This window comes from Kitasatospora aureofaciens (assembly GCF_001188955.3).
GTDB lineage: Bacteria > Actinomycetota > Actinomycetes > Streptomycetales > Streptomycetaceae > Kitasatospora > Kitasatospora aureofaciens.
The window spans coordinates 1-44,294 of the sequence record NZ_JPRF03000051.1 but is presented as its reverse complement, the minus strand read 5'-3'; the positions used below and the strand labels follow the sequence as shown (position 1 = coordinate 44,294).

Annotated in this window: 25 protein-coding genes; 16 read left to right on the top strand and 9 right to left on the bottom strand. The window is 74.8% G+C overall.

All coding sequences use genetic code 11. The features are described from left to right. Nucleotides 1-1,541, bottom strand: a 1,541-nt coding sequence (locus HS99_RS29600) for a DEAD/DEAH box helicase (RefSeq protein WP_046385590.1), incomplete at its 3' end; no start/stop codon positions are given. Between the two features lie 370 nt (nucleotides 1,542-1,911). Continuing rightward, the gene (locus tag HS99_RS29595; RefSeq protein ID WP_045694210.1) at nucleotides 1,912-2,115 is read right to left on the bottom strand and encodes a cold-shock protein; all 204 of its coding nucleotides are present in this window, start codon (nucleotides 2,113-2,115) and stop codon (nucleotides 1,912-1,914) included. 268 nt (nucleotides 2,116-2,383) lie between these two features. Between HS99_RS29595 and HS99_RS29590 the strand changes: the two genes are divergently transcribed. From HS99_RS29590 to HS99_RS29555, 8 genes are all read left to right on the top strand, one after another. Next, the gene (locus tag HS99_RS29590; RefSeq protein WP_030283690.1) at nucleotides 2,384-2,611 is read left to right on the top strand and encodes a hypothetical protein; all 228 of its coding nucleotides are present in this window, start codon (nucleotides 2,384-2,386) and stop codon (nucleotides 2,609-2,611) included. A 267-nt stretch (nucleotides 2,612-2,878) separates the two neighbouring features. Further along, complete coding sequence (locus HS99_RS29585) at nucleotides 2,879-3,886, top strand: SDR family oxidoreductase (protein WP_030550798.1); 1,008 nt, start codon at nucleotides 2,879-2,881, stop codon at nucleotides 3,884-3,886. Further along, nucleotides 3,883-4,254: a hypothetical protein gene (locus tag HS99_RS29580; protein WP_046386008.1), complete on the top strand. Its 372-nt coding sequence runs from the start codon at nucleotides 3,883-3,885 to the stop codon at nucleotides 4,252-4,254. The genes HS99_RS29585 and HS99_RS29580 overlap by 4 nt, the downstream gene beginning before the upstream one ends. Before the next feature lie 285 nt (nucleotides 4,255-4,539). Continuing rightward, complete coding sequence (locus HS99_RS29575; protein WP_030283684.1) at nucleotides 4,540-6,111, top strand: Re/Si-specific NAD(P)(+) transhydrogenase subunit alpha; 1,572 nt, start codon at nucleotides 4,540-4,542, stop codon at nucleotides 6,109-6,111. Nucleotides 6,112-6,116: 5 nt separating this feature from the next. After that, the gene (pntB, locus tag HS99_RS29570; RefSeq protein ID WP_030550802.1) at nucleotides 6,117-7,580 is read left to right on the top strand and encodes a Re/Si-specific NAD(P)(+) transhydrogenase subunit beta; all 1,464 of its coding nucleotides are present in this window, start codon (nucleotides 6,117-6,119) and stop codon (nucleotides 7,578-7,580) included. Between the two features lie 235 nt (nucleotides 7,581-7,815). Further along, nucleotides 7,816-8,502 carry a response regulator transcription factor gene (locus tag HS99_RS29565; RefSeq protein WP_030283679.1) on the top strand — a complete coding sequence of 229 codons (687 nt, stop codon included), beginning with the start codon at nucleotides 7,816-7,818 and terminating at the stop codon, nucleotides 8,500-8,502. Then, a complete protein-coding gene (locus HS99_RS29560) occupies nucleotides 8,499-9,875 on the top strand; it encodes a sensor histidine kinase (RefSeq protein ID WP_030283677.1) in 1,377 nt (458 codons plus the stop codon). The genes HS99_RS29565 and HS99_RS29560 overlap by 4 nt, the downstream gene beginning before the upstream one ends. A 104-nt stretch (nucleotides 9,876-9,979) precedes the next feature. Then, on the top strand, nucleotides 9,980-12,043 hold the full coding sequence (locus HS99_RS29555) for a glycoside hydrolase (protein ID WP_030550805.1): 2,064 nt from the start codon (nucleotides 9,980-9,982) through the stop codon (nucleotides 12,041-12,043). 36 nt (nucleotides 12,044-12,079) lie between these two features. Here HS99_RS29555 and HS99_RS29550 read toward each other — a convergent pair whose 3' ends face one another. The 6 genes from HS99_RS29550 to HS99_RS29525 form a co-directional block, all read right to left on the bottom strand. Next, complete coding sequence (locus HS99_RS29550; protein ID WP_030550807.1) at nucleotides 12,080-13,501, bottom strand: phytoene desaturase family protein; 1,422 nt, start codon at nucleotides 13,499-13,501, stop codon at nucleotides 12,080-12,082. A 197-nt stretch (nucleotides 13,502-13,698) separates the two neighbouring features. Continuing rightward, nucleotides 13,699-15,495: an acyl-CoA dehydrogenase gene (locus tag HS99_RS29545; RefSeq protein WP_030550809.1), complete on the bottom strand. Its 1,797-nt coding sequence runs from the start codon at nucleotides 15,493-15,495 to the stop codon at nucleotides 13,699-13,701. A gap of 68 nt (nucleotides 15,496-15,563) precedes the next feature. Then, complete coding sequence (locus tag HS99_RS29540; protein WP_030550811.1) at nucleotides 15,564-15,788, bottom strand: MbtH family protein; 225 nt, start codon at nucleotides 15,786-15,788, stop codon at nucleotides 15,564-15,566. A gap of 38 nt (nucleotides 15,789-15,826) precedes the next feature. Beyond that, nucleotides 15,827-16,678, bottom strand: a complete 852-nt coding sequence (gene ddaH, locus HS99_RS29535) for a dimethylargininase (RefSeq protein ID WP_030550813.1) — start codon at nucleotides 16,676-16,678, stop codon at nucleotides 15,827-15,829. A gap of 99 nt (nucleotides 16,679-16,777) precedes the next feature. After that, the gene (locus tag HS99_RS29530) at nucleotides 16,778-17,608 is read right to left on the bottom strand and encodes an ABC transporter permease (RefSeq protein WP_030283663.1); all 831 of its coding nucleotides are present in this window, start codon (nucleotides 17,606-17,608) and stop codon (nucleotides 16,778-16,780) included. A gap of 102 nt (nucleotides 17,609-17,710) precedes the next feature. Next, nucleotides 17,711-18,622: an ABC transporter ATP-binding protein gene (locus HS99_RS29525; RefSeq protein WP_030283661.1), complete on the bottom strand. Its 912-nt coding sequence runs from the start codon at nucleotides 18,620-18,622 to the stop codon at nucleotides 17,711-17,713. Between the two features lie 479 nt (nucleotides 18,623-19,101). Here HS99_RS29525 and HS99_RS29520 point away from each other — a divergent pair, with 479 nt between their 5' ends. Continuing rightward, on the top strand, nucleotides 19,102-19,578 hold the full coding sequence (locus HS99_RS29520) for a GNAT family N-acetyltransferase (RefSeq protein WP_030283659.1): 477 nt from the start codon (nucleotides 19,102-19,104) through the stop codon (nucleotides 19,576-19,578). A gap of 136 nt (nucleotides 19,579-19,714) precedes the next feature. Beyond that, nucleotides 19,715-26,899, top strand: coding sequence for a non-ribosomal peptide synthetase (locus HS99_RS29515; RefSeq protein WP_051835465.1), 7,185 nt, complete (start codon nucleotides 19,715-19,717; stop codon nucleotides 26,897-26,899). Between the two features lie 74 nt (nucleotides 26,900-26,973). On the opposite strand, the gene HS99_RS29510 is transcribed toward HS99_RS29515, so the two are convergent. Further along, a complete protein-coding gene (locus HS99_RS29510) occupies nucleotides 26,974-27,780 on the bottom strand; it encodes a thioesterase II family protein (RefSeq protein WP_078656509.1) in 807 nt (268 codons plus the stop codon). Between the two features lie 299 nt (nucleotides 27,781-28,079). Between HS99_RS29510 and asnB the strand changes: the two genes are divergently transcribed. The 6 genes from asnB to HS99_RS29480 all read left to right on the top strand — a co-directional run bounded on the left by asnB (nucleotide 28,080) and on the right by HS99_RS29480 (nucleotide 44,190). Further along, nucleotides 28,080-29,963 (top strand): asparagine synthase (glutamine-hydrolyzing), encoded by a 1,884-nt coding sequence (gene asnB, locus HS99_RS29505; protein WP_030283653.1) that lies wholly within the window; start codon nucleotides 28,080-28,082, stop codon nucleotides 29,961-29,963. Then, the gene (locus tag HS99_RS29500) at nucleotides 29,960-30,703 is read left to right on the top strand and encodes an aspartate/glutamate racemase family protein (RefSeq protein WP_046386497.1); all 744 of its coding nucleotides are present in this window, start codon (nucleotides 29,960-29,962) and stop codon (nucleotides 30,701-30,703) included. Before asnB ends, HS99_RS29500 begins: the two co-directional genes overlap by 4 nt. Further along, nucleotides 30,700-32,445, top strand: coding sequence for a non-ribosomal peptide synthetase (locus HS99_RS29495; protein ID WP_030550821.1), 1,746 nt, complete (start codon nucleotides 30,700-30,702; stop codon nucleotides 32,443-32,445). Before HS99_RS29500 ends, HS99_RS29495 begins: the two co-directional genes overlap by 4 nt. Next, nucleotides 32,442-38,888 (top strand): non-ribosomal peptide synthetase, encoded by a 6,447-nt coding sequence (locus HS99_RS29490; RefSeq protein WP_030550823.1) that lies wholly within the window; start codon nucleotides 32,442-32,444, stop codon nucleotides 38,886-38,888. The genes HS99_RS29495 and HS99_RS29490 overlap by 4 nt, the downstream gene beginning before the upstream one ends. A 4-nt stretch (nucleotides 38,889-38,892) precedes the next feature. Next, nucleotides 38,893-39,630: an aspartyl/asparaginyl beta-hydroxylase domain-containing protein gene (locus HS99_RS29485; RefSeq protein WP_050366955.1), complete on the top strand. Its 738-nt coding sequence runs from the start codon at nucleotides 38,893-38,895 to the stop codon at nucleotides 39,628-39,630. Nucleotides 39,631-39,708: 78 nt separating this feature from the next. Further along, nucleotides 39,709-44,190, top strand: a complete 4,482-nt coding sequence (locus tag HS99_RS29480) for a type I polyketide synthase (protein ID WP_037829422.1) — start codon at nucleotides 39,709-39,711, stop codon at nucleotides 44,188-44,190. The last annotated feature ends 104 nt before the right edge of the window (nucleotides 44,191-44,294 follow it).

Here is a 44,294-nt window from a genome sequence, read left to right as displayed (position 1 = left end):
TACGCGACGCGGGCGGCGGCGCGTCCGGGCGTCCGGCGGCGGCCGGAGGAACCCTGGCCGTCGCGGCCGTAGGCGGCCCGGGCGTCACCGGCCGCGTCGGCGGGGCGGCTGCGGCCGCCGCGGCTCGCGGACGGGCTGCGGCGCGGCCGCTCGACGACGGGGTCGGGAATCACCGTGGGGATGCCGGTGGGCACGCGGGCGCCAGTGATGCGGGCCAGCTCCTCGTCACCGGCGCTGACCCTGGTGGTGACGGGTGTGATGCCGGCCGTTGCCATCACGCGGGCCATCCCGCGGCGCTGGTTGGGCAGCACCAGCGTGACGACGGTGCCGGACTCGCCGGCCCGGGCGGTGCGGCCGCCCCGGTGGAGGTAGTCCGTGTGGTCGCCCGGCGGGTCCACGTTGACGACGAGGTCGAGCCCGTCAACGTGGATGCCGCGGGCGGCGACGTTGGTCGCGATCAACGCGGTCACCTGGCCGGTGCGGAACTGCTCCAGGGTGCGGGTGCGCTGAGGCTGGGACTTGCCGCCGTGCAGGGCCGCGGCCTTCACCCCGTTCGCGAGCAGGTCGTCCACCAGACGGTCGGCGCCGTGCTTGGTGTCGATGAACATGATCACCCTGCCGTCGCGGGACGCGATGTGGGCGATCGTGGCGTCCTTGTCGAAGTTCTGCACGTGCAGCACGTGGTGCTCCATGGTGCTGACCGCTCCCGCGGACGGGTCCACCGAGTGCGCGACCGGGTCCTTGAGGAAGCGCCGCACCAGGCGGTCGACGTTGCGGTCCAGGGTGGCGGAGAACAGCATGGTCTGGCCGCCTTCGGCAACCTGGTCGAGGAGCTCGGTGACCTGCGGCAGGAAGCCCATGTCGGTCATCTGGTCGGCCTCGTCGAGCACCGTGATGCCGACCCGGTCCAGCCGGCAGTCACCACGCTGGACCAGGTCCCTGAGCCGGCCCGGCGTGGCCACCACGATCTCCGCCCCGCGGTTCAGCATCCATGCCTGGCGACTCATCGACGTCCCGCCCACCACGGTCACCATCCGCAGGCGCACGGCCCGGGCGTAGGGGGTAAGGGCCTCGGTGACCTGCTGCGCGAGCTCGCGGGTGGGAACCAGCACGACGGCCAGCGGATACCCCGGCTCGGCCCTCTGCCCGGCGGTGCGCGCCAGCACGGCGAGGCCGAACGCGATGGTCTTGCCGGAGCCGGTCCGGCCCCGTCCGAGGAGATCGCGGCCGGCCAGCGAGTTCGGCAGCGTCGCGGCCTGGATCGGGAACGGCTCGGTGACGCCCTGGCCGGTCAGCACCGACAGCAGCGCCTTCGGCATGTCCAGTTCGTCGAAGGACTCGACGGCCGGCAGCGCCGGGGTGGTGCTCACCGGCATCGCGAACTCGCCCTGTGCGGAGGAGCCCCGGGTCCGGCCGGAGGGGCGTCGCCCTCCGGCAGGCCGGTCACCGTGGAAAGAGCCGCCACCGGAGCGGGAACCGGCCGCGGAACGGAAGTCGGTGTCGCGGTGGGAGTGGTAGGAGGAGCGACTGGAGCTGGCCATGCGGAGGACCTTCCTCGGGACGGCACGCCACGAGGAATACTCCGCGGCGCGGGGCGCCGACGGAGACCGCAAGGGAACGGGCCGGAGTGTGACGGGCGGAGCATGGACGGTGGAACCGTTCGGCACGTCACCCGTGGTCGGCGCTCACCGCGGCGACGGGAGCGGAGAACCTACAACCGTGAGCTGTCACGGCAGGGCGCCGATCCGGACGCGGCGCTGTGCGTCTCGCGTGGGGATGGCCGCCGGCGGCGGAGTCAGCGGCCTGAACGACCGGAGGGACGCGCCGTGGCGCGATGACCGAGGGGCCCGCACCGGGCACTTGCGCGCGGTACGGGCCCCTCGCTGCTAGGCGGGTGCCGTGGCAGAAGAACTACAGCGGGCGAATGTTCTCGGCCTGCGGGCCCTTCTGGCCCTGCGTGACGTCGAACTCGACCTTCTGGCCCTCGAGCAGCTCACGGAAGCCGTTGGCGTTGATGTTCGAGTAGTGGGCGAAGACGTCGGGGCCGCCACCCTCCTGCTCGATGAAGCCGAAGCCCTTCTCCGAGTTGAACCACTTCACAGTGCCATTAGCCATTAAAAATCTCCTTCAAGGGACTGTCCGAAGCACGCACGGCGCGGGCCTCGAGTCACCGCATGGAGCGCCCACCGGGGAAGAGCCGGGGAACAAAAAATGCGCCTGCAAAACATCAGCAGGCGCACACAAAGTTCATGGGAACCACTACTGCAACTAGGTCGACTGTAGCAGGCCGCGGCCCGCCGCGTCGGGAGCTTTCACCCCCGGTCCCGAACTCGTACGCGCCGGGGAGCCCCGCGGCCGGGCTTCCAGGCGCATACTGGCCGGGATGACGAAATTTGCAGCAAGTCGCCGCCCCCTGCCCACCAGCCCCTTCAAGCCCCGGCCGGAGGCACTGCCCAAGCACTTCACCGTCGGTGACCGGGTCACCCATGACGGGTACGGCCTCGGCCGGGTCATCGGCGTCGAGGGCGACGGCGACGTCGCGGTCCTCGTCGACTTCGGATCACGGCAGGAACGCATCACCCACCCGTACACCGCGATGTTCAAACTCTGATTCCGGGACTCCCCCGGCCACCCGGCCGATCGTGCCGCACAGCTCGCGGGCGGCCCGGGGCGGAGCCGGAACGCCCGGTCCGCCGCGTGCCGCCAACCGCCCGATCGGATGGTCGCCCGTTTCGGCCCCGCCCGTGCGGACACACGCATGTCGTCGACAACTGCCGCCGGCCCCTGAGCCGGCGCCGCAGCGCTGTGGTCGGCACGCGGCCCGCTCGCGGCCCCGGCCGGAGCGCGGCCGCACCGCTACGTGGACGATCGGAGTGACATGACCCAGACGGTGGTGATCACCGGCGCGAGTGCCGGCATCGGCCGTGCCACGGCACGGCTGTTCGGCCGCCGGGGCGCGAACGTGGTGTTGCTCGCCCGGGGCAGCGCGGGGCTGGAGGCGGCCGCCGCGGAGGTCGAACGGGCCGGCGGCACCGCCCTGGCCCTGCCGACGGACGTCGCCGACCACCAGGCGGTGTCCGACGCCGCGGACCGGGCGGAGGAGCGGTTCGGCGCGATCAACGTGTGGATCAACGTCGCCTTCACCTCCGTGTTCGCGCCCTTCGACGAGATCCGGCCGGAGGAGTTCCGGCGGGTCACCGAGGTGACGTACCTGGGCTTCGTTTACGGCACGATGGCCGCCCTGGAGCGGATGAAGCCGCGCAACCGGGGCACAATCGTCCAGGTCGGCTCCGCGCTGGGCGCCCGCGCCATTCCGCTGCAGTCCGCGTACTGCGGCGCGAAGCACGCCGTCAACGGGTTCACCGAATCGGTGCGCTGCGAGCTGCTGCACGAGGGGAGCGAGGTCCGCGTCACCGTCGTCCAGATGCCGGCGGCCAACACCCCGCAGTTCTCCTGGGTGCTGTCCCGGCTGCCGCGCCACCCGCAGCCCGTGCCGCCCATCTACCAGCCCGAGGTGTGCGCCCGGGCCGTGGCGTACGCGGCGGACCACCCTCGGCGCAAGCAGTACTGGGTGGGCGCGAGCACGGCCGCCACCATCCTCGCGCAGAAGGCGGCCGCCCCGCTCCTGGACCGCTACCTCGCCCGCACCGGCTACGACTCCCAGCAGACCGGCGACAGTGTCACCCCGGGACGGCCGAACAACCTGTGGCACCCCGTGGACGGCGCCGACGGCACCGACCACGGGGCGCACGGCGAGTTCGACGAGCGGTCCCACTCCCGCAGCTTCCAGCTCTGGGCCTCCCAGCACACCGGGACCGTCTGCGCCGTGGCCGGCGGGCTGCTGGCGGCGGGCGTCTCAGTGGCGTTCGCCAGGAACCGCCGGTGATCGAGCACCGAGTACTCCTGGGCGTTCGAGCCGCCTGGGGATCGCTGCTGCTCGTCCGTCCGTCCTACGTCTGCACCGTCCTGGCCGGCCGGCCTCCCGACACCGTGACCTGCGCGACCGCCGGCGTCCTCGGCGTGCGCCACCTGGCCCGGGCAGCCCTCACCCCGCGCCTGGGCCCACGGGGCGCCCCGGCCGGAGCCGCGACCGGCCTCGCCCATGCACTGTCCATGCCGGTGCTCGCCACCGTCGTCCCCGACCGGCGCCGGATCTGCCTCACCGACGCAGCCAGTGCCACCGCTTTCTGCCTCGCCGACACCGAACGGTTCGGACGAGCGGCCGCAACGGCCGCCAGAGGCACCGACGCGTGACTGCTGTCGCCCGCCGAGCCCCGGAGCCCGGCCGGTCACCTGAGCAGCCCCACCGAGGGCCGTCGCCGGGCCCTCGGGATCCGGAGGGGACGCCCCCCCGGGAGGCGGCGGGCGCCCGGTCACATCCGGCCATCCTCCGTGCGAGTGAGTGAGGCTCGTCACTGGTTCGCGCCATCGGTTCGCAAACCGGGTAGGAGTACGTTCCTTCGACCGACGGCCGGGGATCCTCCCCCGGCCGCCCATCCCCCCGGTCAGCAGCGCTCTTCGACGAGGGAGACACCAGACATGTCTGCACTTGTCCCGACCCAGCCCCCACCCCAGTCCATCGGCGTGGTCGCCGAGTCGTCCAGCGGGGACGCCCGCGTCGCGGCGACACCGGCGACGGTGCGGCAGTTGCTCGGTCTCGGCTACGACGTCGTCGTCGAGCCGGAGGCCGGTGCCGCCTCGGGCTTCACCGACGCCGCCTACACCGAGGCCGGGGCGCGCATCGGCGACGCCTGGGCGGCGGAGGTGGTCCTGAAGATCAACGCCCCGACGGACGGCGAGATCGCCCGGCTGCGCGAGGGCGCCACCCTGGTCGGCCTGATCGCGCCCGCACAGCATCCCGAGCTGCTCAAGGCGCTCTCCGCCCACGGCGTCACCGCGCTGGCGCTGGACGCCGTCCCGCGGATCTCCCGGGCGCAGTCGATGGACGTGCTCAGCTCGATGGCCAACATCGCCGGGTACCGGGCGGTGATCGAGGCGGCCCACGTGTTCGGGCGCTTCTTCACCGGCCAGGTCACCGCCGCGGGCAAGGTCCCGCCGGCGAAGGTCCTCGTGGCGGGCGCGGGCGTGGCCGGCCTGGCCGCCATCGGCGCCGCGTCCAGCCTGGGTGCGATCGTCCGAGCGACCGACCCCCGGCCCGAAGTGGCCGACCAGGTAAGGTCGTTGGGCGGCGAGTACCTGGCCGTGGAAGTCGCCCAGGAGGCGAGCACCGACGGGTACGCCAAGGCGACGTCCGCCGAGTACGACCGCGCCGCCGCGGCGCTGTACCACGAGCAGGCGAAGGACGTGGACATCATCGTCACGACCGCGCTGATCCCCGGCCGCCCGGCCCCGCGGCTGGTCACGGCCGAGGACGTGGCGGCGATGCGGCCCGGCAGCGTCATCGTGGACATGGCCGCCGCGCAGGGCGGGAACGTCGAGGGCACCGTGGCGGGCCGGACTGTGGTCACCGACAACGGCGTCACCATCATCGGGTACACCGACCTGGCGGCCCGACTACCCGCCCAGGCCTCGCAGTTGTTCGGCACCAACCTGGTCAACCTGTTGAAGCTGCTGACGCCCGGCCGGGACGGCCGGTTGGCCCTCGACTTCGACGACGTGGTCCAGCGGGCCGTGACGGTCGTCCGCGACGGCGAGATCACCTGGCCGCCGCCGCCCGTGGCGGTGTCGGCCGCTCCGGCCGCGCAACCCGCCGCGCCGGCATCCACTGCCGTGGAACCGGGACGGCCCCGCCTCGGCCCCGCGGCGCGCTTCGGCCTGATCGGCGCGGGGATGCTCGCGGCCTTCCTGCTGACCGCCGTCGCACCGGCCCAACTCGCCCAGAACCTCACGGTGTTCGCCCTCGCCGTGGTCATCGGCTACTACGTCATCGGCAAGGTGCACCACGCCCTGCACACCCCGCTGATGTCGGTGACCAACGCGATCTCCGGAATCGTGGTGATCGGGGCCCTGCTGCAGATCGGTCACGAGAGCCGCGTCGTCACCCTGCTGTCCTTCGTCGCCGTGCTGCTGACCAGCGTGAACATCTTCGGCGGCTTCGCCGTCACCCGCCGCATGCTGTCGATGTTCTCGACCTCCCCCGAAAGGCGTTGAGCCCGATGACTTCCACGACGGCCTCGCACGCCGCGGACCTGGTCGCCGCGCTGCTGTTCATCCTCAGCCTCGCCGGGCTCTCCCAGCACCGGACCTCGCGGGCCGGTGTCGTCTACGGCATCGCCGGCATGGCCCTCGCGCTGGTCGCCACCGTCGTGGTGGCGGCGCAGAGCGTCACCGCCGGCGCGGTCGCGCTGATCGTGGTCGCGATGGCGATCGGCGGTGCGGCCGGGCTGTGGCGGGCGCGGCGGGTTGAGATGACCCAGATGCCCGAGCTGATCGCCGTCCTGCACAGCTTCGTCGGTCTCGCCGCCGTCCTGGTCGGCTGGAACAGCTATCTGGAGGTCGAGTCCCACGGGTCCGGCCAGACCCGGATCGCCGGTGACCTGCTCGGCATCCACCACGCCGAGGTCTTCATCGGCGTCTTCATCGGCGCGGTCACCTTCACCGGCTCCGTCGTGGCCTTCCTGAAGCTGTCCGCCCGGATCGCCTCGCGTCCGCTGACGCTGCCCGGGAAGAACGCCCTCAACCTCGGCGCGCTGGCCGCCTTCCTGGGGCTGACGGTCTGGTTCACGGCCGGCCCGGGCCCGGTCCCGATGGTCGCGGTCACCCTGCTGGCGCTCGCCCTGGGCTGGCACCTGGTCGCCTCGATCGGCGGCGGCGACATGCCCGTGGTCGTCTCCATGCTGAACAGCTACTCGGGCTGGGCCGCGGCCGCCTCGGGGTTCCTGCTCGACAACAACCTGCTCATCGTCACCGGGGCGCTGGTCGGCTCCTCCGGCGCCTACCTCTCGTACATCATGTGCAAGGCCATGAACCGCTCCTTCCTGTCCGTGATCGCCGGTGGTTTCGGCATCGAGGGCCCGTCCGGTGGGGGCGGGGAACAGGGCGAGCACCGCGAGGTCCACGCCGAGGAGGTCGCCGGGCTGCTCGACCGGGCCCGGTCAGTGGTGATCACCCCCGGCTACGGCATGGCCGTGGCCCAGGCCCAGCACCCCGTGGCCGAGTTGACGCAGCGGCTGCGCGAGCGCGGGGTCGAGGTCCGCTTCGGGGTGCACCCCGTCGCCGGGCGCCTGCCCGGGCACATGAACGTGCTGCTCGCCGAGGCGAAGGTGCCCTACGACATCGTCCTGGAGATGGACGAGATCAACGACGACTTCGCCGCGACCTCGGTCGTCCTCGTCATCGGCGCCAACGACACCGTCAATCCGGCCGCCACCGACGACCCGGCCAGCCCGATCGCCGGGATGCCGGTCCTGCGGGTGTGGGAGGCCGAGCAGGTGATCGTCTTCAAGCGCTCGATGGCCTCCGGCTACGCGGGGGTGCAGAACCCGCTGTTCTTCCGGGACAACACCGGCATGCTCTTCGGCGACGCCGGGCAGAGCGTCGAGGCGATCCTGCGGGCCCTGCCGGGGCGGGACCCGGAGGATGCCCTCCCGGCCGCCGGGCGGGCGGCGGCGGCGCGGTAGCACCGGCGTGCCCGCGCGGTGAGCACCCGCCGGGCCCGGGGTGACCCCGTCGCCCCGGCCCCGGTGCCCGCTGCCCTGGTGCCCGACGGCGCCGGAGCAGCGGGCACCGGGGCGGTGGGGGCGGCGGCTCGGGCGCCACGGAGAGGGGCCGGTCCCCGTGTTCCGTCCGCCTGCCCGGCAGCCCGGCGAGCCGATGTAAGAGAGTTCTCAGAGTCGGTTTGAGAGGGTTGCCCGCATGAGCAACGGGCAGAAGGTACTGGTCGTGGACGACGACCCGGAGGTGCGCGCCGCCGTCGAGGACGGGCTGGCGGTCGAGGGCTACCAGGTGCGCGGCGCCGCCGACGGGCTGGCGGCGCTCGGCGAGGTGGCCCGCTGGCAGCCCGACGCCATGGTGCTCGACCTGATGATGCCCGCGCTCGACGGCCTGGCGGTCTGCCGCCGGCTGCGGGCCCTGGGCGACCGGATCCCGATCCTGGTGCTGACCGCCCGCGACTCGGTGAGCGAGCGGGTCGACGGCCTGGACGCGGGCGCCGACGACTACCTGGTGAAGCCCTTCGCACTGGACGAGCTGACCGCCCGGCTGCGCGCCCTGCTGCGCCGCAGCGCACCGGCCGTCGAGGAGGCCGAGTACCGGTACGCCGACCTCGTGGCCGACCCGATCACCCGCACCGGCAGCCGCGGTGGCCGCCCACTGGACTTCTCGCGCACCGAGTTCGCCCTGCTGGAGGTCCTGCTGCGCCACCCCGGCCAGGTCCTGCCGCGCGAAGTGATCATGGAACGGGTATGGGGATCGGACTTCGGCCCCGACTCCAACTCGCTGGCGGTGTATATCGGTTACCTGCGCCGAAAGCTGGAGGCCGGCGGCGGGCCACGGCTGGTGCACACCGTGCACGGGGTGGGCTACCGGCTGGCGGAGCGGTGACGGCGCACGCCCGCTGGCGCCGGCGCCGTCCGCTGCGCACCCGGCTGGCGCTGGCCTGCACGGCCGCGGTCGCGCTGGTCGCCGTCGGCGTCAGCGCGGCGGCCTTCACCGTCGTCCGCTACGAGCTCGAGCACCAGCTCGACCTGCACCTCGTCCAGCAGGCAACCCTGGTCCAGCAGCAGCACCGCGGCCAGGGACCCCAGGTGGTCTACGGCGAGTGCGGCTACCTGGCCGCTCCCGCGTGCGCCCAGATCGTGCCCGCCGACCCTGCCAAGGACCCGGCCCAGCCGTACCTGTTGCCGGTCACGGCCGCCACCCGCCAGGTCGCGGCCCGCGAGCGCGGCGGCCGGTTCACCGACCTCACCATCGGCGGCCACCCGGCCCGGATGCTCACCACCCCGATGACCACCACCCCCGCCGGCATCCGGCAGGCCGTCCAGGTGGCGCTGCGCGCCGACACCGTACAGGAGGGCGTACGGCAGGCCGGCGAGCTGATGGCGGCCGTCGCCGCGGCCGGGGTGCTGCTGGCCGCCGCGCTCGGCCACACGGTCGCCCGCACCGGACTCGCCCCGGTCACCCGGCTGACCAGGACCGCCGAACGGATCGCCGACACCCGCGACGCCGGCCTGCGCATCGAGCTGCCGCCCGGCCGCCGGGAGGACGAACTGACCAGACTCGCGGGCAGCTTCAACACCATGCTCGGCGAGCTGGAACAGTCCGTGGCCGCCCAGCGCCGACTGGTCGCGGACGCCTCGCACGAACTGCGCACCCCGCTCACGGCGCTCCGTACCAACGCCGAACTCCTGGCCCGCGCGGACCGGTTGACCGACGGCCAGCGCGAGCGGGCGGCCGCCGCGCTGGGCCGCCAGCTGCGCGAGGTGACCGGCATGGTCAACGACCTGATCGAGCTGGCCCGCGACGAGGAGCCGCAGCCGCTGCTCGAAGAGGTCCGGGTCGGCCCACTGGTCGCGCACAGCGTGGACGCCGCCCGCGAGCACTGGCCCGCGATCGGCTTCACCCTGGTGGACACGGCCGGGGAGCGCACCGTCCCGGGCGTGCCGGCCCGGCTCGCCCGGCTGCTGTCCAACCTGCTGGACAACGCGGCCAAGTTCAGCCCTGCGGGCGGCACGGTCGAGGTGCGCCTCACGGCCGGCCTGGAACTGACCGTGCGCGACCACGGCCCCGGCATCACGCCGGAGGACCTGCCGTACGTCTTCGACCGCTTCTACCGCGCCTCGGCGGCCCGCGCGCTGCCCGGCTCCGGTCTGGGACTCGCGATGGCCCGGCAGATCGCCCGCGCCCACGGCGCCACCCTCACCGCCGAGAACGCCCCGGGCGGCGGCGCGCTGTTCCGGCTGGCGCTGCCCGGCTGAACCCGGCCGCCGGGGTGGTCGGCGCGCTGACTGTGGCGTGGGGCGCAGCGCCGCTGACGATTCATAAGAAGTCTTCTTATGACCTGCCGACACCCTTCCACAGCATGACGACCACGAACCCGACTCCGCAGCCTTCCCCGCAACGCCCGCGACGTGCCCGCCACCGCCGCGCGACGGTGGCGGCGATCGCGCTGGTGAGCACCGCCACCCTCGTCAGCGCGACCTGCTCGGCCGCCCAAGGCGCGACCACCCGCCCGGCCGCCCCGGCGCCTGCCGACCTCTCGATCCGGCTGCACGGCAACGTCCTGGACATCCCGGTGAACGGCGGCGTCGCACAGCTGCGGACCGACTCGCTGGCCATCACCGCGCGGGGCCGCGACCACCGGACCCTGACCCTCTCCGCACCTGCGGCGCAGCCGCTGGGCGCACCCGGCTCGATCACCGTCAAGGGCGGCGCCGCGAGTTGGACGCTGCCGGCGCAGGGCCTGAGCGTCACGGCCGCCGCGGTGCGCGGTCGGCTGCAGGTCACCGTGCACAGCGAGCAGGACGGCGCCTCGCTGTCCTGGCCGGTCACCGGCACCGACCCGTCCGCCACCCAGCTGCAACTGCCGCGCGGCGAGGGGCTGGGCATTCCGGTTGCCGACCCGTTCTGGAACTCGACCCGGACCGGAGTGGCCGGCGCCGGCTACGGCCTCGAAACCGACCTGAGCATGCCGCTGTGGGGCTACACGCTGGCCGGAGCAGGCGTCAGCTACCTGGTGCCGCAGCCGGTCGGCACCTCACTGGGCCTCAGCTCCCAGGACGGCCGTCTGCGCGGCACCGCCGTGCACACGTTCTCCCAGCGGGCGGGCACCCGGGACTACACGGTCACCTTCGCGCTCACCGCGCCCTCCCCCGTCGCCCCGGCTCAGGACTACCGCCGCTGGCTCAGCGACGAAGGCCAACTGGTCACGCTGAGCGCCAAGATGGCCGCCAACCCCGAGGTCGGCAAGCTGCTCGGCGCCTTCCACGCCTACACCTGGGGCAGCGCCCGCACCGCGCAGGGCGTCCAGCAGATGCAGGCGCTCGGCCTGTCCCGGCTCTGGCTCGGCTACGACGCCGACGACCACCCGATGGACGCCCAGGCGGTGGCCGCCGCGAAGCGGGCGGGCTACCTGGTCGGCCCGTACGACTCGTTCGCCAACGGGCAGGACCCGGCCACCGCCGACGCCCCCACCTCCGCCTGGCCGGCGCCGGTCTACCCGGGCTACTGCATCCACCAGCAGGACGGCTCCGTGCTCGCGGGCTTCCACGATCGCGGCTGTTACCTCAGTTCCCAGGCATTCGCACAGCACGGCGAGCTCCTCGCCCAGCGCACCACGCAGATGACCGCCAACGGGGCGAACAGCTACTTCCTGGACGTGGACGCGGCCGGCGAGCTGTACGACGACTACAGCCCCGAACACCCGATGAACCAGCAGCAGGACAAGGCCAACCGGATCGCCCGGATGCGCCAACTGTCCGGCCCGGACAAGCTGGTGCTCGGCTCCGAGTCCGCGCACAGCTGGGCCGGCCCGGTCATCGACTTCAGCCACGGCTCGCTGACCCCGCCGGCGGACGGACTGTGGCCACTGGAGAAGAACAGGGAGGTCTGGGGCGGCTACGCGCCGGCCGCCGCACCGGGCGTCTTCTTCAAGCCGGTCACCCTGCCGGACGACCTGACCAAGGCCGTGTTCGACCCGACGTACCGGATCCCCCTGCTGGAGACCGCGTTGCACGACGCCCAGGTCAACCTCGACCGGTGGGAGCTGTCCTACACCAAGCTCCCCGCGCTGGAGACCACCCGGGCGTTGCAGGCGATCCTGCAGAACACCCCGCTGAACCTGACGCTCAACGGCCCGACGCTCGACACCGACGGCAAGCAACTCGCCGCACTCCAGCAGTACTTCGCGCCCCTGCATCAGGCCGCCGGGACCCAGCCGATGACCGACTTCCGCTACCTGACCGCGGACCACCAGGTGCAGCAGACCGGCTTCGGCAACGGCGTGCTCCAGGTCACCGCCAACTTCGGCACCAGCACCTACGGCCCCGCCGCACTCCCCGGCGGCTGCGTGGACGCCAAGCTCAAGGGCGACAAGCAGCCGCGCCGCCTCTGCCCCAGCACCCTGCCGCAGGCGCCCCTCGGGTAGCCGGGTGCACGTGGAGCGACCCCCGCGCCGGCGGGTTCATCGCCGCGCCAGGTGCCTCAGGGCCGACTGCGCCGCGTGGAAGCCGGCCATGCCGTGCACTCCGGCGCCCGGTGGGGTGGCGGCGGAGCAGAGGTAGACGCCGGGGATTCCGGTGGCGTAGGGGTCGCGGGTGGGGCGGGGGCGCAGGAGGAGTTGGCGGGCGGTGTTGGCGCCGCCCGTGATGTCGCCGCCGACGTGGTTGGGGTTGTCCGAGTGCAGCCGGGCCGCCGTGCGGACGTACCGGGCGCGGATCCGCGGCCGGAAGCCGGGGGCGAAGCGCTCGATCTGGTCCAGGACCGGCTCGGTCGCGTCGCCCCGGTAGCCGTGCGGGACGTGGGCGTAGGCGTAGACGGGGTGGAGGTCCCCGGCCGAGCGGGACGGGTCGGCCAGGTACTGCTGGCCGACTAGCACGAAGGGGCGGCGGGGCATCCGGCCGCGGGAGGTCGCCTCCTCGGCGGCGACGACCTCCTCGAAGGTGCCGCCGAGGTGGACGGTGCCCGCCGCCCGGCAGTGCTCGTTGGTCCACGGGATGCCGCCCTCGACCGCCAGGTCCACCTTGAAGGCCGCGGGGCCGTACCGGTACCGGCGGTAGGCCCGGGCGGTCCGGGGCGGCAGGCGGTCGCCCAGGATCCGGACAGCGGCGTGCGGGCCGGTGTCCAGCAGGACGAGATCGGGCCGGTCGAGCTGGTCGAGGTGGAGGACCTCCACCCCGGTCTCGACGGTGCCGCCGAGCCGCTGCAGCAGCCGCGCCATCGCGGTGGTGACCGCCTGCGAGCCGCCCTGCGCCACCGGCCACCCGTGGGCGTGGCCGACGGCGACCAGCATCAGGCCGATGGCGCTGCCGAACGGCCCGCCGAGCGAGCCGAACGCGTGGGCCGCCGCCCCGCCGAACAGCGCCCGGGCCTGCTCGCCGCTCCACTGCCGTGCGGTCCACGGGGCGGGCAGCACGGCCTGGGCGCCGAACTCGGCCAGGGCGAGCGGCGCGGCGGGCACGTGCAGGAGGGGGCCGAGGACGTCGTCCGCGAGCCGGTCGAAGTTGCTCGCCAGCCGTCCGAACACCCGCCGCCACGTCCGGCCGTCCGCCGGCGGCAGCTGCGCGGCCGTCCGGTCCACGTCGCGCCACAGCACCCCGGCGGCACCCGAGTCCAGGGGGTGGGCCAGCTCCGCCCCGGCCCGGAGCCAGCGCAGCCCGTACTCCTCCAGGCCCAGGGAGCGCAGGAACGGCGAGGCGACGCCGGTGGGGTGGAAGGCGGAGCAGTCGTCGTGGATCAGCCCCGGCAGCGTCCGCTCGCCGGACCGGGTGCCGCCGCCGATGGTCTCCCGCGCCTCCAGCACCCGTACCCGCACGCCCTCCTGGGCGAGGCGGATCGCGGCGGCGAGCCCGTTCGGCCCGCTGCCGACCACCACGGCCGTCGTCATGCTGCCGGTCCCACCTCTCGCCGGGGTCGCCGGGCGGCGGAGAGGGGGGCCACCCGGTACACCGGGCCAGCTTAGGGAGCGGAGGCCCCGGAACCGTGCACCGATCCGCCGCGTCACGGCAGCGGTTGCCCGGTCAGGGGCGGCCCAGCGAGAGGCAGGTCGCCTTCGCCCTGGACCGGGCGTAGCTCGTAGCCGAGTCAGAAGGCGTCGTCGGGGATCTCCACGGCGGTCCGGTCCAGGCTCTCCAGGAGGTCGAACTGGGGCCCGGTCCTGGGGAGTTCGTGGCGGAAGAAGAACCGGCAGGCGTGCCGCTTGCCGTCGTGGAAGGGCTCGCTGCCGGCTTCGGCGGCGAGGAACTGTTCCAGCCAGAGCCAGGCGACGACGGTGTGGCCGACCGCTTCGAGGTAGACGGTGGCGTTGGCCAGCGCCGTTTCCGGGTCGCCGGTTCCCCACAGCCGCTCGGTGACCGAGACGGTGCGCTGCACGGCCTCGTCGAGCTGTGCCGCGTAGTCGGCGGCCTCGCGGCCAGCGGCCTTGGCACGGGCGGTGGTCGCCGAGATGGTCTCGACGAGCAGGCGCAGCCCGGCGCCGCCGTCCATGACGACCTTGCGGCCGAGCAGGTCCAGGCCGTGGATGCCGTGGGTGCCTTCGTGGATGGGGTTGAGCCGGTTGTCGCGGTAGAACTGCTCGACGTTGTACTCGCGGGTGTAGCCGTAGCCGCCGTGCACCTGGATGGCGAGGCTGTTGGCCTCCAGGCACCACTGGGAGGGCCAGCTCTTGGCGATCGGGGTGAGGACGTCCAGCAGCAGCTCGGCGCGGGCGCGGTCCTCGGGCGAGGCGCCGGTGCGTTCCTCGTCGAGGAGCCGGCCGCAGTACAGGACCAGGGCCAACGCCCCCTCGGTGTAGGACTTCTGGGCGAGTAGCATGCGGCGTACGTCGGTGTGGGCGATGATCGGCACCTGCGGGGAGTCCGGGTCCTTGGCGCCGATCGGGCGGCCCTGGGGGCGGGCGCGGGCGTAGTCGAGGGCGTGCAGGTAGCCGGTGCAGCCCAGCGCGGTGGCGCCGAGGCCGACGCCGATCCGGGCCTCGTTCATCATGTGGAACATGTACGCCAGGCCGCGGTGCGGTTCGCCGACCAGGTGTCCGACGGCGCCTGGCTCGCCGCCCGGCCGGTGCACGCCCTCGCCGAAGTTGAGCAGGGTGTTGGTGGTGCCCCGGAAGCCCATCTTGTGGTTGAGCCCGGCCAGGACGACGTCGTTGCGCTCGCCGAGCGAGCCGTCGGCGCCGACCAGGACCTTGGGCACGATGAACAGCGACAGGCCCTTCACCCCGGGCGGGCCGCCGGGGATCCGGGCCAGCACCAGGTGGACGATGTTCTCGGACAGCTCGTGCTCGCCGCCGGAGATCCACATCTTGTTGCCGAACAGCCGGTACGTGCCGTCGTCCTGGGGCTCGGCCCGGGTACGGAGGTCGGCGAGCGAGGAGCCGGCCTGCGGCTCCGACAGGCACATGGTGCCGAAGAACCGGCCCTCCACCATCGGCCGGACGTAGGTGTCGATCTGTTCGGGACTGCCGTGCGCCAGCAGCAGGTTGGCGTTGCCCGCGGTCAGGAAGGGGTACGCCGCGGTGCCCGGGTTGGCGGCCTGGAACCAGGCGAAGCAGGCGCTGGCCACGACGGAGGGCAGCTGGGCGCCGCCGGCCTCGTAGTCCATGGCGCTGCCGAGCAGGCCGGTCCCGGCGAAGACCGACAGCGCCTCGCCGACCTCCGGGATCAGGTGGACCCGTTCGCCGTCGAAGCGCGGCTCCTCGGCGTCGTTCCGCTTGTTGTGCGGCGCGAAGTGCCGGGTGGCCACCTGCTCGCTGAGGTCGAGGGCGGCGTCGAAGGTCTCCCGCGAGTGGTCGGCGTACCGCGGCCGCGCGGTGAGGGACGGGACGTCCAGCCATTCGTACAGCAGGAAGTCGAGGTCGCGGCGGGAGAGCAGCAGGGAGGTCATGAAACGGATGTTCCCCTTCGAGTCGCGGCGGCGAACCATGACCCGGCGGCCGGATTCGCCGGCTGTGGTCAGCCGAGGGCGGGCCGCCGGGTGGCGGCCTCCGCCAGGCTGTTGGGGCGGATGTCGGTCCAGGTGGTCTCGATGTGGTCGACGCAGTCCTGCCGTCCGGCCGGGCCGAAGGTGGGCTGCCAGCCGGCGGGGGCCGGGGCGAAGGCGGGCCACAGGGAGTGCTGGCCCTCGTCGTTGACCAGGACCAGGTAGTCGGCGTCCGGGTCGTCGAAGGGGTTCGTCATCGGGTCGGTCCTCTCTCGGTTGGGTGGGGCCGGGGCGGTCAGTGGCCGCGCAGCTCCAGGGTGCAGCACTTGACGCTGCCGCCCGCCTTGAGCAGCTCGGTGAGGTCCACGCCGATCGGCTCGAAGCCGTGCCGGCGCAGCTCGCCGATCAGGTGGGTGGCCGATTCCGGCAGCAGCACGTGCCGGCCGTCGGAGAGCGCGTTGAGGCCGAAGACCGCGGCGTCCTCGTCGGTGGCCAGGATGGCGTCCGGGAAGAGTTCGCGCAGCACCGCGCGGCTTCCGGGGGTGAAGGCCGCCGGGTAGTACATGACCTCGTCGTCGGACAGGACGGCGAGGGCGGTGTCCAGGTGGTAGAACTCCGGGTTCACCAGGGTCAGGCCGGTCACCGGGACGCCGAAGAACTCCTGGGCCTCCGCGTGCGACCTCGGGTCTGTGCGGAAACCGGTGCCGGCCAGCAGACGGCGGCCGACCAGCAGGTAGTCGCCCTCGCCCTCGTTGATGTGCTCGGGCCACAGGAGCTCGGAGTAGCCCTGGTCGCGGAACCAGGAGAGGTAGGCCGGGCCCTCGGCGGTGCGCTCGGCGTGGCGGAAGCGCGCGCCCAGCACCTTCCCGTCGATCACGGTGGCGCCGTTGGCCGCGAAGACCATGTCGGGCAGGCCGGGCAGCGGGTCGATCTCCTCGACGGTGTGGCCGAGTTCGCGGTAGAGGTCGCGCAGCCGGGTCCACTGGGCGAGCGCGCGCTCGCCGTCGACCGGCTTCTCCGGGTGCATCCAGGGATTGATGGAGTAGCTGACGCCGAAGTGACTGGGCCGGCACATCAGGAAACGGCGCGGGCTCGCGGTGCGGACCGGCGGCCGCTCGCTCGCGCCCGGTCGGGTGGTGTCCGTCATGGACGTGGTTCTCCTTGGTCTGCGCGGTGCCCGGCGGAAGACCGGGCCCCGGGTCGGTCGGGGGGTGTGTGGCGCGCTCCCGCGCGCTCCTTCCCCGGTTCAGTCGATGAGTCGCCGACGCATCCCGCGGACGGCCAGGTACCAGGCGAGGGCGGCGAATCCGGCCAGCACGGCTCCGTGCAGCGCGTCCGCCGCGCCCAGCGTCCCGAAGGCGGCGTGCCGGACCGTCTGGGTGCAGTGGTAGATCGGGTTGACGGCGGCGACGGCGTGGACCCAGCCGGGCAGGCCGTCCAGCGGGAAGAACACGCCCGCGGCCATCACCAGCGGGGTCAGGACGCCGGAGACCACGAGCCGCAGCCAGTCGATGGCCGGCACCAGGCAGGACACCCACATTCCGAGCAGGGCGAAGGCGAAGCCGGAGACCAGCGCCACCAGCGGCACCAGCAGCAGTTCCGGCGTCGGCGGGAGGCCGATGGCGAGGGTGACCAGCAGGGGCGCGGTGCCGTACACGGAGGACTTGACGGCGATCCAGGAGCCCTCGGCGGTGACCAGTTCCCAGACGTCGACGGGCTGGCACAGGACGGCGTCGTAGATCTTCTGGTACTTGCGGCGGTTGAAGCTCTCGAACATCCCGGCGAAGGCCGAGGCGAAGAGCACCGAGGTGACCACCATGCCGACGCCGACGAACTGCGGGTAGGGGTGGCCCTGGACGGAGTCGATCAGCCGGCTGAAGCCCAGGCCGAAGCCGGTCATGTAGACGAGCGGCTCGATCAGCGAGCCGAAGGTGATGGCGGGCCAGTAGCGGCGGAAGAGCAGCAGCTCGCGCAGCCAGACCGCGCGCATGGTCGGCCACAGGGCCGACGGGCGGCCGGGTCCGGCGGCGGGGCCGGCCTGCTCCCGGGTGCGGGGCGTGGGCGTCGCCGTGGTCATCGGATGTCCTCTCGTTGTCCGGCGGGCGGCCGCCGGCCGGCCGCCCCCGTCGGGGGCGGCCGGCTCGCGGGGCGCGACGGCGCGGGCGGTTTCAGCCGGATCTCAGCCGAACAGTTCTCCGGTCAGGGCGACGAAGACGTCCTCGAGGGAGGTCGGACGCAGCACGTCCGGAGAGCCGAGGCGCTCGTGCATCCGCGCGGGGACGGTCTCGGCCCGCAGCACGGAGACGGCCGGCCCGGTGCGGCGGCTGGGCAGCCCGGCCCGGGCGGCTTCGGCCTCGACCAGTTCGCGCCGGGCCGCGTCGCCCCGGTACTCGGCGGCCTGGGCGCCCGCGTGCGCGTGCAGCAGTTCCGCGGGGGTGCCCCGGGCGATCAGTCGGCCGCCGAACACCACCGCCACCTCGTCGGCGAGCCGTTCGGCCTCCTCGATGTAGTGGGTCGACATCACCACGGTGGTGCCGCTCTCGCGCATCCCGTCGATGACGTCCCACAGGTCCTGGCGGATCTGCGGGTCGAGACCGACGGTGGGCTCGTCCATGAGCAGCAGCCGCGGGTTGTTGACGATGCCCCGGGCGAGCAGGACCCGGCGGCGCATGCCGCCGGAGAGCGCGTCGGCCCGGGTGTCGGCGCGGTCGGTGAGGCGGACCGCGGCCAGGGCGCGGTCGACGGCGTCACGATACCCGGCGCGCGGCAGGGCCGTGAAGCGGACGAAGACGTCCAGGTTCTGTCGGACCGTCAGTTCGGGGTCGATGTTGTCGTGCTGCGGAACGACGCCGACCAGGGAGCGGGCGCGGCGGGAGTCGTCCGGCATCCGGTGCCCGAAGACCTCGACCGTGCCCGAGTCCGCCCGGGTCTGTCCGGTGAGCATCCGCATGGTGGTGGACTTGCCGGCGCCGTTGGGTCCGAGCAGGCCCAGGAACATGCCGGCGGGCACCTCCAGGTCCAGGCCGCCCACCGCCGTGGTGGTGCCGAAGGTCTTGACCGCACCGCTGATTCGGACGGCAGGGGTGTCCACGCGGGCCGCTCCTTTCGGGAAGGCTCTGGGAAGGGTCTTGGAACTCCCGGTAATCCCGGGGAAGTCGCGGAGTCCGACCGCGCCGGGTCGACCGGTGTCCTCGGGACGGGAAAATCGGGGCCGGCCCATGACCGGATTCGGGTCACACCCGGCCGACGTGATGTCACAACGGCCCACGGAGTGTTGCAGGTTCATTTCCGATCGCCCGCACGGACCGCGCTCATCTAACCGCAGAATAGCCCTGTCAGGAACCCGCCCGGAGGGGGTTCCCATGTCCATGACCAGGTGTTATGTTGACCGGAGATCAATGCCGCTGGGACCGCTTCGAAGCCGGCCCATCCGGGGGGAATTTCGGCTCAACCACCCGCCGCTCCAACGACGTTGCCGTCAGTGTGCGATGGGTGTCGATCTCTCGTTTCCACCCTTGATGGCCAACCCGCGGCAGCACCGCCCGCGAGGCCCCGTTCAAGGAGATGTGGATGCAATCCGACGCACCGTTCACCGGTAACGTCCACCTGCGGGCCGCGCGGGCGGAGGACGCCGCGGCCGTCACCGAGGTCTTCCTCGCCTCCCGCGCGGCGGCCATGCCCTACCTCCCCCGCCTGCACAGTGACGAGGCCACGCTGTGGTGGGTCACCAACGTGGTGCTCGCGGACACCCGGGTCTGGCTGGCCGAGGACGCCGGCACCGGGGCCCTCCTGGGCTTCGCCGCACTCGACGGCGCTCTGCTCGACCACCTCTACCTGCGTCCCGACGTCCGCCGCCGCGGCATCGGGACGCTGCTGCTGGGGGCCGTCAAGGAGGCGAGCCCCGAGGAGCTCTCACTGCACGTCTTCCAGCGGAACACCGGGGCCCGCGCCTTCTACGAGCGGCACGGCTTCGTCCCGGTGGACAGCAACGACGGCAGCCGCAACGAGGAGAACGAGCCCGACCTGACCTATCGCTGGACCGCCTGACCCCCTCGCAGCATGCGGCAGTACCCCCGCCGATGGACGTCGGCGGGCCCCAACGGCCAAGAGCCACCGGACAACCACCGTCCGTCCCACCCGGCCCACCAGGCCCGCGGGACGGATTGACCTGGAGGGAAGCCCTGTGCTGGGCGAACACAGCCTGCCCGCGGAAACACCGCTGTCGTACGCGCAGTTGGCGCTCTGGTTCAACGACCGTCTCCAGGGCGGGGACGCCTCGTACAACGTCCCGGTGGCCCTGCGGCTGACCGGCGAGGTCGACCACGAGGCGCTCCGGGCCGCGCTGGACGACGTGCTGGAACGGCACGCGGCCCTGCGCACCGTGTTCCCCGAGCGGGACGGCGTGCCGCGCCAGCACGTGCTGCCGATGGCCGAGGTGCCCCCGGTGCTCACCGTGGTGCCCACCACCGAGGCGGAGCTGCCCGCCCTGATCGGGGCCGAGTCCGGGCACGTCTTCGACCTGGAGTCGGAAGTGCCGCTGCGGGTGCGGCTGTTCTCGCTCGGCCCGCGCGAGCACGTGGTCCAGATGGTGCTGCACCACATCGCCGGTGACGGCTGGTCGATGGCCCCGCTGGCCCGCGACCTCAGCACCGCGTACCTGGCCCGGCGGCAGGGCCGGGCACCGATCTGGTCCCCGCTGCCCGCCACGTACGCCGAGTACGCCGTGCGCCAGCACGCGAACCTCGGCGACCTGGACGACCCGCAGAGCAGCGGCGGCCGCCAGCTCGCCTACTGGCGCGAGGCCCTGGCGGGCCTGCCGGACTTCCTGGAACTGCCCACCGACCACCCGCGGCCGGCCGCGATGTCGCACCGGGGCGAGTTCTTCCCCTGGGACCTCCCGGCCGAGCTGCACCGCGAGCTGCTCGCCCTGTCCCGCTCCTGCCGGGTCAGCATGTTCATGGTGCTCCAGGCCGCACTGGCCGCCACACTGACCCGCTCCGGGGCCGGTACGGACATCCCGATCGCCAGCCCGATCGCCGGGCGCACCGACGAGCGCTACGACGAGGTCGTCGGCTATTTCGTCAACCCGCTGGTCCTGCGCCTGGACACCTCCGGCGACCCGACCTTCCGCGAGCTGCTCAAGCGGGTGCGCCGCACCGACCTCCAGGGCTTCGCCCACCAGGAGTTCCCCTTCGAGCGGCTGATCACCGCGCTCAATCCGCACCGGTCGCTGGCCTGGCACCCGCTGTTCCAGGTCATGCTGGCCTTCCAGAACACCCCCGAGGCGAGCCTCGCCCTGCCCGGCATCGAGACCGAGATCGCCGAGGCGGGCCCGGGCGGCGCCAAGTTCGACCTGTCCTTCAACGTCCGGGAGCTGCACGACGCCGACGGCGCCCCCGCCGGTCTCGGCTGCTTCGTCGAGTACAGCACCGACCTGTTCACCCGGACCGGCGCCGAGGCCCTGACCGTCCGGCTCGGCCGGCTGCTCGCCGCGGTCGCCGCCGACCCGGACCAGCCGATCGGCGCCCACGACCTGCTCTCCGCCGACGACCGGCTGGACCTCCTGGAACGCGCCGCCGGGCCCGCCCTGCCCGCCTCCACCGTCACCTACCACACCGCCTTCGAGCAGCGCGCCGCGCTGGAGGGCGAGGTCACCGCCCTCGTCGCGGAGGACGGCCGGCTCACCTTCGCCGAGGTCAACGAGCGGGCCAACCGGCTCGCCCGGGAGCTCGTGCGGCGCGGGGCCGGCCCCGAGAGGTACGTCGTGCTGGCGCTGCCGCGCACCACCGACCTGCTGATCGCCCTGCTCGCCGTGCTCAAGTCGGGCGCCGCCTACGTCCCGGTCAGCCCCGCCTCGCCGCGCGAGCGGCTGGCCGCCGTCCTCGCGGACGCCGACCCGGTCTGCGTGCTGGCCACCGTCGCGGACGCCGGGCGGCTGCCGGCCGCCGCGCCCGTCCTGCTCCTGGACGAGCCCGAGGTCCGCGCCGCCGTCGCCGCCCACCCCGGCGGCGACCTGACCGACGCCGACCGCACCGGCCCCACCGGCCCGCTCGACCCGGCCTACGTCATCCACACCTCCGGGTCGACCGGCGTCCCCAAGGGCGTGGTGATCCCGCACGGCGGCCTCAGCAGCCTGATGCAGCACCACCGCACCCGGATGGTCCGGCCGTCCGGCGGCCCCGGAGGCCGGCGCCTCCAGCTCGGCCTGGTCGCCTCGATCACCTTCGACACCGCCTGGGAGCCGCTGTTCTGGCTGCTGGAGGGCCACCCGCTGCACCTGCTGAGCGACGAGGTCCGGCTCGACCCCCAGGCCCTGGTCGACTACGTCCGCCGCGAGCGCCTGGACTTCCTCGACCTCACCCCGACCTACGTCCCGGCGCTCACCGCGGCCGGTCTGTTCGCCGAGGGCGAGCACCGGCCGACGGTGCTGATGCTCGGCGGCGAGGCCGTCGGCCCGGCGCTGTGGACCGAGCTCTCCGCCCTGCCCGACGTCGCGGTGTTCAACTACTACGGACCGACCGAGTGCACCGTCGACGCGCTCGCCTGCGACCTGACGGACAGCGCGACCCCGGTCATCGGCCGCCCCCTCGACAACACCCGCGCCCAGGTGCTGGACGAGCGGCTGCGCCCCGTCCCGCTCGGCGTGCCCGGCGAGCTGTACCTGTCCGGGCCGCACCTGGCCCGTGGCTACCTGCGCCGCCCCGGCCTGACCGCCGAGCGCTTCGTCGCCGACCCGTACGGCCCGCCCGGGGCCCGGATGTACCGCACCGGCGACCTCGCCCGGATGCGCCGCGACGGCCAGGTGGAGTACCTCGGCCGGGCCGACGGGCAGATCAAGATCCGCGGCTTCCGGATCGAGCCCGGCGAGGTCGAGGCGGTGCTGCTGCGCCACCCCGCCGTCCTCCAGGCCGCCGTCCTGGCCCGCGGCGACAGCGCCGAGGAACGCTACCTGGCCGCCTACCTGGTGACCGAGGACGGCAACGCCCCCGACCTCGCCGAGGTGCGCGAACTGCTGGCGGGCCGGCTGCCCGACTACATGATCCCGGCGGCGTACGCCGTACTCGACCGGCTGCCGCTCAACTCCAGCGGCAAGCTGGACGGTTCGGCCCTTCCCGAGCCCGGGCTGCGCGCCGCCACCGGCCCGTCCCGGGCTCCCCGGGACGCCCGCGAGGCCGCGCTCTGCGCGCTGCTCGCCGAGGTCCTCGGCGTCCCCGCGGTCGGCCCCGACGACGACTTCTTCGCGCTCGGCGGCCACTCGCTGCTGGCCACCCGGCTGGTCAGCCGGGTGCGCACCGCCCTGGGCGCCGAACTGCCCATCCGAGCGGTCTTCGAGAGCCCCACCGCCGCCGGACTGGCCCGCCTCGTGGACACCGACCGGTGTCGCCCCGTGCTGGCCGCCGCCGCCCGGCCCGAGCGGATCCCGCTCTCGCACGCCCAGCGCCGGCTCTGGTTCCTGCAGCAGCTGGACCCGCTGAGCGACGCCTACCACATTCCGCTCGCCCTGCACCTGCGCGGCGACCTCGACGACGACGCGCTCGCCGAGGCCCTGCGCGACTGCGCGGTCCGCCACGAGGCCCTGCGCACCGTGTTCCCCGCCGACGCGCAGGGCCCCCGGCAGCTGGTCCACGACCCGGACCGGCTGCCCCCGCTGCTGCGCCGTGTCGACGCCACCCGGATGAGCGAGGATGAGCTGGCCGAGGCGCTGCGCACCGCCGCCGCCCGGCCCTTCGACCTCGCCGCCGAGCCGCCGCTGCGCGCCGACCTCCTCGCCCTCGCGCCCGACCGACACGTCCTGCTGCTGACGGTCCACCACATCGCCTGCGACGGCTGGTCGCTGGGCCCGCTCGCCCGCGACCTGGGCACCGCCTACCGGGCCCGGTCGGCCGGCCGGGCGCCCGAGTGGCCCGACCTGCCCGTCCAGTACGCCGACTACACCCAGTGGCAGCTCGCCCTCCTCGGAGACGACCGGGACCCGGCCAGCCCGGCCGCCCGCCAGTGGCAGTACTGGAGCGAGGCCCTGGCCGGCCTGCCCGAGGAGATCGCCCTGCCCGTGGACCGGCGCCGCACCGCCGAGACCGGTCCGCAGGCCGGCCACGTCCCGCTGCGGCTGGCCGCCGAGGACCACCGGGCCCTGGCGGCGCTCGCCCGGGCGCACGGCGCCAGCCTCTTCATGGCCGTTCAGGCCGGTCTCGCGGCGCTGCTCACCCGCCTCGGCGCGGGCACCGACATCCCGATCGGCGCCCCGATCGCCGGCCGCACCGACGAGGCCCTCGACGACCTGGTCGGCTTCTTCGTCAACACCCTGGTGCTGCGCACCGACACCGACGGCGACCCGGGCTTCCGCGAACTGCTGCTCCGGGTCCGGGACGCCGACCTGGCCGCCTACGCCCACCAGGACCTGCCGTTCGAGCGGATCGTCGAACTGGTCAACCCCGAGCGCTCCCCCGGCCGCCACCCGCTGTTCCAGGTCGCCCTGGTGATGGACCAGGCCGCTCCCGCCGTGGACATCCCGGGCCTGGAGAGCGAGTTGCTCGCCGCCGGTCCGGCGCCGGCCAAGTTCGACCTCACCGTCACCCTCGGGGCGCCCACCGGACCGGACGGCGAGCTGAGCGGCGCGATCGAGTACCGCACCGACCTGTTCGACCGGACCACCGTCGAGGCGATCGCCCGCCACCTGGCGCGGCTGCTCGGCGCGGCGGCAGCCGACCCGGAGCGGCCGATCGGCCGCCTGGACCTGGCCGCGGAGGGCGAGCTGCCCGGCCTGCTGGCCGGCTCCGTCGGCGAGCGGCGGGCGCTGGCGCCGACCACGCTGGCCGCGCTGGTGCGGGAGCGCCTCGCCGCCCCGTCCGGCACCCCGGCGCTGGTCTTCGAGGGCGAGGAGCTCGACCCGGCCGAACTCGACCGCCGGATCGAGGCGATGGCCCACCGGCTCGCCGCCGTGGGCGTCCGCCCGGGCACCCTGGTCGCGGTGGCCGTGCCCCGGTCGGTGGAGCTCGTGGTGGCGCTGTGCGCCGTCCACCGGGCCGGCGGTGCCTATCTCCCGCTCGACCCCGACTACCCGGCCGACCGGCTCGCCTTCATGCTGGCGGACGCCCGCCCGGCCGCCGTGGTCGCCGCCCCCGAACAGCTCGCGCTGCTCGGCCCCGCCGACGGCGTGCCGTGCCTGTCCCCGGAGGACCTGCCGACGCCCGGCGGCGTCACCCTGACCGCACCGGGCCCCGAGGACCCGGCGTACGTCATCTACACCTCCGGCTCCACCGGCCGCCCCAAGGGCGTGCTGGTCCCGCACCGGGGCATCGTCAACCGGCTGCGCTGGGGCCAGGAGGAGTACCGGCTGACGGCCGCCGACGCGGTGCTGCAGAAGACCTCGTCCAGCTTCGACGTCTCGGTCTGGGAGTTCTTCTGGCCGCTGGTCGCCGGCGCCACCCTGGTGGTGGCCAAGCCGGACGGGCACCGCGACCCGGCCTACCTGGCGGACCTGATCCGCCGCCGGAACGTCACCGTCGCCCAGTTCGTGCCGTCCATGCTGGACGCGTTCCTGCAGCATCCGCAGGCCGCCGACCACGCCGGGCTGCGCCTGGTGGTGGCCAGCGGCGAGGCGCTCTCGGCGGCCACCGTGCGCCGGTTCCGGCAGGTGCTCCCGGGCGTCCGGCTGGCCAACCTGTACGGACCGACCGAGGCCTCCGTCGAGGTGACCGCCTGGGAGTGCGGCCCGGCGGACGAGCAGCCGCGTCCGGTGCCGATCGGGCGGCCGGTCTGGAACACCGGCGCCTACGTGCTGGACGCCGCCCTGAACCCGGTGCCGCCGGGCGTGCCGGGCGAGCTCTACCTGTCCGGCGAGCAGCTCGCGTACGGCTACCTCGGCCGTCCGGCGCTCACCGCCGAGCGCTTCGTCGCCGACCCGCACGGCGCTCCGGGCGCCCGGATGTACCGCACCGGCGACCTGGCCCGTCGCCGTCGCGACGGCGCGGTGGAGTACCTGGGCCGGGTGGACGGCCAGGTGAAGGTGCGCGGCTACCGGATCGAGCTCGGCGAGATCGAGGCCCGGCTGGGCGAGCACCCGGCGGTCTCGGCCTGCGCGGTCGCCGTCCGCGAGGACCGGGCCGGCGCCGTCCGGGTGGTCGCCTACGTGGTCCCGGCCCCGTCGGCGCAGCCGCCCACGGCCGCCGCGCTGCGCGCCCATCTGCGCAGCCACCTGCCCGAGTTCATGGTGCCGACCGCCTACGTGACGCTCGGCGCGCTCCCGGTGAGCGTCAACGGCAAGCTGGACCGCCGGCGGCTGCCCGAACCGCAGACCCACGTGGAGAGCCGGGCCCGGGAGCCGCGGACGCCGGCCGAGCGCACCCTGGTCGCGCTGTTCGCGGAGCTGCTCGACGTACCGCAGGTGGGTCCGGAGGACGACTTCTTCCTGCTCGGCGGCCACTCCCTGCTGCTGATCCGGCTGGTCGAGCGGATCCACGCGGAGTTCGGCACCGAACTGCCCGTCCGGGCGCTGTTCGAGGCGCCGACCCCCGCGGCGCTGGCCGAGCGGCTGGCCGGGCCGCCGCCCGGAGCCGCCGAGGCGGCCTTCGAGCCGCTGCTGGCCCTGCGGGGCACCGGCGACCGGCCGCCGCTGTTCTGCATCCACCCGGTGACCGGCGACGGCCTCGGCTTCCTCGGCCTGCTGCGCGGCCTCGACCCGGACCAACCGGTCCACGCCTTCCAGGGCATCGGCCCGGTCGGCGGCGGGCCGCGGCCCGCGACCATGGACGGGCTGGCGCGGGAGTACCTGGAGCGGATCCGGGCCGTCCGGCCGCACGGACCGTACCGGCTGCTCGGCTGGTCGTTCGGTGGGCTGGTCGCCCACCAGATCGGCGTCCTGCTGCGCGAGGAGGGCGAGGAGGTCGACCTGGTGGCGCTGCTCGACAGCCTGCCGGCCCCGGCGGACGCCGGGGAGGTGGACGACACCGTCGTGCTGGCCGAGCTGCTGACCACGATCGGCGCGCCCGACGAGGAGGTGGCCGCCGTGCTGGCGAACCGCTGGCGGCCGAAGCCCTCGGAGCTGCTCGACCGGCTCGCCGTCGCGCTGCGCGAGGCCGCGCCGCGCGACGAGGAGCAGCTGGCGGTCTTCCTCGACTCCTGCCGCTACCACGCCGGGCTGATGACCGGCTGGACGCCGGGGGTGCTGGACGCGCCGGTGGTGGTCTTCACCGCCTCCGCCGACAACCGGCCGGAGGAGACGGTGGCCACCTGGCGGGCCCACACCAGCGGGCCGGTGCTGGACCATCCGGTCGCCGCCCGGCACCTGGACCTCGCCAGCGCCGGACCGATCGACGAGATCGCCCGGGTCGTCGCGGCCGCCCTCCGGCGGGCCGACGGGGCCCGGTGACGGCGATCCGTCCGGAGTGTTCCGGACGAACCGCCGTTTGCCGGCCGGCTCCGCGGGGGGCTGGCCGGCGGGGGTCAGGCTCCCTGGGCCTCCAGGCCCGCCCGGGCCTCCGCCGCGAGCTCCGCGAGCACCTCGCTCCGCTGCTGGTGCAGGAAGAAGTGGTCGCCCGGCAGGATGCGGTGGCGGAAGCGCGCCGCCGTGGTGCAGCGCCAGCCGGTGATCCACTCCGGGCCGGCCATCAGGTCGTCCGAGCCGCCGAGCGCCAGTACCGGGCAGGGCAGCACGGTCGGCCGGATCCGCTCGTTGTACTCGGCCAGCAGTGTGACGTCCGCCCGGAGCACCGGAAGCACCATCCGCATCAGGTCCTGGAACTCCAGGACCTCGGCCGGGGTCCCGCCCAGCTCGACGAGGCGCTCCAGGAGGTCGTCGTCGGTGAGGTCGTGGAGCTGGGCCACGTCCGGCGTGCCGGGCGCCCGGCCGCCCGAGACCACCAGGGACAGCGGCAGCGGCCGCCCGTCGGCGGCGAGCCGGCGGGTCGTCTCGTAGACGATCCGCGAGCCCATGCTGTGGCCGAGGAGGATGAACGGCTCGTCGGCCGGACGGCTCGCCAGCACGGCGAGCACGCCGTCGACGACCTCGTCCATGCCGGCCGCCGGCGGCTCGGCGAGGCGGGTGCCGCGGCCGGGCAGTTCCACCGGGACCACCGTCAGGTCCGGCTGGCCGGTGTCCCGGGCCCAGGGGAGGTAGGCGCTGGCGGAGCCGCCGGCGTGCGGCAGGCAGTAGACGCGTACGGACCCGGACCCCCCGTCCGGCTCGGCATCACGGTGCCACGGCGTCCATCGGGCCACCTCGTCGGGCAATACGGCGGGCCATCCGGTCATCAATTCTTCTCTTTCGTTCCCGGTCAATTCGAAGAAGCCTGAGGACCAGGCCTCCGGGAAGACTTTATGCGCTGATTTTCAGATAGGTCCAGCCCGGCATCCGACATGTCCCGGAGATTATCGATCCGGCCGTGGCGGGAATTTTCAGTGCCCGGAAACAGTCGATTCACACGGTGAAATCTCGCTCTTTCCCGGGCCATCCGACTCTGTTACGGTGCTATCCGTCCGGGCTTCTCCCGGATATTTCCGGAAATATTTCCGACGAAACCTGCGAACATCCACGGGAGAGGGCGGACACAATGTGCGGAATAACCGGCGTATTCGTCCTGGGCGGTGGTCGCCCGGCCGACGCCGAGGCGGTCGCCGCGATGACGGCCTGCCTGGTGCACCGGGGGCCCGACGACGACGGCCACCACACCGCGGACGGCATCGCCCTCGGCTTCCGCCGGCTGGCCCTGAACGACCTCGCCCACGGCAACCAGCCGCACCGCACCGAGGACGGGACGCTCGTCTCGGTCTGCAACGGCGAGATCTACAACCACCGCGAGCTGCGCACCGCGCTGGGCCGCCGCGGACACCGCTTCCGCACCGAGAACGACACCGAGGTGCTGCTCCACCTCTACCGGGAGTACGGCAAGGAGCTGACCGCCCATCTGGACGGCCAGTTCGGCTTCGCCCTGCACGACGCCGCCGAGCGGCGGCTGCTGCTCGCCCGGGACCGCGCCGGCATCGTCCCGCTCTTCTACACCGTCACCGACGGCCTGCTGATCTTCGCCTCCGAGGTCAAGGCGATCCTGCGCCACCCCGCCGTGCGCACCCGGGTCGACCTGCGCGGCCTCGACCAGGTGCTGACCCTGCCCGGGCTGGTCAGCCCCCGCACCATGTTCGAGGGCATCAGTGCGCTGCGCCCCGGGGAACGGCTGATCGCCGACTGCACCGGAGTGCGCACCGAGCGGTACTGGGACCTCGACTTCCCGCTCGCCGCCGACCTCGCCCCGGTGGCCCCCGCGGACCTGGACCGGGAGCTGGACCGGTTCGCCGACAGCACCGTCGGGCTGCTCGACACCGCCGTCCGCAGCCGGCTGGTCGCCGACGTGCCGATCGGCACGTACCTCAGCGGTGGCCTCGACTCCAGCCTGATCGGCGCCCTGATGTCCCGGGCCCGGCCCGGCCACGCGTGGCCCAGCTTCTCGGTCACCTTCCCCGGCCGGGACTTCGACGAGGGCCCGCACCAGCGGCTGGTCGCGGGCAAGCTCGGAACCGACCACCACGAGGTGCCGGTCGGCGAGCACGAGGTCGCCGAGCGGATCGCCGCGATGGTGCGGCACGCCGAGGCCCCCGTCCGCGAGTCGTACAACGTCTGCTCGCTCGCGCTGTCCGAGGCCGTGCGCGCCGCCGGGACGGTCGGCGCGCTCAGCGGCGAGGGCGCCGACGAGCTGTTCGGCGGCTACCCCGGCTACCGCTTCGACGCCACCGGCCTCGGCGGCAGCCGGCTCACCGGGCTGGACGCCTCCCTGGAACGGGAGTTCCGGCACCGGATGTGGGGTGTCGACCTCGCCTACGAACAGGACCAGCTGCCCGCCCAGGAGTTCCGCCGCGAGCTGTACGCCGAGGACCTGGCCCACGCGCTGGACGAGTTCTCCGTCACCAGCCAGCGCCTGGTCGACCCCGAGCGGCTGGCCGGGCGCCACCCACTGCACCAGCGCTCCTACCTCGACTACCACCTGCGGCTCGCCGACCACCTGCTCGGCGATCACGGCGACCGGATGGCCCTGGCCAACGGCGTCGAACTGCGCTTCCCCTTCCTGGCGAACGCCGTGGTCGACCACGCCACCACGGTCCCGCCGGAGCTGATGCTCGCCCACGGCCGGGAGAAGGCCGTCCTGCGCCGGGCGGCCGAGGGGCTCGTCCCCGCCGAGGTGCTCGGCCGGCAGAAGTACGGCTTCCGCGGCCAGACCAGCAGCCACCTGCTGAACACCGGCGCCGACTGGTTCGAGGAGCTGATCTCCCCCGCGACCGTCCGCCGCCAGGGCTACTTCGACCCGGACACCGTCGCCGCCCTGACCGCGCGCCAGCGCACCGACGGCCGCCAGGTGCACGCCCACCTGGACACCGACTACCTGATGCTCGTCGCGACCTTCGCCCTCTTCGTCGAGGAGTTCGACCTGCCGTGCCTGGGATGACCCTCACCGCCACCGCGCCGCCCGCCGCCCCCGGCGACCGCCCGGAACACCCGCTGATCGGCGTGCTCGGCGGCATGGGGCCGCTGGCCTCCACCGAACTGCTGCGCACCGTCTACCGGGCCTGCCGGCTCCAGCCCGAGCAGGACACCCCCCGGCTGCTGCTGTGGTCCGACCCCGCCGTGGTGGACCGCACCGAGGCCATCGGCAGCGGTGAACTCGACGCACTGCGCCGCGCCGTGGAGACCTCGCTGCGCGGCCTGCTGGCGGCCGGCGCGGAGCGCACCGTGATCGCCTGCATCACCGCCCACCACGTGCTCGGCGACCTGCCCGCCGAACTCGCGGAGCGCTGCGTCTCCCTGGTCGACGTGGTGCACGAGGAACTGGCCGCGGCCACCGAACCGCACCTGCTGCTCTGCTCCTCCGGCACCGCCCGGGCCGGCCTGCTCACCTCCGGCCCGGCCGGCGCCCGCGCCGCCGAACGGCTGGTCGCGCTGCACCCGGCGGACCAGGACGCGCTGCACGAGCGCATCCACCGCCTCAAGCGCGGTGAGGACCCCGCCCGCACCATCGACTTCCTGCGCGAGACCCTGCCCCGCTACGGCGTGCGGGCCTTCGTCGCCGCCTGCACCGAACTGCACCTGGTCACCAGGGCGATCGAGGACTCCGGTCTGGGCGGGGAACTGCCCTCCCTCGACCCGCTGACGGTCGTGGCCCGCCGGATCATGAACGGAGAGTTGTGAGCCACACGAGCATCCTCGACCGCTGGGCCGACCAGGTCGAGCACCGAGCCGCCGAACCCGCCCTCGCCACCGCCGGGCGGGACTGGAGCCACCGCGAACTGGCCGAGCTGGCCACCGGCCTGCGGGCCCGGCTCGCCGAGGGCACCGGCCCCGTCCTGGTGGCCTGTGCCGACCCCGTCCCGGTGGTCGCCGCGATCCTCGCCTGCGCCGCCACCGGCCGCGCGTTCGCCCCGGTCGACACCCGTCAGCCCGCCGCGCGCTGGACCGCCCTGCTGGCGGACCTGCGGCCGGGCACCGTACTCGCCGACGCCGCCGGGCGCGCCGCCCTGGCCGCCGCCGGACAGGGCGAACTGCCCCTGCTGGAGACCGAGTCCGTCACCGGCCTGCCGTGGACAGCCGACCACTGGCGCGGCCTCGACGGCCCCGACGCCGGATACGTCTACTTCACCTCGGGCACCACCGGCCGTCCCAAGGGCATCCTGGGCAGCTTCGAGGCCGTCGCCCACTTCCTGGACTGGGAGATCGCCGAGTTCGGCATCGCGCCCGGCACCCGGGTCTCCATGCTCACCTCCCCCGGCTTCGACGCCTTCCTGCGCGACGCCCTCGTCCCGCTCTGCGCCGGCGGCACCGCCGTCGTCCCCTCGCCCGGTGCGGTTCCGGTCGGCGCGGCCCTCGGCGACTGGCTGACCGAGCAGCGGATCGAGCTGCTGCACTGCGTCCCCACCGTGTTCCGCACCCTGCGCGCCGCCGGGCTCACCGCCGGCTCCCTGCCCCGGCTGCGCGCCGCCCTGCTGGCCGGCGAGCCGGTCCGCCCCGCCGACATCACCTGGTGGCGCGGCCTGTTCGGGGCCGACAAGGAGCTGGTCAACCTCTACGGCCCGTCCGAGACCACCATGACCAAGGTCTTCCGCCGGCTCACCGCCGAGGACGCCGAGGCCGAGACCGTCCCGGCCGGCTGCCCGATGCCCGGGGTCGAGGTCCGCGTGCTGGTCGCCGGACGCCCCGTCACGGAGGCGATCGGCGAGATCGAGATCCGCACCCCGTTCCCGCTGCGCGGCTACCTGGGCGGCACCCCCGGCGGCTTCGCCGGGCCGGACCGCTACCGCACCGGCGACCTCGGCCGGCTGCGCGCCGACGGCGCCCTGGAGGTCCTCGGCCGCCGCGACCAGCAGGTCAAGGTACACGGCGCCCGGGTCGAACTCGGCGAGATCGAGGACGGGCTGCGCCGCCACCCCGGCGTCGCCGACGTCTGCGCCGCCTTGGTCGAGGAGACTGACGGCGAGCCGGTGCTGTGCGCCTACCTGGTCGCCGAGGGCGTCACCGACGAGGAACTGCGTGGTCACGCCGCCGAGACCCTGCCCGCCCTCGCCCGGCCCGCCCTGTACCTGCGGCTCTCCGCCATCCCGCGCACCCTCAGCGGCAAGGCCGACCGACGGGCGCTGCCCAGCCCCGCCGCCGCCCGGGCCGGCCACACCGGCGAACAGCCGCTGGAGGGCCTGGAGGCCGGGATCGCCGAGCTCTGGCGCGAGCTGCTGCACGTTCCCAGCGTCGGCCGGCACGACGACTTCGCCCTGCTCGGCGGGGACTCGCTGGGCATCGCCCGGCTGCTGGACGGACTGCGCACCCGCTTCGGCGTCGAGGTGCCGTTGCGGGTCTACGTCGGCGCCCCCACCGTCGCCGGGCTGGCCGCGGCCGTCGCCGCCAGCCGCGACGGAGCCCGCCCGGACGGTGAGCGCCGGTGAGCCGCGACACCTCCCTGCCGCTGCGCGCCGACCGCGGCCGCGCCCCGCTCTCGTACGCCCAGCGCTCCATCTGGCGGGCCGAGCAGGTCCTGCCCGGCACCGCCCTGCACAACGAGAGCGCCGCCTTCCACGTCAACGGCCCGCTGGACCCGGCCGCCCTGGAGCGGGCGCTCGCCGAGGTCGCGCGGCGGCACGAGATGATGCGCTGCTCCGTCGCCCCCGACGGCGCCGGCGAACCCTGGCAGCTGTTCGCCGAACGCGTCCGACCCACCGTCGAGACCGTCGACCTGACCGGGGTGCCCGAGCCCGAGCGGGCGGAGCGGCTCGCGGAGCTGGTCGCCCGCGCCGTGGCCGTGCCCTTCGACCTCGACCGCCCCCCGCTCATGCGGACCCACCTGTTCCGGCTGGGCGAGGACCGCTCGCTGCTGCTGTTCACCGCCCACCACATCGTGGTCGACGCCTGGGGCTTCGGCGTCTTCCTGGAATCCCTCGGCGCCTGCTACGCCGCCGAGCCCGGCACCGGGGCCCCCGCCCCGGCCGGCGGCCCCGACTTCGGCGACTACGCCGCCTGGCAGCGCGCCGAGGCCGGTGACGGCGGCGGGCTCGACCACTGGACGTCCCGGCTCGCCGGGGAACTGCCCACCGCCGACCTGCCCACCGACCCCGGTCTGGGCGGCGACCCGGTCGCCGGGGCACTGCACCACTTCACCGTCCCCGCCGAACTGGCGGCCCGGCTCAGTGCCTTCGGCCGGGCCGAACTCGCCAGCCTGTCCACGGTGCTGCTGACCGCCTTCTGCGCCACCGCCGCCCGCTGGACCGGCCAGGACGACGTGGTGGTCGGCATGCCGGTGGCGACCCGCAACCGGACCGCCCTGGGGGGCGTGGTCGGCCCGCTGCTCAACATCGTGGCCCACCGCACCGACCTCGGCGGCGAACCCGGCTTCCGGCAGGCCCTGGCCCGCACGCGGCAGCAGCTGAAGGCCGACCTCCGGCACCGGGACACCCCCTTCGACCTGGTGGTGGAGCGCCTCGGCCGGGCCGCCGGCGGACGGACCCCGCTGTTCCAGCTGATGTACTCCTTCCACAGCGGCCCCACCACCACCCTGGAGCTGCCCGGCGTCCGGACCACCCCCGCACCCTCGCACAGCGGCACCGCCAAGTACGACCTGACCTTCTTCCTCCGGCCGCGCCCCTCGGGCGCACTGGACGCCACCCTGGAGTACCGCACCGCGCTGCTCGCCCCGGAGACGGCGGCCGACTTCGCGGACTCGCTGCTGTGCCTGCTGGAAGCCGCCGTCGCCGACCCGGACCGGCCGCTGACCGAACTGCCGGTGCTCTCCGAGCCGCGCCGCTACCAGGTCCTGACGGAGTTCAACCGGGCACCGGACGGCGGGCGCGCCTGGGCCACCGTCCCCGCGGCACTGGCAGAGCTCGCCCGGCGGGACGGCACCGCCCCGGCCGTCGAGTCCCCCGGCGCCGCCTTCACCCGGGCCGGCGCCGACGCGGCCGCCGACCGGGTCGCCCACCGGCTGACCACCCGTCACGGCGTGCTGCCCGGCGACCGGGTGGCCCTGCGAGTGGACCGCGACGCCGCGCTGGTGCCGCTGATCGTCGGCATCTGGCGGGCCGGGGCCGCCCTCGTCCCGCTGGACGGGGCCATGCCCGCCGCGCGCGCCGAGCACGTGCTCACCGACAGCGGCGCCCGGCTGCTGATCGGCGACGGCGTGCCGGGCCTGCCCGCCGCCGACCCGGCCGCGCTGCTGGCCGACGGACCGGAGCCGTCCGCGGCCCCGCCGCCCGGCCCGGCCCCCGAGGACCTCGCCTACCTGATGTACACCTCGGGCTCCACCGGGCTGCCCAAGGGCGTCGCGGTCCCGCACGGCTGCGTGGCCAACCTGCTGCACAGCGTGGTCTCCGCCGAGCCGGGCCTCGGTCCCGAGGACACCCTGCTCGCCGTCACCTCGATCACCTTCGACATATCGGTCCTGGAACTGTTCGCCCCGCTGCTGGCCGGCGGCCGGGTCGTGGTCGCCCCGCGCGCGAGCGTCCGGGACGCCGAGGCGCTCGGCGCCCTGCTGGAGAGCAGCGGCGCCACCGTGATGCAGGCCACTCCCTCGCTCTGGCGCGGACTGCTGGACGGCGGCTGGCCGGGGCGGCCCGGCCTGCGGGCGCTGTGCGGTGGCGAGGCCCTGGACGGCGACCTCGCCGAACGGCTGCTGACCCGCTGCGCCGAGCTGTGGAACCTGTACGGGCCCACCGAGACCACCATCTGGTCCACCGTCGGACGGGTTCGCTCCGGCGAGCCCGTCACGGTCGGCCGCCCGGTCGCGCGCACGGTCTGCTACGTACTCGACCGGCGGCTGCGCCCGGTGCCGCGCGGCGCCGTCGGCGAGCTGGTGATCGGCGGGGCCGGCGTGACCGCCGGGTACCGCAACCGCCCCGAGCTCACCGCCGCCGCCTTCGTGCCCGACCCGGTGGACCCGGCCGGCGGCACCGTCTACCGCACCGGCGACCTGGCGCGGCACCTTCCGGACGGCCGGATCCTGGTGCTCGGCCGGGCCGACCAGCAGGTCAAGATCCTCGGCCACCGGATCGAGGTCGGCGAGGTGGAGTCCCTGCTGACCGCCCACCCCGCGGTCCGCCAGGCGGCCGTGGTCGTGGACCGGCAGCAGCCGGCCGGCCCCCGGCTGGTCGCCTTCGTCACCGTCCGGGCCAAGGACGACGGCCTGCCCGAGTCGCTGCGCCGCCACCTGCGCGAGCGGCTGCCCGCGGCCGCCGTGCCCGGCACGATCGCCGTGCTGCCCGCACTGCCGCTGAACACCAGCGGCAAGGTGGACCGGCCCGAACTGCTGCGCCGGGTCGGGGAGTTCGCCGCCGCACAGCGGACCGAGCCGGTCACCGCGGCCGAGCGGGCCGCCGTCGCGCTCTGGGCGGAGGTGCTGGGCCTGCCGGCCGAACGGGTGGGCACCGCCGACGACTTCTTCGCCGCGGGCGGCAACTCCATCGCCGCCAGCCGCCTGCTCGGCCGGGTCCGGGCCCGGTTCGGCGGCGCGCCCTCGCTCGCCGAGTTCTACACCGACCCCACCCCGGCCGCACTGGCCCGTACCCCGGCGGCCGCCGCTGCGGCCGCCCCGGCCGGCCGCACCGCCCGCCCCGCACCCGACACTGTCCCGATGACCGACCAGCAACGACAGCTGTGGCTGCTGCACCGGCTCGACCCGGAATCGCCCGCCTACCACCTGCCGGCCGAGCTGGAGCTGACCGGTCCGGTGGACCGAGACGCCCTCCAGGGCGCCTTCGCCGACCTGGTGGCGCGCCACCCGGTGCTGGCCGCCCGGTGCGACCTGCGCGAGGAGGGCCCCGTCCTGCTGCTGGCGCCGACCGCCGCACCGGCCCTCGCCGTCCTGGATGCGACGCCCGGGGAGGTGCCCGCGCTCGCCCGTGCCGAGGCGGTCCGGCCCTTCGACCTGGCCGCCGGACCCCTGCTGCGGCTCACCCTGGTCCGGACCGGGCCGGAGCGCTCGGTGCTGCTGTGCACCGCGCACCACCTCGCGGTGGACGGCTGGTCCATCGGGGTGGCCGTGCGCGAGCTGGCCGCGCTCTACGCCGCGCGCCTCGGCCTGGCCGAACCGCCGCCCGCCCTGGAGCTGGGCTTCGCCGACCACGCGGCCGACCTCGCCGCCAAGGAAGCTGTGACGGAGCGTCAGCAGCAGCTGGCGTACTGGCTGGAGCGGCTCGACGGGCACCCCGGGGTGCTAAACCTGCCCACCGACGTGCCCGCGCTGACCCGCCCGGCCGGTTCCGGCGCGACCCTTCCGGTCGCGCTGGCACCGGCGGTGACGGCCGGGCTGCGCGAGGGCGCGGCGCGCCTTCGCACCACGCCGTTCACCCTGCTGCTCACGGTGTACGCGGCCCTGCTGGGCCGCTACGCGGGCAGCGACGACGTGGTCGTCGGGGTCCCCGCGGCCAACCGGGACCGGCCCGAACTGGAGCCGCTGGTCGGCTCCCTGGTGAACACCCTGCCGGTGCGGGTGGACCTGTCCGGCACACCCTCCTTCGCCGAGCTGGTCGCCCGCACCGGCGGAGCGCTGGCGGCCGACCTGGGCCGTCCGCTGGTCGCCTTCGACCGGCTGGTGGCCGGCCTCGGACTGCCCCGCGAGCCGGGCCGGCCCAGTCTGGCGCAGGCCTCACTGGTGTTCCAGGCCGCGCCGCCGACCGCGGTCCGGCTGGGCGGGGCCACCGGCGTGCTGCGGCAACTGCCCACCGGCACCGCCAAGTACGACCTCACGCTGGCCCTGGACGAGCACGCCGACCGGATCGACGGCGGGCTGGAGTACGCCGCCGACCGCTTCGGCCCGGACTTCGCCACCCGGTTCGCCCGGCACTTCGACACCCTGCTGCGGGCCGCCCTGGCCGCGCCCGACGCCCCGCTGGACGCGGTCGAGCTCGCCGACCCGGGACTGCCCGCCCCCGCTCCGGGCCGCCCGGCCGGCCGGGTGCGCGCCGAGTACGCCCGGTCGGTCGCCGAGCTGTTCCGGGCCCGGGCGGCCGCCCACCCGGACGCCCCCGCGATCCGCGCCTACGGCCTGACGGTCGACTACCGACAGCTGGACGCCTGGAGCGACGCCGTCGCGACCCGGCTGCTGGCGCACGGCGCCGGACCCGGCCGGTTCGTCTCGGTGCTGCTGCCCGCCGGTCCGGTGCAGACCGCCGCGATCCTCGGCGTGGCCAAGACCGGCGCCGCCTTCGCGGTGCTCGACCCGGCCGACCCGGACGCCCGGCTGACGACCCTGCTGGCCGACGCGGAACCGGTCTGCCTGCTGGCCGCCGAGACGGCGCTCGCCCGCCGCCCCGGGCTGCGCGGGGACGGCGGGGACTTCGCCGGCGTCCCGGTCGAGACCCTCGACCCGTGCCCGCCGGACACCGGAGCCCCCGCCGGCCCCGCCCCGGTCGCCTCCCCCGCGGCCCCCGGCGACCCGCTCTGCCTGGTCTACACCTCCGGTTCCACCGGCACCCCCAAGGGCATCGCCCTGCCGCACGCCGCGCTCGCCCAGTTCGCCGACTGGCAGCGCGAACGCTTCGGCATCCGGCCGGACAGCCGGATCGCCCAGTGGGCGCCGTTCACATACGACGCCGCCTACACCGAGGTGTTCGCCGCGCTCTGCTCGGGGGCGGTGCTCTGCCTGCCGCCGGACGGACTGCGCCGCGACCCGCTCGCGGTGGCCGAGTGGCTGAGGGCCGAGCGGATCACCCAGATCCAGACCGTCCCGGCCTTCTTCCAGCTGGTCACCGAGGCACTGGACGCGACCGGGACGCGACTGCCCGACCTGGAACACGTCCTGATGGCCGGCGAGGTGCTCCCGGTGGCCCTGGCCGCCACCTGGGCGCACCGCCCCGACCGGCCCCGGCTGCACAACCTGTACGGGCCCACCGAGTGCGTGCTGGCGACCCACCGCGAGCTGGCGCCGGGCGAGGAGTTCCCCACCGGGGTGCCGATCGGCCTGCCCATCCCGGGCCGCGAGGCGGTCGTCCTGGACCACCGCGGCCGGCTCTGCCCGGTCGGGGTGGTCGGCGAGATCCACCTGCGCAGCGACCTGCTGGCCGGCTCCTACCACCGCCGCCCCGAGGAGAGCGCCCGGGCGTACGTCGCCGACCCCTGGGAGGACGGCGGCCGGCTGTACCGCACCGGGGACCTCGGCCGCCGGCTGCCGGACGGCGAACTGGCGTTCACCGGCCGGATCGGAAGCCAGCTCAAGATCCGCGGCAACCGGATCGAGCTGGAGGAGATCGAAGCCCTGCTGGAGCTGCACCCCGGGGTGCGCGAGGCCGCGGCCGCCGCGCACGGCGAGGGTCCGGCCCGACGGCTGGTGGGCTACGCGGTCGCCGCGCCCGGGGTCACCGGCGCCGACCTGCGGACCCACCTCGCCGAACGGCTGCCCGCCGCGGTGGTGCCGGACACCGTGATGCTGCTGGACGCCCTGCCCAGGACCCGCACCAACAAGCGGGACCGGGCCCGGCTGCCGCTCCCCGGGGCCGCCGCGCGGCCCACCGACGCCACCCCGCTGGCCGGCGTCGAACAGCTCGTCGCCGACGCCTGGCAACAGTTGCTGGGCGGCGGCCCGGTGGGCCGGCACACCAACTTCTTCGAAGCCGGCGGCGACTCGCTGCTGGCCGCCCGGCTCCAGCTGGAGCTGGCCCGCCGGCTCAACCGGCCGGTCCGGCTGGTCGACGTCTTCGGCCGGCCGACCATCGCCGAGTTCGCGGCCGGCCTCACCGACGGCACCGGCAGCACGGGCGACCGGACCCCGGCCGCAGCCGCCGAACCGCGCGGCGAACGGCGGCAGAACGCCGTCCGCGCCCGGGCCAGGGCCCGCCGCGAGGCCCGCGACCGGGCCGAGGGGGCGGACACCGCCGACCAGTACACACCGACAGGGAGGGACTGAAACCATGGACGTCCAGAGCGTGATGATGGAGCTGCACGGCGCCCTCGGCACCGAGGGGCTGGAGCGGGTCGAGGAGTGCCTGCGCATCCTCACCGGGGAGCAGGCTCCCGAGTACCTGCACGAGGACCAGGAACCGACCCGGCTGTTCTTCCCCGGGATCAGCGCCCTGCCCTGGCACGACACCGCCGAACTGCCGTGGGTGGCACGGGTGGAGGAGTCGTACGAGGCGATCAAGGCGGAGTTCCTGGCGCTGCGCGAGGAACAGGCCCGCTTCGCCCCGTACGAGGACCTGTACACCAAGGAGCTCGGCTGGCAGGGCTGGGACACCTACCAGCTCTACCGCAACGGGGAGTGGCGCGACGAGGTCCGCGAGCGCTGCCCCGAGACCCACGCCGCCGTGTCCGCGACCCCGCACGGCCCGCGCGACGGCATGTTCACCATCCTCAACCCCGGCGTGCACATCACCCCGCACACCGGCGGCGTGAACCTGCTGCTCACCGCGCACCTGCCGCTGATCGTCCCGCCCGGCTGCGCCATCAAGGTCGCCGACGACGAGCGCGGCTGGGAGGAGGGCAAGGTCATCCTCTTCGACGACAGCTTCATCCACGAGGCGTGGAACAAGGGCACCCAGCAGCGCGCCGTCCTGCTCTGGGACGTCTGGCACCCCGAGCTGACGCCCGTCGAGGTCCGGGCCCTGGAGATCCTCATGCCCCGCTTCCAGCGCTACCTGATGGCGGTCTGAGCCCCGGCCCCGTACCCGGTCGCCCCCGGTCCTGCCCGCCCCGCCGCGCGCGGAGCCCACCACACCACGGAGAACACCTTGAACGCACAGCCGGTCCTTCCCGACGCGGCCGAGACCGACGGCCGGGTCGCCGTCGTCGGCCTCGCGGGCCGCTTCCCCGGAGCCGATTCCGTCGACGCGCTGTGGGAGCTGCTGGCCGCCGGCACCGAGGCGATCAGCCGCTTCGGCCCGGAGGAGCTGCGGGCCGACGGAGTGCCGGACGAGGAGTCGGGCAAGCCCGGGTACGTGGCCGCCAAGGGCGTGCTGTCGGACGTCGCCGGCTTCGACTCCCAGCTGTTCGGCTACAACGCGCTGGAAGCCTCGGTCATCGACCCCCAGCAGCGGATCTTCCTGGAGTGCGCCTGGGCGGCCCTGGAGGACGCGGGCTGCGACCCCGACCGGGCGCGCGGGCCGGTCGCGGTCTACGCCGGATCGCTGCTGAGCACCTACCTGATCCACAACCTGCTGCCGCGCACCGACCTGCGGGACTCACTCGGCGTGCCGATGCTCTTCCAGGGCAACCAGCCCGACCAGCTGGCCGCCCGGGCCGCGTACAAGCTCAACCTGCGCGGGCCGGCGGTCAGCGTGCAGACCGCCTGCTCGACCTCGCTGGTGGCGGTGCACCTCGCGGTGCAGAGCCTGCTCTCCGAAGAGTGCGACCTCGCCCTGGCCGGCGGCGTCACCGTCACCGTGCCGCACCGCTCCGGCTACCTGCCGGTGCCCGGCGGCATCGAGTCCCCGGACGGGCACTGCCGGCCCTTCGGTGCCGAGGCGGCCGGCACGGTCTTCGGCAACGGCGCGGGCGTCGTGGTGCTCAAGCGCCTCGCCGACGCGCTCGCCGACGGCGACCGGGTGCACGCCGTCATCCTCGGCTCGGCCGTCAACAACGACGGCGCCAACAAGGCGGGTTACACCGCTCCCGGGGTGGCCGGGCAGACCGCGGTGATCCGCGAGGCGCTGTCCGTCGCGGGCGTCGCGCCGGACACCATCGGCTACGTCGAGGCGCACGGCACCGGCACCCCGATCGGCGACCCGATCGAGGTCGAGGCGCTCACCGCCGCCTTCCGCGCCGAACAGGACGCCGAGCTGCGCTCGGCCACCGGCTGGTGCGGCCTCGGCTCGGTCAAGTCCAACCTCGGCCACCTGGACACCGCCGCGGGCGTCACCGGCCTGATCAAGGCCGTCCTGGCCGTCCGCAACGGCCGGATCCCGGCCAGCCTGCACGCCGAATCCGTCAATCCTGGACTCGGCCTGGCCGACAGCCCGTTCTTCGTCCCCGCCGACCTCACCGACTGGCCGGTCTCCGAGGGCCCGCGCCGGGCCGCCGTCAGCGCCTTCGGCATCGGCGGCACCAACGCCCACGTGATCCTGGAGCAGGCCCCCGCGGCCGCCGCCCGGGAGGCCGCCGGACCGACCGCCGTCCCGGTCGCCCTGCCGCTGTCCGCCCGCACCGGCACCGCCCTGGACGCCGCCGCCGAGCGGCTCGCCGAGGACCTCGCCGCCCACCCGGACCGCCCGCTCGCGGACGTCGCCCGCACCCTGCGCACCGGCCGCCGCCGACTGGTCCAGCGCCGGGTCGTGGTCGCCCGCGACACCGCCGACGCGATCGCCGCGCTGCGCGGGGGCGGCCGCCGGGAGTCCGTCCGGGCCCGCGCCGGGCAGGGCGCCGCGCCCGTCGCCTTCCTGCTGCCCGGCCAGGGCGCCCAGTACCCGGGCATGGCCCTCGGCCTGCACGCGGCGCACCCGGTGTTCCGCACCGCCCTGGACGAGGCCTCCGAGCTGCTGCGCCCGCACCTGGGCCTCGACCTGGTCGAACTGCTCCGCAGCGGCGACGCCGAGCAGCTGCGCCGCAGCTCCGTCACCCAGCCGGCCGTCCTCGCGGTCGGGCACGCCCTGGCCGCCCTGTGGCGGCACTGGGGCGTCCGCCCGGCCGCCCTGCTCGGCCACAGCCTCGGCGAGTACACCGCCGCGTTGCTCTCCGGCGTCCTCGACCTGCCCGAGGCGCTCGCCCTGGTCGCCGCCCGCGGCCGGCTGATGGAGGCCACCGCGCCCGGCGCGATGCTGGCCGTCCCGCTGGACGAGGCGGCCGCCGCCGACCTCGCCGCCCGGCACGGCCTGGACCTCGCCGCCGTCAACGGCCCGGCCGCCGCCGTGCTGTCCGGCACTCCCGGGGCCGCCGAGCGCGCCGCCGCCGAACTCGGCGAGCGCGGCCTGCGCGCCCTCGCCCTGCCGGTGGACCGGGCCTTCCACAGCGCCCTGTGCGCCCCGGCCGCCGAGCGGTTCGCCGCCGAACTGGCCAAGGTGACGCTGCGCGAGCCCACCGTGCCGTTCCTCTCCAACCTCACCGGCGACTGGATCACCCCGGAGCAGGCCACCGATCCCGGGTACTGGACCCGCCAGATGCTCTCCCCGGTCCGGTTCCACGACGGACTCACCCGCCTGGCCGCGCTCGACGAGCGGATGGTGCTGGTGGAGACCGGCCCCGGCAGCGTCCTGACCGACCTGGCCCGCTCGGCCGCCGACGGCACCGCCGCACCGCGGCTCGCCCAGCCGCCACTGCCCACCCGCGGCCGCCGCGGCCCCGAGGACGAGCCCGGCAGCGCCGTGCTCGCCCTCGGCAGCCTGTGGACGCACGGCGCCCCGGTCGACTGGGAGCCGCTCGACGCCGCGGCCCGCCCCGCCGACCTGCCCGGCTACCCCTTCGAGCGGCTGCCGCACTGGATCGAGCCCACCGTCCCCGGACGGGCGCCCGCCACCGCGCTGCCCGCCTCGGATCCCGACGCGGTGCACGCCACCATCGGCTGGCACCCGCTGACCGGCCCGGCCGGGGAGGACCCGCTGAGCGGGCGCCGGCAGACCTGGCTGGTCCTGCTGGACCGGGCCGGCGCCGCCCAGCCGCTGGTCGACCTGCTGACCGCGCGCGGCCAGATCGTCACCACCGTCCAGCCCGGCACCGGGTACCGCCGGGTGCGCCGGGGCGTCTACGAACTCGACCCGGCCGACCCGGCCCAGTACGCCAAGCTGCTCGCCGACCTGCGCGCCCTGGTCCGCACGCCCACCGCCGTCCTGTACGCCTGGGGGCTCGACGAGACCGCGGACGAGACCGACGGCTACTTCGGCCTGGTCCGCCTCGCCCGGGCGATGTCCGCCGAGAGCGTGGTGCACGAGGTGCGGCTCGGCGTGGTGACCGCCGGGGCCTTCCCGGCCGCCCCCGGCGAGCGGCCCCGGCCCGCCGCGGCCCTGCTCAGCGGCCCGGTCCAGGTGTTCGGCGAGGAGTACCGCAACCTGCGCTGCACCCAGGTCGACCTCGCCGCCGGGGCCGCTCTGGACGAGGCGGCCGCCACCGCGGTGGTGCGCGCCGTGCTCACCGGTCCCGCCCCGCTGCTCGCCCTGCGCGACGGCGCCCTGCTCTCCCGCACGGTCGAGCGCGCCGAGCGGCCCGTCCCCGCGGCCCCGGCCCGGGTGCGCGCCGACAGCACCTGGCTGATCACCGGCGGCCTCGGCGGGATCGGCCTGACCCTGGCCCGCTACCTGGCCGGTGCCGGGGTCGCCCGGCTCGTCCTGCTCGGCCGCGGGACCGGCGGCGAGGCCGCCGAGACCGCCCTGGCCGGACTGCGCGGGGTCGGCGCCGAGGTGCTGGCGGTGCGCGCCGACGTCACCGACGCCGAATCGCTCGACCGGGCGCTGGAGCAGGCCCGGTCGGCCTTCGGACGGATCGACGGCGTGATCCACGCGGCCGGTGTGCCCGGCGGCGGCTCGGTGGAGCTGCGCTCCGACGACAGCATGCGCGCGGTGCTCGCCCCGAAGACCGCCGGCCTGCGCCACCTGCTGGCCGCGCTGCGGCCCGGCGAGGCCGAGGTGCTGGTGCTCTGCTCCTCGCTCGCCACCCTGATCCCGACCTACGGCCAGTCCGACTACGCGGCCGCCAACGCCTACCTGGCCGCCGTCGCGGAGGCCGAGGCCGCGCGCGGCGAGCGGTTCGCGGTGGCCGTCGACTGGGACATGTGGGCCCGGGTCGGCATGGCCAGCCAGGCCGAGGTCCCGGAGGCCCTGCGGGCCTTCCAGGCCGAGATGCTGGCCGGCGCGCTCACCCCCGAGCAGGGTGCCCGCGCCTTCGCCGCGCTGCTCGACGGCCCGGCCGGCCGGGCCGTGGTGGCCCGGGTCGGCGCCGGGATCACCGACGGCACACTGCGCACCTCCACCGCCCCGGCCGCCGACCTGCCCCGGACGGCCGCCCTGCCGCGCCCCGAGCTCGCCACCCCGTACACCGCCCCGGCCACCGCGACCGAGGAGCGCCTGGCCGAGATCTACGCCGAACTGCTCGGCCTCGACCGGGTCGGGGTGGAGGACGACTTCCTGGAGCTCGGCGGCCACTCGCTGCTGGCCGCCCAGGTCGCGGCCCGGCTGCGGGCCGAGTTCGGGGTCGACGTCCCCGCCCGGCTCTTCTTCGAGGGCGGCCGCATCGCCGACCTCGCCGTCGAGATCGAAGACCGCATCATCGCCGAACTGGAGCAGCAGTGACCAACCCCGCAGGCCGCAACCCCCGGGGCCGCGAGGACCGCCTCGCCCGGCTCACCCCCGAGCAGCGCGCCGCCTTCGAGGCGCGCGCCCGGGGCCGCGCCGGC

Excerpts from the sequence above, each read along its gene's own strand:
- asnB (WP_030283653.1), top strand. The coding sequence starts at position 28,080 with ATGTGCGGAATAACCGGCGTATTCGTCCTGGGCGGTGGTCGCCCGGCC.
- HS99_RS29565 (WP_030283679.1), top strand. The coding sequence starts at position 7,816 with ATGAGCAACGGGCAGAAGGTACTGGTCGTGGACGACGACCCGGAGGTG.
- HS99_RS29520 (WP_030283659.1), top strand. The coding sequence starts at position 19,102 with ATGCAATCCGACGCACCGTTCACCGGTAACGTCCACCTGCGGGCCGCG.
- HS99_RS29545 (WP_030550809.1), bottom strand. The coding sequence starts at position 15,495 with ATGACCTCCCTGCTGCTCTCCCGCCGCGACCTCGACTTCCTGCTGTAC.
- HS99_RS29550 (WP_030550807.1), bottom strand. The coding sequence starts at position 13,501 with ATGACGACGGCCGTGGTGGTCGGCAGCGGGCCGAACGGGCTCGCCGCC.
- HS99_RS29540 (WP_030550811.1), bottom strand. The coding sequence starts at position 15,788 with ATGACGAACCCCTTCGACGACCCGGACGCCGACTACCTGGTCCTGGTC.
- HS99_RS29485 (WP_050366955.1), top strand. The coding sequence starts at position 38,893 with ATGGACGTCCAGAGCGTGATGATGGAGCTGCACGGCGCCCTCGGCACC.
- HS99_RS29555 (WP_030550805.1), top strand. The coding sequence starts at position 9,980 with ATGACGACCACGAACCCGACTCCGCAGCCTTCCCCGCAACGCCCGCGA.
- pntB (WP_030550802.1), top strand. The coding sequence starts at position 6,117 with ATGACTTCCACGACGGCCTCGCACGCCGCGGACCTGGTCGCCGCGCTG.
- HS99_RS29590 (WP_030283690.1), top strand. The coding sequence starts at position 2,384 with ATGACGAAATTTGCAGCAAGTCGCCGCCCCCTGCCCACCAGCCCCTTC.
- HS99_RS29575 (WP_030283684.1), top strand. The coding sequence starts at position 4,540 with ATGTCTGCACTTGTCCCGACCCAGCCCCCACCCCAGTCCATCGGCGTG.
- HS99_RS29530 (WP_030283663.1), bottom strand. The coding sequence starts at position 17,608 with ATGACCACGGCGACGCCCACGCCCCGCACCCGGGAGCAGGCCGGCCCC.
- HS99_RS29585 (WP_030550798.1), top strand. The coding sequence starts at position 2,879 with ATGACCCAGACGGTGGTGATCACCGGCGCGAGTGCCGGCATCGGCCGT.
- HS99_RS29510 (WP_078656509.1), bottom strand. The coding sequence starts at position 27,780 with ATGACCGGATGGCCCGCCGTATTGCCCGACGAGGTGGCCCGATGGACG.
- HS99_RS29500 (WP_046386497.1), top strand. The coding sequence starts at position 29,960 with ATGACCCTCACCGCCACCGCGCCGCCCGCCGCCCCCGGCGACCGCCCG.
- HS99_RS29595 (WP_045694210.1), bottom strand. The coding sequence starts at position 2,115 with ATGGCTAATGGCACTGTGAAGTGGTTCAACTCGGAGAAGGGCTTCGGC.
- ddaH (WP_030550813.1), bottom strand. The coding sequence starts at position 16,678 with ATGACGGACACCACCCGACCGGGCGCGAGCGAGCGGCCGCCGGTCCGC.